Here is a 55,961-nt window from a genome sequence, read left to right on the forward strand (position 1 = left end):
TCGTGCCCGGGGGGGGGGCGCCGGCCTCCCGGCCGCCGCGGGCCCCGGCCGCGGGCGCCGGTTGCGGGGGCTGCCGCCCGGGCCCACTGGGGGCCGCCGCGGCAGGCAACCCCTGGGTCCGTGACCGCATCCTCAACCACGAGTCCACTCGGGGGGTTTCGAGCAGGTGAAGGATCACGTGGGTACAGCGCACGAGGACATCGTCAGGCCCATCCCGGTGCTGCTGCGCGAGCACGCCCGGAGCACGGGGGAGAAGGTCGCCTTCGAGGACCACCGCACCCGGCTGACCTACCGTGATCTGGAACGCAGGACCGGGCGCCTGGCCGGACATCTGGTCGGGCTCGGCCTGGCGCGCGGAGAGCGGGCGGCGATCCTGCTCGGCAACCGGGTCGAGGCGGTCGAGAGCCTGCTGGCCGTCACCCGGGTCGGCGCGGTCGGCGTGCCGCTGGACCCCACCGGCTCCGCCCCGGAGCTGGGCCACCTCCTGGACGACAGCGGCGCCCGCGTGATCATCACCGAGCGCGCCCGGCTGCCCCTGCTGCGTCCGCTGCTGGCGGCGCGCCCCGGCCTGACCGTGCTGGTCGCCGATCCACCGGACGACGGGGCCGCCGCCGCGGAGCACGGCCACCCGGACCGCGCCGAGCTGCGCTACGAAGACCTGGTGGGCACCGATCCGGCGACCCCGGCGCCGGACGACCTCGCACTGGACGAGGTGGCCTGGCTGCTCTACACCTCCGGCTCCTCCGGGGCCCCCAAGGGCGTCCTGCTCACCCAGCGCAACCGGCTCGCCCCGGTGGCCGCCGGACTCGCCGGAGTCCTGGGCATGTCCCCGCACGACCGGCTGCTGTGGCCGCTGCCGCTGCACCACGCCATGAGCCACGTGGTCTGCGTGGTCGGAGTGACCGCGATCGGGGCGAGCGCCACGATCCAGCCCCGGTTCGCGGTCGGGGAGGTACTCGCCGAACTGCGCCGTACGGACGCCCCGTACACCCTCCTCGGAGGGGTGCCGACCACGTACGCCGCCCTGCTCGACGAGGTGCGCGACGGCGCAGCCCCGGGCGGGGGCGTCCTGGGTACGAGCTCCCTGCGCGGGTGCATCAGCGCCGGGGCCTCGGCGGGGGCGGCGTTCCGCCGCTCGTTCGAGGAGCGCTGCGGAGTCCCCTACCTGGAGCACTACGGCAGTACCGAGGCGGGCCCGGTCACCATGACGGCGCCGGGCGATCCGGTGTCGGCCGAGTCGTGCGGCCGGATCCTGCCCGGAACCCGGGTGCGGGTCGGCGGTGGCGCGGACGGACGGCAGGTGGGCGAGGGCGAGTTGTGGGTGTCCGGGCCCGGGGTGATGACCGGCTACCACGGCAGTCCGGACGCCACCGCCGAGGTGCTGCGCGACGGGTGGTTCCGTACCGGTGACCTCGCCCGGGTCGACGCCCACGGGGAACTCGTGATCACCGGCCGGGCCGGTGACCTGATCATCCGGGGCGGGGTGAACGTCCACCCCTCGCAGGTGGAGGCGGTCTTGCGGCGACTGCCCGGGATCGCGGACGCCGCCGTGGCCGGTCGCCCGCACCCCGTCTTCGGCGAGGTACCGGTCGGCTACCTCGTCCGCGAGCGGGCCCGGCGGTCCGGCGACGGCTTCGCTCGCGCCGAGATCCTGGCCGCGTGCCGCCGGGAGCTGTCCGCCGTCAAGGTCCCCGCCGAGCTGTACGAGGTGGCGGAGATCCCCCGTACCGCCTCCGGGAAGGTGCGCAGGAACGCGCTCGCCGACCTGTCCGCGAGCCCGCTCGACGAGGCGCCGATCGAACGCCCCGCCGTGGACGCGGAGCCGATCACGACGGACGCGCCGGACCTGCTGGCCCTGGTGGTGCGCGCGGCGGCCGACGTCCTGGGCTGCGCGCCCGGGGCGGTGGAGCCCGCGACGGCGCTGCGGGACCTGGGCATGGACTCCTTGACGGCGACGGCGCTGCGGGAGCGGCTGTCCGCGGCCACCGGGCTCCGGCTCTCGGCGGCCGTCGCCTTCGACTTCCCGACGGCCGCCGCACTCGCCGCCCATCTCGGATCCCTCGCCACGGTCGAGCGGGGCACCGCCGCGACGGCGCGGCGCCCGCGTCCGCGCCCGGGACGCCCCGGCGACCTCGGCGCCGACCCGGGCGACGATCCGGTCGTCATCGTGGGCATGGCCTGCCGCTATCCCGGTGGGGTGAGCACCCCCGAGGAGCTGTGGCGGTTGGTGGCCGACGGCACGGACGCCATCGGCCCGTTCCCCGCCGACCGGGGCTGGGACACCGACGGGCTCTACGACCCCGACCCCGGCCGCCCCGGCCGCACGTACGTCCGCGAGGGCGGATTCCTCGCGGACGCCGGCCGCTTCGACCCCGCGTTCTTCGGCATCTCGCCCCGCGAGGCGCTGGCGATGGACCCGCAGCACCGGCTGCTGCTGGAAGTGGCCTGGGAGGCCGTCGAACGGGCCGGGGTGGACCCCAGGACCCTGCGCGGATCGGCGACCGGGGTGTACGCCGGGCTGATGTACAGCGACTACGCGAACCGTTTCGCGGTGACGCCCGCGCAGGTGGAGGGCTACCTCGGCATCGGCAACGCCGGCAGCGTCGCCTCCGGCCGCATCGCCTACACCCTCGGCCTGGAAGGGCCCGCCATCAGCGTGGACACCGCCTGCTCCTCCTCCCTCGTCGCCCTGCACCTGGCGGCCCGGGCACTGGGCCGGGGCGAATGCGAACTCGCGCTGGTCGGCGGGGTGACGGTGATGTCCACACCCGCCTCCTTCGTGGAGTTCAGCCGGCAGCGGGCGCTGTCCCCGGACGGCCGCTGCAAGGCCTTCGGGGCGGCCGCCGACGGTACCGGCTGGGGCGAGGGCGCCGGGATGCTGCTGCTCAGCCGCCTGTCCGAGGCGCGCCGCAGGGGGCTCACGGCCTTGGCCGTGGTGCGCGGCTCGGCGGTGAACCAGGACGGTGCGAGCAACGGGCTGACCGCTCCGCACGGCCCGGCCCAGCAACGCGTGATCCGCCAGGCCCTGGCCGACGCCGGGCTGACGCCCGCGGACGTCGACGCGGTCGAGGCGCACGGCACCGGCACCCGGCTCGGGGACGTCATCGAGGCGGAGGCGTTCCTGGCCGTCTACGGACGGGAGCCGCGCCGCAGCCCGCTCCGGCTCGGCTCGGTGAAGTCGAACATCGGCCACACCCAGGCCGCCGCCGGAGTGGCCGGCGTGATCAAGACGGTGCAGGCGATGGCGCACGGCGTGCTGCCGCGCACCCTGCACGCCGACGAGCCCAACCCCGCCGTGGACTGGCCGTCGGGGCGGGTGGCCCTGCTGACGGAGGCCGTGCCGTGGCCCGCGGCGGACCGCCCGCGCCGGGCGGGCGTCTCCTCCTTCGGCATCAGCGGGACCAACGCGCACGTCGTCCTCGAAGAGGCCCCGCCCGAGGACCGTCCGCACCACGAGCCCCCCGCACCGGTACCCGCTCCCGACCCCGGCGCCGCGACCGGAGCGTCGCGCGAGCCCCTGCCGTTCGTACTGTCGGCCAGGAGCGTGCCGGGGCTGCGCGACCAGGCCGGGCGCCTGCTCGACCATCTGGAGGCCGACCCGGACGCGGCGCAGGCCGACGTCGGGTACTCCCTCGCCACCACCCGTTCGGCCTTCGAGCACCGGGCCGTGGTGGTGGCCCGGGACCGGGCCGAGCTGCTCACCTCGCTGCGGACACTGGCCCAGGGAGGGAACCGGCCGGGCGCGCACACCGGCGCCGGCCGCACGCGGGGCGCCCTGGCCGTCCTCTTCACCGGGCAGGGGAGCCAACGCCTCGGAATGGGAAGGGAGCTGTACGGACGCCGGTCGACGCACCCCGCCTTCGCGCGGTCCTTCGACGAGTGCTGTGCCCTGTTCGACCCGCTGCTGCCCACGCCCCTGCGCGACGTGGTGTTCGCCGCCGGCACCCCGTCCGGCGGGAGCGACGGCGACCTCCTGCGGACGACGCGGTTCGCGCAACCGGCGCTCTTCGCCCTGGAGACGGCCCTGTTCCGGCTGCTGGAATCCTGGGGCGTGCGGCCCGACCTGGTGGCCGGGCACTCGATCGGCGAGGTGGCCGCGGCACACGCCGCCGGGGTGCTGTCCCTCGCCGACGCCTGCACCCTGGTGGCGGCCCGGGGCCGGCTGATGGACGCGCTTCCGGGCGGCGCCATGGCCGCGTTGGCGGCCGGTGAGGACGAAGTCGCCGCCCATCTGGCCCAGGTGGCGGGGGTGGTGGAGATCGCCGCGGTGAACGGGCCCGCATCGGTGGTCGTGTCCGGGGACGAGGGCGCCGTGGGCGAGACCGTCGCCCGGTTCCGCGCCCTCGGCCGGTCCGCGACTCCGCTGCGCGTGAGCCACGCCTTCCACTCGGCCCACATGACGCCCATGCTGGCGGAGTTCGCCGAGGTGGTGGGTCGATTGTCCTTCGCGGCTCCCGACATTCCCCTGGTGAGCGCGGTATCGGGCCGCGCGGCAGGGGAAGAGGAGCTGCGCACACCGGAGTTCTGGGTGGACCACGTGCGCCGACCGGTCCGCTTCGCCGATTCCCTGGCACACCTGCGCGAGCGCGGGGCGTCCCGCTTCGTGGAGCTCGGCCCGGACGGCGTACTCACCGCCCTGGCGCGCACCTGCCTCACCGCACCGGAGCCGGCACCGGAGGCGACACCGCCGGCGCCCGAGCCCGCATCGGAGTCGGAGTCCGATCCGCAGGCGTCCCCGCGAACGCCCCGCACCCCGGCCCCGCTCGTCCTCCCCACCCTGCGCGGCAACCGACCGGAAGCGGGAGCACTGCTCGACACCGTGGCCGCGCTCCACGCGGACGGCGTTCCGGTCGACTGGCGGGCCGTCTTCACGGGGCGCGGCGCACGACGCACCACCCTGCCCACCTACGCGTTCCAGCGCCGCCGCTTCTGGTTGGACGCCGATCCGCCCCACCGCCCGGCCCTCGAGGAGGGCGGCCCGGTCAGGTCGTTCCTCCGCTCCCTGACCGCCACGGCGGACGACGAAGGCCTGCTGCTGACGGGGAGCCTCTCCCTCCGCGACCATCCCTGGCTGGCCGACCACGTCGTGGCCGACGCCGTCCTGCTGCCCGGGGCCGCCTTCGTGGAGATGGCCCTGTACGCGGGCGCCCGGGCCGACGCGCCGGTCCTCGACGAACTCACCCTGACCGCGCCCCTGCCACTGCCCACGGACGGCAGCGTCGAACTCCAGGTGAAGGTGGCGGGCGCGGACGCCACCGGCCGACGTTCCGTCACCGTTCACGCCCGCCCCCGCGGCGCCGCGCCGGACCCGGGCCCCTGGCTCCGGCACGCCACGGGGACGCTCGTACCGCAAGGGGACCCGGCCCCGGCTCCGGAACGGTCCACCGCGCCGCCGGGAGACCGTCCCTGGCCCCCGCCGGGCGCGGTCCCGATCGACCTCGACGGCCCCTCGGGGGCGCGGTCGGCCGCAGGGGTGTACGCGCGACTGTCCCGCGCCGGACTCCACTACGGGCCCGCCTTCCAGGGGCTGCGCGCCGCCTGGCGGATCGGCGCGCAGGTGTACGCGGAGGTGGCCCTGCCCGAGACCGCCGACGTCCCCGCGTCGGGCGCGGGCGCGACGGAATTCGCCCTGCATCCCGCACTGCTCGACGCCGCGCTGCACACGGTCGCGCTCGCCGCCCTCCTCCCGGCGCGGGAAGGGGCGCCGGGGGAGGACGAGGAGCCTCCCCGACCCGAAGCGCGCGCGGAAGCGGTCGCCCTGCCGTTCTCCTTCACCGGGGTGCGCCTGCACGCCACGGGCGCCCGGCGGCTGCGGGTGCGCCTGGCGCCGCTCGCGGCACCGGAGCAGGACCGCCCCGAAGGGCAGGCGTCGGCCGGTCGGATCGGGCTGGAGCTGTCCGACGCGACGGGCGCGCCCGTCGCGACGATCGACCGACTCGACCTGCGGCCCTTTTCCCCCGCGTCTGCGTCGCCCACCGATCCCGCCCTGGCCGAACCGCCTGCCGCGGGGCTCTTCAGGACGAGCTGGGCCCCCGGGCCACCGCAGCCCGCGGACGTTCCGGTGCCCACCTGGGGCCTGCTGACCGATGCCGGAGCGCGGCGCGCCCCGGTCCTCGCGGGCTCCGGCGTCCCCGTGTACCCCGACCTCGCGGCGGCGGTCGCCGACGCACCGGCGGTCGTCGTCGCCCCCTGCCCCGCGCCCGGCGCCACCACCGGCGGTGACGGCGACCCCGGCCCGGCCGGGCAGGTGCGCCGAACGGCCCGGTGGGCCCTGGAGCTGGTGCGGGCCTGGCTGCTGGAACCCCGCCTGGCCGACTCCCGCCTGGTCCTCGTCACCACCGGCGCCGTCGACACGGGCACCACGGAGCCGGATCCGGACACCGACACCGGCACCGACGCGGGCGCACGAGGCCTCGCCCAGGCCGCGGTGTGGGGACTGGTCCGCTCGGCGCAGCGCGAGAACCCGGGCCGCTTCACCCTGATCGATCTGGACGACGACCCCCGCTCCGCCGCCGCGCTGCCCGCGCTCCTGTCGGGAGCGGAGCCCGAGACCGCCGTGCGCCGAGGGGTGCCCCACCTTCCGCGACTCGTCCGCACGCCCGCGCCGACGGCCGCGGCGGTCCCCGGACGGCACCTCGACCCGCGGGGCACCGTCCTGGTCACCGGCGCGAGCGGCTCGCTCGGGATGTTGACGGCGCGCCACCTGGTCGCCGCGCACGGCGTCCGCCACCTGCTGCTCGCCGCCCGGCGCGGCTCCGCGGCACCCGGGATGGCGGAGCTGTGCGAAGAACTGGCCGCACGGGGCGCCCGGGTGACGGTGCGGGCGTGTGACGTCGCCGACCGGCGGGCACTGGCCGCGCTGCTCGACGACGTACCGGCGGCGCACCCGCTGACCGGGGTGGTGCACACGGCGGGCGTCCTGGACGACGGCATCGTCGTGGCGTTCGACGGCGACCGGCTCGACCGCGTGCTGCGGCCCAAAGCGGACGCCGCCCTCGCGCTGCACGAGTTGACCGCGGGCCGCGACCTCGCGCTGTTCGTCCTCTTCTCCTCCGTGGCCGGTGCCATCGGTTCCGCCGGGCAGGCCGGTTACGCGGCGGCCAACTGCGTCCTGGACGCCCTGGCCCGGCACCGGAGCGGGCTCGCCCTGGCGGGCACCTCGATCGCCTGGGGCCCCTGGCGGCAGAGCGGCGGCATGATGGCGCACCTGACGGAACGGGACCTGTCCCGGATGGCCCGTGGCGGATTCGCCCCGCTCGCGCCGCAGGAGGGCCTCGCCCTCTTCGACGAGGCCGTGCGCGGCGCCGACCCGGCCCCGGTGGCGGCCCGCCTCGATCCGGGACGCGTGGCCGCCGCCCGCCCGGGCACGCCCGACGCCCCGCGCACCCCCCGTACGCCGCCCACCGGCACGGCGGTCCGGCCCACCACGCCACCCTCCGCCCTGATCCGGCGCCTCGCCGCCGCGCCGCCGCGCCGGCGCGTCGACCTGCTGCTCGACGAGGTCCGGGCCCAGGCGGCCGAGGTGCTCGGGCACACGGGGGACGACGGGGCGATCGACCCGGACGACCTGCTGGCGGACCTGGGGCTCGATTCCCTGGCCGCCGTCGAGCTGCGCAACCGCCTCGCGACCGCGACCGGTACCGCGCTCCCGGCCACCCTGCTCTTCGACTTCCCGAGCCCCCGGGCGGTCGCCACCCATCTGGCGCAGCGGTACGCCCCACCGCCCCCCGAGCGCACCCGGACCACGGATGCGCACGCCGCCGCTGCCCCTGCGGGCGACGGGCCGGTGTCCGAGGAGGAGCTGCCGGACTCCCTGGGCGGGCTGGTCCGCGCGGCCTGCGCGCGGGGACGGACCGTGGACGCGATGGGGTTGCTGACGATCACCGCACGTCTGCGCCCCTCCTTCGACCGCGCCGAGGCGCTGACGGCGGCTCCGCCGGCCATCGAGCTGGCCCACGGCGGAACGGGACTGCCGGTGCTCTGCTTCCCGGCGCTGAGCGCGCTCTCCGGGCCGCAGGAGTACGCCCGGCTGGCCCGGGGGCTACACGGACTGCGACCGGTCACGGCCCTGCCGCACCCCGGATTCCAGCGGCCGGAGCGTCTGCCGGCCACCCTGGACGCCTTGGTCACGGCCCACGCAGCCGCCGTCCGGGCCGCCGCGAACGGCGCGCCGTTCGTGCTCCTCGGGCGTTCCGCGGGCGGCTGGGCGGCCCAGGCCGTGGCGGAACGGTTGGCGACGGAGGGGGAGGCCCCGGCCGCCGTCGTCCTGCTGGACACCTATCCCGCCGCCCGCGCCGAAGCCGACGAGGCCCTCTCCGCGATGACGTCCGACATGCTGCGCCGGGCCGCCGAGTTCGCCTCCACCGACCCCGACCGGCTCACGGCCATGGCCGCGTACTTCGCCCTGTTCTCCGGCTGGCGCCCCGCGCGGCCGGCCGCCCCGACCCTCTTCGTCCGGGCCGGGGCACCGCTGCCCGGCACGGATCCGGCCCCCGCATGGCCGCTGCCCCACACCGAAACCACGGTCCCCGGGGACCACTTCACCCTCCTGGAGGGCCACGCCCGCTCCACCGCCCACACCGTCCACCAATGGCTGGCCGCCCTGCCCCACCCGTGACCACGGCCCACCGCCGCTTCCGGGGCCGCGCGGCCCCTCCCGCAGCCATCACCCGGTTGCCCGCTCGCCCGTGACGCCGGTCGCGCACAGGGGCAGGGATCCCATGGAATTCGCAGTCGATCCGAATCCGTCCCCTGCCCCTGAGGATCCCCATGTCGAACGCTCCGCCCGAACTCAGGACCGAACCGCCACCCCCCGCGCGCGGCGCCGCGTGGACGGGAATGGTCCTGGTGATCGCCTGTTCGGCCCAGTTCATGGTCGTGCTGGACGTCGCGATCGTGAACATGGCACTCCCCGACATGAAGGCGTCCCTCGGCCTGAGCGCGGCCGGGCAGCAGTGGATCGTCAACGCCTACACCCTGGCCTTCGCCGGGCTGCTGCTCCTGGGCGGCCGGGCCGCCGACCTGGTCGGCGCCCGCCGCACCTTCCTGGCGGGCCTCTCCACCTTCACCGTCGCGTCGCTCGCCTGCGGGCTGGCCGACAACGGTGCGACGCTGATCGCGGCCCGAGCGGTCCAGGGCATCGGGGGCGCGGTCCTCGCCCCCGCCACCCTGACGCTGATCATGACCACCTTCACCGAACCCCGCGCCCGCGCCCGCGCGATGGGCGCCTGGAGCTCGGTCAACGGCGTCGGCGGCGCGGCCGGTTCGGTGATCGGCGGGCTGCTGACCGAGTACAGCAGCTGGCGCTGGGTCTTCTACGTCAACATTCCCATCGGGATCGCGATCCTGACCGCGGCGCTCCTCCACGCGCCCGCCGCATCCGCCGGACCGGCCGGACCCGCCGCGCCCGCCGGGCACGGAGGTCGCGGCGGGCTGGGCCGCTTGGACCTGCCCGGCGCGCTCACGGTCACGGTCGGCCTGACCGCCCTGGTCTACGGCATCATCTCCACGGCGAGTTCGTCCTGGACCTCCCCCCACGTCTGGGCCGCCCTCGCGGTCGGCCTCGTGCTCCTGGCCGCCTTCGTGGTCATCGAGTCGAAGGTCGCCGCCCCGCTGGTTCCCCTCGGCGTGCTGCGCCGCCGCACCCTGGCCATCGCCAACCTGGTCATGATCGGCCTGGGCTCCGCGATGTTCGCGATGTGGTTCCTGCTCTCCCTCTACATGCAGCAGGTGCTCGGCTGCAGCGCCCTGCGGACGGGCCTGTACTTCCTGCCCAGCTGCCTCGCGGTCGTCATCGGGGCCCGCATCTCCACCCACCTCGTCCGGCGCACCGGCCCGCGGCCCCTGCTGGTCACCGGCATGGGCCTGAGCACCTTCGGCTTCCTGTGGCTGTCGGGCATCACCGTCGGCGGCTCCTTCGTCACCGGCGTGGCCGCGCCCTTCGCGCTCTGCGCCCTCGGTCTGGGACTGGCGATGCTGCCGGTCACCGCCGCCGCCACCGCCGGAGTGGAACGCCGCGAGGCCGGACTGGCCTCGGGGCTGGTCAACACGTCCCGCCAGGTCGGCGGCGCGCTCGGCCTCGCGATCCTCGCCACCATCGCCTCGCACACCGCGGGGGGCGGCTCCAGCCCGGGGGCGCGGGCCCTCACCGCGGGCTACGGGCACGCCTTCCTCGTGGCGGCGCTCTTCACCGCCTGCGCGGCCCTGGGCTCCCTCCTCCTGCCCGGCCGCCCCGATCCGGCGGGCCCCGGCCCGGGCGGCCCCGGGCCCGCTCCGGGCGGGCCGCGGTGACCGGTCCGTACCCGTAGCCCGTACGAGCCGAGCCCCGCGCCCGTCGGAGGCGCGGGGCTCGGTCCGGTACCCGCCGGTCGGCAGGCCGACCGGCGGGCGGTCAGACCGTGGCCAACTGCGGCATCAGGCGCAGGGCGTTCTCGCGGTAGATCCCGCCCAGTTGCTCGGGAGTGAAGGCCGGGTCCGCCTCCAGCGCGGGGAGCGCCAGGTCCATGACCGTGTCCGGCGGCGCGGCCGGCCAGTCGGTGCCGAAGAGGACGTGGTCGGCGGGCACATGGGCGAGGAGGGTCGCGGCCGGGGCCATGGGCCCGGCCGTGTCGTAGTAGAAGCGGCGCAGGTGATGGCGGACGGACGCCGGGTCGACCGGGGGGTCGCAGAACCGTCCGAGCGCCTCCAGCCGAGGGGCGATGTACGGGAGGAACCCGCCGGCGTGCGGCAGGATCACGGAGAGGTCGGGGAAACGGTCCAGGGTCTTCTTGCTGATCATGTTGACGGCGGCGCGCGTGGTGTCCAGCAGGAAGTCGCACAGGAAGTCGGGGATGCCCGGCACGGCCATCGTGCCGGGCCGACCGCCCGGAAGATGGTGCGGATGGGTGTCCACCACCGCCGAGAACTCGTTCAGCTCGGCGAAGATCGGGTCGTACGCGGGATCGCCGAGGTACACGCCCCCGTAGTTGGCCGTCACGTTCACGCCGACGGCGCCGAGTTGGCCGAGCCCGCGGCGCACGGCCCACGAGGAGGCTTCGAGGTCGTCCAGGAACAGCGGGACGTAGAAGGCGAACCGCGTCGGGTGCGCCCGCACCACCTCCATCACCGAACGCAAGGTGATGGTGATGGCCTCGCGCAACTGCGCCGACGAACGGTAGCGCGCCGGCAGCATCGGCTTGAGGACGGCCGTCCCGATCCCCGCGCGGTCCATGAAGCCGATCGCGTCCTCGGCGCCGAGGTACGCCCACCGGGGCAGCTGCCCCGGTGCGATCAGCTCGTGCTGCACGGCCCACTCCCGCCATTCCGGTGCGCAGAAGTGGTGGTGCACGTCGATCTTCGGCTGGAGCCCGTGACCCCGTACCGGGGCGGGGTGCGCCGCGTCCCCCGCCGCCGGGTGTTCCTCCACGTGCGGCCCCGATGGGTTCCCGCTCTTGTGCATGGCAGTCCAACGCCCTTCGGGTTCGGCTACTTGACGGAGACCGTGGGCGCCATCGCGAGGTCCTCGGCATGCCGCTCGGGCTCCAGGACCACCAGGAGCCGTTCGAGCCCGCGGAACGCCGCGACGGGGCCCTTGAGCCACGCGCCCCCGCTCTCCTCGCCCTCCGCCAGCTCCATCTCCGGGAACTCCCGGAGCAGGCAGCCGAGCGCGATGTCGAGTTCGAGCCGCGCCAGCGGGGCTCCCAGGCAGTAGTGCGTTCCGTGCCCGAAGCCGAGCTGCGTCCCCCGGATCCCCCCGCGCGTCACGTCCAGGACGTCGGCCGCCTCGAACCTCTCGTGGTCGCGGTTGGCCGAGTTCAGGGCGATCTGGACGAGGGCGCCCCGGGGGATCACGGTGCCCGCGATGTCCGCGTCCTCGGTGGCGTACCGGAACGTCGACGTCTCCACCGAGCCGTCGAACCGCACGAGCTCCTCGACGGCGTCGGGGATCAGCGACGGATCCCGACGCAGCAGGTCCAGCTGATCCGGGTGGGCCAGCAGCCCGAGGATGGCGTTGCCGATCTGGAACGCCGTGGTCTTGTGACCCGCGAAGAACAGGACCCACATCGACGCGACCAGCTCCCCGTCGTCGAGCCCGTCCTCCGCGGTGATGAGGTCGCTGAGGAAGCAGTCCGACGGATGCAGCCGCGCGTGGGACACCAGCTCTCCCAAGCGCCGTTGCAGCCACTCCTCGGCCGCCTTCAGCTCGGCCTTCAACGCGGGGTTGAACCGGGACCGCGTCACCACGCCGAACTGCTCCAGGATGTCCGGACGGTCGGCTTCCCGGATGCCCATCAGCTCGCACAGCACCGCGACCGGAAGGGGGAACGCCAGGGCGGACATGAGGTCCACCCGGTTGCGCCTGCGGCACTCCCGCAGGAGTTCCTCGGTGATCTCCGTGATCCTCGGCCGCATGGCCTCCACCCGCCCGGGGGTGAAGGCCCGCCGCAGGACGCGGCGCAGCCGCGTGTGCCGCGGCGGGTCCGCGAAGAGGACGTTGTCGTCCAGCGCGTCGAAGAAGCTGCCGAACACCGCGTGGTAGATGTCCATGGCCCCCCGCATGTCCTTGCTGAAGCGGGGGTCCGACAGGGCGTCACGGGCATCGTCGTAACGGGTGATGAGATAGGTCTCCACCCCGTGCGCGGGCGTCAGCCGGCACACCGGGTCCTGCGCGCGCAGGGCGGCGTAGACCGGGTACGGGCACTCGCGGAACTCCGGAGCCCCCTTGGACACGGCTGACACGAGGTCCTGCAACGCTCGCTCACCGTTCGGTACGACATTCCCCTGCGTCATCTTCCGCGTCCTCCGTGGCAGCGCATAGGTGTCCTGTGGACTGGGGCGTCCTGTGGACTGGGTACACCGGTTCCCCGTGCGCACCGTTCGCGAAACGGTCCTTGGTTCGTTCGTGGCACCCCCTGGCCCCGCGGCCCGATGCGGCCGCCCGTCGTCACGCCGAGCGCAGCGCGTCGGTGGGGGAGGCGTCCGCGGCCCGCAGCGCGGGGTAGATCCCCGCGAGCGCGGCCACGACCACCGACACCGCGGGCCCGGCGAGCAGCGTGTAGAGCGGGATGGCCACCGGCCAGCCCTGGACCAGGGCGTAGGCGTACACGGTCAGACCGCCGAGGAGCAGCCCGCCCGTTCCGCCGATGAAGCCCATCAGCACGGCCTCCAGCAGGAACTGCGCCGCGATCTGGCCGCCCCGGGCCCCCAGGGCGCGGCGCAGTCCGATCTCGCCGCGGCGTTCCATCACGCCGACGACCATGGTGTTGGCGATGCCGACGCCGCCCACCAGCAGCGCCACACCGGCCAGCGCGAGGACGAGCCCGGTGAGGGTGCTCTTCGCCTCGGCGCGGGCGGCGAGGAGGTCGGAGGGCCGGCTGACCGCGACCACGGTCGGGTTGCCGGGGTTCGCGCTGGCCGCCGCCACGTCCTGCACCTGCGGGACGCGTTCGGCGTACGAGCGCAGGTAGACGGTGGCGGCGGTGCCGTCGGCTCCGAGGTGGCCGACCGCCTGCGGCCAGCCGACCAGGGCCGCGGTGCCCAGTTCGGGGGCGAGTTCGTTCGGGGCGAGGATCCCGGCGACCCGGTACCACTGCCCGCCCAGCCACACCCGTTCGCCCGGTCCGGTGACGCCGAGGCGCTGCGCGCTCCGGTCGCCCAGGACGGTCACCGGCAGCCTCTCGCTCGCCGCGTCGAGCCACTGCCCGCTGCGCAGGGTGGCGCGCAGCACGTCGAGCAGGTTGAGCCGTGCGGCCAGCACGGTGATGCTGCCGGTCTGTTCCCTGGGCACCAGGTCGTTGCGGTACACGTTGGCCGTGGTGGCCCCGGTCGCGGTGGTCTGCCGCACGGGCCCGATGGCGGAGAGCATCTTCTCCGCGGTGACCGGGAGCGGCACCGGCTGCTGGTCCGGCCCCTTGCCCGGGGCGACGGTGATCAGGTTGGAACCGAGTTCGTCCAGTCGTGCCAGCAGGTGTTCCTGGTTGGAGTGGGAGATACCGGTGACCGCGACGGCGGCGGCGATGCCCAGCGCGATGCCGAGCGCGGACAGCGCGGTCCGCGTCTTGCGGGTGCGCGGCCCGATCATGCCCAGGCGCAGCAGGTCCATGGGGCGCAGCCGGGTGCGGCGCGGGCGCCCGCGCCGTCCGCTCCTCACCGGATCGGCCCCGTCCGCGCCGGTGTCGAGGTCGGTCCGCGTCGATGGGGTCCTCATCGGCCCGCCCCGGCGTGCCGCGGAAGGCGTTCGTCGAACGCGATGCGACCGTCCTGGATGCCGATCCGGCGGGGGAACGAGGCGGCCAGTTCCCGATCGTGGGTGATGACCACGACCGTGGTGCCGTCGGAGTGGAGGGTGCGCAGCAGGTCGACGACGGCCGTGCCCGAGACGCTGTCCAGGGCGCCCGTGGGCTCGTCGGCGAGCAGCAGCGCCGGGCGGCCGATCAGCGCGCGGGCGATCGCGACGCGCTGCTTCTCGCCGCCCGAGAGCTGGTCGGGGTGGTGGCCCAGCCGGTGCCCGAGCCCCACGGAGCGCAGGGCTTCGGTCGCCCTCGTACGCCGCTCGGAGATCGACGCTCCGCCGTACAGCAGCCCGGTCGCGACGTTCTCGATCGTGGTGAGTCCGGGGAGCAGGAAGAACTGCTGGAACACGAAACCGATGCGGCGGGCCCGCAGCGCGGCGAGGTCGGGGTCGGACAGGCCGGCCAGGTCGCGGCCCTCGAAGCGCAGCCGGCCCGAGGTGGGCCGGTCGAGCGAGCCGAGCAGCGCGAGGAGGGTGGACTTGCCGGAGCCGGACGGGCCGACGACGGCGAGGAGCTCGCCCGCTTCGACGGTGAGGTCGATGCCGTGCAGGATGCGCGGGGGAGGCGTGCCCGGGTACTCCTTGACGACGCCGGACAGCTCCAGGACGGGGGCGGTGGGCGCCGAGGGGAGAGAGGTCACTTGGGGATCACCACCTGGGCGCCGGGCTTCACGTCGCCGGTTATCTGCGCCCTGGCGTCGGCGATCAGACCGAGCCGGACCTTGACCAGCCGGGGCGTGGGGCCGTCGGCGACCCGTACCCCGTAGCCGCCGCCGTCCAGCGCGAGCAACGCGGTGACCGGGACGATGAGCGCGTCGTCGGCGGTGTCGCCCACCACGTTGACGGTCACCGGGGACGGCCCCGCCCGCTGCGCCTGCTCCTGGCCGTCCAGCACGACCGTGACCGTGGTCCGGGGACTCGCACCGTCCCCCGCGCCGCCCGGCTTGTCGTCCCCGCCGTTGCCGGAGCCGCGGATCAGCGAACGGATCCTCCCCTCGACGGTGGTTCCGTCGGCCAGCTTGACCCGGGCCCGCCCGTCCGGCTTGAACCGGGAGATCTGGTTGTCGGCGGGCTGCACCGTGACCACGAGAGCGGTGCGGGTCACGGTCATGACCGAGGCGCCGCTCGCGGCCGCGCCGAGCTGCGCGGTGACCTGCTGCACGCGTACGGACTCCTGCGCCAGCATGGTGACGCTGCCCAGCGTCACCATGCCGGTCTCCGCCGCCCCCAGCGACTTCTGCCAGCGCTTCACGGCGATGGCGGTGACCGGCGTGAACTTCTGATCGGCGCTCAGGCCGAGCCCCTTGGCGTGGCCGAGCTTGATCAGGTTCCGCTCGAGCTGCTCGATGTCGGGGCCGTCGGGAACGCCCGGTCCCAGGTCGCGCCACATCGGGCGCTCGCCGGTCAGCAGCACCACCGGCTGTCCGTCGGCCTCGTAGAGCTTCTGGCCGGCCCTGACGACGGCGCCGACGGCGGGCAGCCAGGTGAGGGTGCCCTTGCCGGACGGGACGACCGGGGTCGGGGCGTCGTACACGAGCGAGCCGGCGAGCTGGATGCTGCTGGACAGCGAACCCCGTTCCACCGCCACCAGGTCGTACGGGACGGCCGACTTCTCGGCGGCGCCGCCGTCGGATTCCCACGGGCGCGCGACGGCGGCCGCCCCGGCTCCGGCCACCACGGCGACCACCAGCAGGGGGACGACGATCCGGCCGCGCCTTCTCCCGCGCACGCGCGCCGGATCACGCACGTCCTCGAAGGCCGTGGCGGGCTCCGCGGGTTCCGAGGGCTCCGTGGCGCGGGTCACGCTCACTCTCCGATCCGGTAGCCGGGCAGCGGGAACCGCGCTTCGCAGGCCCGCACGGCGGCATCCCACTTGGCCCCGTCGAACACGGCGCGCGGGACGAGGAGGGTCCCCTCCTTGGGATCCGGGTCGGGCATGTCGGAGTAGCCGTTCTTCCGCGCGCACGCGACCCACTTGCGGGCCATCTCGACGAACTTCTCCTTGTTGGCCTGCTGGGCCTGGTGGATGCCCGGCACCTTCTCGTCGCACAACCGGCCGGCCGTCTCGAAACCGGCCGCGCCCGTGTCGGCACTTCCGGCAGCCGCGGCCGGGAAGGTGATGTTGCCGTCCTTGTCCTGCTCGACGCCCGTCTGACCCTGCTTGCGCATGCAGTCCACCCAGGCCTTGCGGACCGCGTTGTCGTCCTGCGGCTTGCCCTCGCCGCGGCCCGCCCCGGCGGCCCCGGCGACCTCGGGCACCTCCTCGGACGAACAGCCGGCGAGGGCCAGCACCGCCACGGCGGCGCCCACGGCCACCACCCCTCGTACGGCTCGTACGGCTCGTACGGCTCGTACGGCTCGTACGGACCGGCCGCGTGTCACGGAAGGGCTTCGCATGTCCCACACTCCTCTGTGCGTTCCTGATGACCTCCCAAGTTCTACGGCGGGCGCCGTTAGCCACCGGTGATCGCGCGCCTAACCGCTGGCTAACGCACCAGTGGGCAGGCTGGTCTCCGGCGCCGACGCGGGTATCGACGCGACGGCACGGGCGAGTGGAGCAGGACACGATGAGGGTGCTGATCGTCGAGGACGAGCGGGAGCTGGCCGAGATGCTCGCCGAGGGGCTGCGCGGCGAGGGCATGCTCTGTGACGTCGCCCACGACGGACTGGAGGCACTGCGGCGGACCGCCGACGCCGACTACGACGTCGTGATCCTCGACCGGGACCTGCCCGGGCTGGACGGCGACGCCGTGTGCCGGGCGCTGACCACCATGGGCCATCCGGCCGGGATCCTGATGCTCACCGCCGCGGACACGCTGTCCGACCTCGTGGAAGGCCTCGGCCAGGGGGCCGACGACTACATGGCCAAGCCGTTCTCCTACCTCGAACTCGTCGCCCGGCTGCGCGCGCTCGGCCGCCGCTCCAGCGGGAACCGCACCCCCGTCGTGCGCAGTCGGCGCGGCATCAGCCTGGACACCGTGCGCCGGGTCGCCGAACGCGACGGCCGCCCGCTGAAACTGACCCCGAGGGAACTGGGAGTCCTGGAACTGCTCCTGGCCGCGGACGGCGCCCCGGTCACCACCGAAGAACTGCGGGACCGCTTGTGGGACCCGGCACTCGACCCGGCCACCACCGCGGTCCGGGTCACCCTGCACTCGCTGCGCCGCAAGATCGGCGATCCGCCGCTGATCGTCCACGACGCCGGTTACGGCTACCGCCTGTGAGCCGCTTCCGTCGCCCGCCCCCTCGGCCGCGCCGCTTCCTGTCCCGGCTCACCTCCGACCACCTGCCGCTGCGCGGCCGGCTGACGCTGGTGACGACCGCCCTCTTCGCGGTCCTCGGCTGCGGGGTGCTGGCACTGAACTGGCTCAGCTCGCGCCAGGTCATCGAGGCCAACCGCGACCTCATCACGCGGGCGATCGACACCGTGGGCCCCCCGGTCCCGGTCCTGGTCCCGGAACCGCTGGCGCCCACCGGAACACCACCGGCCGTCACCGAGGCCCTCCCGACGACCCCGTCCGTGGCCTTCGACCACTTCCAGGACGCCATGCTGGACGACCTGCTGACCCGCTCCCTGCTGCTGCTCACCGTCTTCACCGGGCTGGCCGCCCTGTTGGCGTGGTGGGCGAGCCGTCGCTCACTGGCCCGCCTCCACCAAGTGACCGCGGCCGCCCGACGGATCAGCGCCGACAGCAGCCTCGGCGAGCGGCTCGCGCTGGACGGCCCGCACGACGAGATCCGCGAACTCGGCGACACCTTCGACGCCATGCTCGACCGACTCGACCGGAGCTTCACCGCCCAACGCCGCTTCACCGCCCACGCGTCACACGAACTGCGCACCCCCTTGACCGTGCAACGCATCGCGTTGGAGATCCCCTTGGCCCAGGGGCGGGTCCCGGACGACCTGCGCCCCGCCGTCCAGCGCGCGCTGGACGCGGGCGCGCGCACCGAGCGCCTGATCGCGGCCCTGCTGACCCTGGCGCGCGGCGAGAGCGCCACGTCGACACCGCGTCCGGTCGACCTGGCGGACGCCGCCCGGGCCGCGCTCCACGACCTGGCCGACGAGGCCCGCACCGCAGGCATCCACGTCACGCTCGATGCGGCGCCCGCACCGGTCGAGGGCGACCCCGCACTGCTGCGACAGGTCGCGCTCAACCTCCTGGCCAACGCGGTGCGCCACAACCACCGGGGCGGCACGGCCGCGATCACGACCGGCGTCGCGGGCGACACGGCGTTCCTGCGGGTCGCCAACACCGGCCCCGTCCTGACACCGGAGGAGGTTCCCGCCCTGTTCACGCCGTTCCACCAGGGGCGGGAGCGCGGCAGCGGCTTCGGACTCGGGCTGGCGGTGGTCCGGGCGATCACCGACACGCATCACGGCGAGGTCGTGGCCACCGCGCACGCGGACGGGGGCCTCACCGTGCGGGTCCTCCTGCCGGCCCGCACCTAGGTGGTCCTTTTCGGATCCTGCCGGGTCGACGAGATCCGAAAGAGACGACCTAAGCTTGCGCGTGAACGTGTGGCCGGACCCCCACGCCACTTCCCGCTCCCCGCTCCCCACACCGCCCCCGAGGCGGAAGCGGAGACCGTCCCGTACGAGATCGAGACCCGAGTGCACATGAGCCACCGCAGCCACCGGATACCGCGTGTCCGCTGACGCCGGCCCCCTCGCCCCCGACCGCGCCGCCACCCCCGGTACCACCCGGACCTGGTGGGCCGCCCTGCGCCGCACCCCGCTCGTCATGTGGCGCGACGACATCAGCGACTACGCGGCGGCCCTCACCTACTACGCCATCCTGGCGATCCTGCCGACCCTGCTCGTGACCGTCCTCGCCTTCGGCCTCATCGATCCCGGGACCGCGGAACAACTCATCGCGCGCGTCACCCACTACGCTCCCGGGCAGTCCGGGACCGAACTGCACGACCTTCTCACCCGCACGCTCGACGGGCGGTCGGCCGCGTGGACCCTGCTCGTCGGCGGCGCCGTCAGCGCGCTCTGGTCCTCCTGCAGCTACCTGGCCGTCTTCCGCCGGGCGCTGCACCGCATGCACCGTGTTCCGGACCGCCGTTCACCCTGGCGCAAGGCCCACCGCATCGTCGCCACCGCGCTGTCCCTGCTCCTGCTGCTCGGCGTGTGCGCCCTCATCCTGATCGTGAGCGGTCCCGTCGCCAAGGCCCTGGGGCACCTGCTCCACCTCGACGGCGGCGTTCCATTCGTCTGGAGCCTCGCCCGCTGGCCCCTGCTGCTGACCCTGGTCACCCTCCTGGTGGTCGTCGTCTTCCACACGGGACCGCCGTCGTCCCGGACCCGCCACCACAGCCTGCCCGGAGGGGCGTTGGCCGCGACCCTGTGGCTGATCGTCTCTGCCGGATTCGCCCTCTACACCTCCCTGGTGTCCACCTACAACCACCTGTACGGATCCCTGGCCGGGATCGTCGTCTTCCTGATCTGGCTCTGGCTGTCCAACCTCGCCCTGCTGGCAGGCGCCCAGTTCACCGCCCAACTCCACAAGGACTCCGGCGAGCACGTCTGAAGTACAGTCCGGGTCGGTGCTTCCGCGGTTTCGGGCGGGTCGGGTCCGGGCGGTCGCTACGGTGGAGGGCATGACGATTTCGGCCCGTCGGCCGCCGGCCCGTCCTGCGTCGTCGCCTCCGCCGGGGCGTCCGCCGAGCAGCCCCGCACCGGACAAGAACCCTCCGTTCCCGCCGAATCCGCCGGGGCGGTGTCGTGCCGGGCGGCGGGCGTAGGGCGGCGAGCGCCGGGGTCCGCTCGGAGCGCCCGCAGGCCCGGCGGCCCGCAGGCCCGGAAGGGGCTACCGGTCGGCGAGCCGCATGACGCAGGTGACCTCGGCGCCGGTGTCGCCTCCGGCGATCTCCATGCCGTCGGTGAACTCGCGCACCAGCCAGAGACCGCGTCCGCCCTCGGCGCTGCCCGGGTCGGGCAGCGCGTGGGGGACGCTGCCCGGGGCGAAACCCGGACCTTCGTCGGTGACCTGGCAGCGCAGGGCGTCCGGGCCCCGGTAGAGCCTGAGCGTGCCGGACCCACCGCCGTGCCGCACCGCGTTGCACGTCACCTCGTGCACGGCCAGGACGAACGCGTCCCGGCGCGGCCGGGGGAGCCCGGCGTCCAGGGCGAGCCCGTCGATCCGCAGGCGTAGTTTTCCCAGGTCGGCGGCGTGGAAGCGGGTCTCCCACACCAGTTCCTCGCCCGCCGAGGCCGAAGCCGACGCCGAAGCCGGCAACCGGGTCATCCCAGAGCTCCTTCGTTCCCGACCAGGTGGAGGCCGTCCACCGCGAGCGCGCCGAGCCGGCGGAGCAGACCCGCGTGGAAGGCCGAGCAGCGGACCTCCACCCGCGACCCGTGCTCGGCGCGGCGTAACCGGCGCAGGAGGTCCGCGGCGCACGTCACCGAGAGGAAGGAGACCGGGGTGAGGTCCAGGAGCAGCGGACGGCCCGCTCCGGCCCCCTCCAGCGCGGTGCCCAGGGCCGCGCTCCACGGCGCGCGCGTCGACCAGTCCGCTTCGCCCACCATCCGCACCCCGTGGTCGAAGTGGAAGGCGCCCAGATCCCCGGGACGCTCCAGCAGCGCCACCGGATGGCCCACGCGCATGGCCTCCACGGTGTCGGCGGAGAAGCGGCGGCGGTCGTAGGTGCAGATCTCCGCGTACGAGCGGTCGGCGAACAGGGCTTGCGCGTGCGTCTCCCGGTGCATGACGCCCTCGACGTCCATGTCGAGGTCCGCCACCCACGCCATGTCGATGACCGAGCGCAGGCCCGCGTAGCCCTCGTCCCGGGCCCTTGAGGTCTCTTCGCGCAACCGGCCCAGCTGCCGCTCGGCGGTGAACCTGCGGTGCGGACCGATCAGTTCCCGCATGCTCGTGAGCCGCAGCTGGCCGCGCTCCAGCGCCCGCACGGGCCGCTCGTCCGGGAACATCCGCCGGACCACCTCGTCGTGCGGCACGTCCGGGTCGGCCATGACGACGACCTTCTCGTTGCGGGCCAGCCCGAGCACCGCGAAGACCCCCAGCACCCCCCAGCGCACCTCGTCGTCCGCGTAGTGCGCGAAAGCGTGATCCCCCAGGCCCATCTGCTCCACCGACAAGGTGTGAGCGCCCACAGGAACGGCCATGGTCCCCCCTCCCTCCGTGCGATCCGCCCCGCCGTCCCGTGCCGGAACGACGTGGGCGCGATGAAGGAAGCGACGGTACGGCTCGTGGGGGAGACAGGGGCCATCAGTCCAGTTTTGGATGAAGGTTGAACCTCTGTGGCGCTTCCTGTTCGCACGTGCTTTCCGCTCCGCAGTGCGTACGTTCGCCGCCAAGGGCGCTGCTCCGGGACGATCAGCGGCAGCCGTACTGGGCGAGGATCGCCCGGGTGCGGGCGTCGTCGGGGGTGGGGGCATCGGACTTGGTGGGCGCGCTCAGGACGAGCTGCAGGTCGCGCGGTTCGCCGTCCGGGCGGACGGCGAACCGGCCTCGGCTCTCGGCCTGCGCCGGCTGCGTGGCGGTGGCCTTCTTGGCCTCGATGTCGGGCAGGGACGCGATGGTGACGTGCGAACCGGCGTACGGGGTACCCGCGAGGCAGCGGCCCGCGCCGCCGAGGGAACGGTTGTAGCGGCCCCGGACGTCGCTGCTCGCCCAGGTGAAGAGCGATGCCGCGGTCAGGGCGCAGGCCAGGACCCAGACGAGGCCGCCGCCCAGGAACCGGAGCGTTCGACGCGGGGTGCGGCGCCGGATCCACAGCAGGGCCGCCACGGCGCCGCCCGCGAAGACGGCCGTGCACACGAGGCCGAGGGCGGCGTAGTCCGTGAAGGCCGAGAAGCCCGCGATCAGGGACCACCGGGCCACCGCGACGGCCAGGCCCGCGACCGTGAGCAGCAGCGCGAGCAGGTAGGCGCCCATCAACCGTACCGACATGACCGTGCACCTTTTCCTGAAGAGTTCATGGGTCCCTTCTGGAATAGCCCCGTCCGAGGCCGATGCGCAACGGCCGTTCGGCCCGACCCGGCCGCCGAACGGCCGACGCGTCCCGCCGGTTCGTTCCCCGCCCGCGTGCCGTTCGACCTCGGCGAGCGAGGGACCCGCCGGTCTATGAGTCGGGGCAGTCAGCCGCGGTCCAGGTCGCGACGAGATCACGGCAGAGCCGGAGACACTTGTGTAGCGGATGACCAGGTCTTCGTCGTGCTTCCAGCAGTTGTGCCGGAACTGGATCTCCATCTGCTGCTCATCGGCTTCGACGCTGCGGCAACCCTGCCCACAGGATCAGGCCCTGGCCCCTGGCACGGCCGGTGAATTGGGAGGACGCCGGGCAACGGCGAGCCTAGGGTGTGGTGCATGAGCCAGACTTCCGTCGACCCCGTCGACCCCGTCGACCCCGTCGCGCACAACCGCCTTGCCTGGGACCGCGAGGCGGAGGCGGGCAACGAGTGGTCCCGCCCGGTCGGTCCCGAGGTGATCGCGAAGGCACGGGCCGGACAGTGGTCCGTCGTCCTCATCGGGCACGAGCCGGTCGACCCGACCTGGTTCCCGTCGGACCTCGCCGGTAGCGACGTGCTCTGCCTCGCCTCCGGCGGCGGGCAGCAGGGTCCGGTGTTGGCCGCGGCGGGCGCGCGGGTGACCGTCTTCGACAACTCGCCCCGCCAGCTGGCGCAGGACGAGATGGTCGCGGCGCGCGAAGGGCTCGACCTGCGCACCGTGCTCGGCGACGCGCGCGACCTGAGCGCCTTCCCGGATGCCTCGTTCGACCTGGTCTTCCACCCGGTATCCAACCTGTTCATCCCGGAAACGGCGCCGGTCTGGCGCGAGTGCCACCGTGTGCTGCGCCCGGGCGGAACGCTGTTGTCCGGCTTCCTCAACCCGGACGTCTACCTCTTCGACGCCGAGCCCCTGGAGGCGCGCGGCGAGCTGGTGGTGCGCCACCGCCTGCCCTACAGCGACCTCACCCACCTGGAGCCCGCCGAGCGGGAACGGCTCTGGGGCCTCGACGCACCGCTGGAGTACGGCCACACGCTCACCGAGCAGCTTGGCGGCCAGATGGCGGCGGGCTTCGCCCTCACCGGTTTCGCCGAGGCACCGCACCACTCGGACGCCACCGCCGGCTGGCTCTCCGGCTACTTCGCCACGAGAGCGGTCAAGGCCGCCACCGGCCGCTGACCCGCCACCCGGCCGGGCCGGGTGGGCGACCCGTTCGAGCCGGGCACGCGCTGTCAGTGGTGGCTGGAAAGCTGGCCGTATGAACGCCGATGACGAGCAGCTGATGCGGGGCCGGGTGTACGGCCGCGACCACGACGACCCCGACCCCGGCCCGCTGCCGCACCGGAGGTACGCGGTCCTCGTCGGCGGGCCCCTGGACGGACTGTTGCTCGACATCACGGGGCGGCGGCCGGAGGAGATCGACGAGGGCGTCGCTCTGCCCACGGAGCTGTCGCGGTGGCCCGGCGGCCGGGCGTTCTACGACCCGCGCCCCGGCGAGCCGCGTCCAGCGGTCGGCCCGGGGGTGGTGTGCCGCTTGCACTACTCCGGCGACGCGCCCTGACCCCCGCGCCGGACGATGCGGGCCCGCGGGGGAGTGGGCTCCCGGGCCATTTGCGCTTTGGCAACGCTGTTGCCAAAGTAGGCGCATGACTGCCCAGGAGACCCCCGCGTCCGCATCCGCACCCGCGTCCACCCCGGCCGTGCCGGTCACCCTGCCCGCCGGCGCCGCAGACGTGGCAGCGCTGGAGGCGCAGGAGGCCCGCCTCGTCCTGCCCCGCTTCACCCATGACGACGCCTGGGCGCTCGGCAACCTCCTCGTATCACTGGCCCGTGACAGGTCCGCGCCCGTGGTGATCGACATCCGGCGCGGGGCCCAGCAGATGTTCCACTGCGCACTGCCCGGGGCCAGCGCCGACAACGACGCCTGGGCCGATCGCAAGCGCCGTACCGTGGAGCGGTTCGGCGTCTCCTCGCTGCTGACCGGTACCCGGTTCCGCTCGCGCGGCCGGAACTTCGACACCGACGCACGGCTCGACCCCGCCGAATACGCCGCGCACGGCGGCTCGTTCCCGATCGCTGTCGAGGGCGCGGGCGTCATCGGTTCCGTGACGGTGTCGGGGCTCCCGCAGCTCGAGGACCACGCGCTGATCGTGGAGGCCCTGGAACGCTTCCGGGGCTGACGCCCGACGCGACCCGCGCCGGGCCCTGGTCGAGACCACCACGATGCCCCGCCGGGGAGGGGCGGCCCCGCGGCGCCGGTACGCGCGGCGCCGGTGTCGTCCCGGCCGGTGGTCGGGGCCTGTCCGTCACCGGTCGCGGGGGGCGCCGCCGTCCCGGGCGCTCTCGTCGGCGGTGGCGAGGTCGAGGGCTTCGGTGAGGCGGCTCAGCCGCGTCTGGAGGTCGCGGATCTCCTCCAGCTCGAATCCCGTCGCCCGCGCGATCCGGCGGGGCACCTCCACCGCGCGGGCCCGCAGCGCGGCGCCCTGCGCGGTGAGGACCGCGTGCACCGAGCGCTCGTCCTCGGTGCTGCGCTCGCGGTGGATCAGACCGGCCGCCTCCAGGCGCTTGAGCAGCGGTGACAGCGTGCCCGAGTCGAGGCGCAGGTGCTGTCCGAGCTGCTTCACCGGCATCTCGCCGTGCTCCCAGAGCACCAGCATCACCAGGTACTGCGGGTAGGTCAGGCCCAGGTCCTTGAGGACGACGCGGTACAGCCCGCCGAAGGCGCGGTTCGCCGCGCCCAGCGCGAAGCAGATCTGTCCGTCCAGCCGGAGGAAGTCCTGGTCGGGGAGGGGGGCGCGCTGCTGCTCGGTCATGGGAACCAGTGTACTCGAGACACTTGTCAGCAATTGAGTTGTGCACAGCTTAGTTGTGTTCGTTTCAATTGTGTGCTTCATTGGTGGAGCGAGCCGGACCCCGGCCGCACAGGTTCACCCCTCCGAGAGGAACCCCGATGGACGCGCTGTACACCGCTGTCGCCACCGCCAACGGCCGTGAGGGCCGCGCCGTCAGCTCCGACGGTCAGATCGACCTGGCGCTCGCCATGCCTCCGGCGCTGGGCGGCAACGGCCAGGGCACCAACCCCGAGCAGCTCTTCGCCGCCGGTTACGCCGCCTGCTTCGCCAGCGCGCTCGGCCTGGTCGGCCGCCAGGCCAAGGTCGACACCGGCGACGTGTCGGTCACCGCGGAGGCCTCCATCGGCCAGGACGCCACGGGCTTCGGCCTCGCCGTGACCCTGCGCATCGAGCTGCCGGAAGCCCTCGCCGGCGAGACGGGCGCCCTGCTCGTCAAGCAGGCCCACGAGGTCTGCCCCTACTCGAAGGCCACCCGCGGCAACATCCCCGTGGAACTCGTGATCGAGTAGCCCGCGGTACCCCCCTGAATGGGCGGGTACCGGGCGTCCGGCCGGTCTCGTTAGCTTCGTCGGGTCAAGGACGTACTCGGAACAGGAGAGAACGCGTGACCCGACAGTCGACCCGCTTCGGCCGGCACGCCGTCGCGGCCGCCCTGATGGCGCTGCTGGCCCTGCTACTGCCGACGTCTCCCGCGCAGGCGGCGGAGAACCCCGGAATCACCTACACGACGAACTTCCACAACGCGGCGATCTACGAGCTACGGGCCGCCGTCAGCTGGAAGTGCCTGGACATCCGCGGCGGCGGGGCGCCGCAGGCGGGCGCGGTCATCCAGACCTTCGACTGCAAGAACGCGCTCCACCAGCGCTTCACCTTCCAGCGCACGGGCGGCGGGACCTTCACCGTCGGGGCCTTCGGGACCTACTGCCTGGGCACCCAGGGCGGCACCGCACCCGGCACCCCGCTGGTCCTGACCAACGGCTGGGGCTGCGCGACGTTCACCTGGAACTACCGCGGTACGGAGGCCTATCCGAACCGCTGGGAGCTCGTCGAGGCGAGCACCGGCCAGTGCATTCGCGACACGGGTCGGCGCTCGCCCGTGGTCCTGGGCGCGTGCGGGAGCACCACCACTCCCTGGCCCGAGGTCTGGGCGCCGCTGTACGACCGCCAGTTCGACTACGACCAGCTGGGCTGAGGTCCGTCGCCCACCACGGCCCGTCCACCCGACGGGCCGTGGTGGGCTGTCGGCGTCCATCGTGCGGGCCGGGATCGACCCATCCGAGGCAACCACGGCGTGGTCCGCCCGAACCCGGCCGGGCGGGGCCCACGGCGCACCTAGGTTCGGCGCACCTGATGTTCCGTTCCTGCGAGGACCGAGGCCCCATGAGCGCAGAACCAGCCCCAACCCCTGCCACCGACATCGGCGCGGGCGAGACGCCCGAGGCCGTCACCGCCCCGCGCGGTGACGTCGGCTGGGAGAGCGCGATGGGGATCTTGATGGCGTTGGTGCCGTGCACCGCCGAACACGCCGAGCACATCCTGGCCCGGGCGGCCCGCACCGCGGGTGCCACACCGGCCGAGGCCGCCGCGGCGGTGGCGACCCTGCGCACCGGGGGCGCCGCGCCGTCCCCGGTACTGGAACGTGCCCTGCGCGCCGGGGTGGACGCGGCCCGTCTGCTGCCGTCCTACCCCGCGGGTGTCGTCCTCCCGCCCCCGGTCGTCCTGCGTCAGCAGTTGACCCACCTACGGGCCGCCCGTCGGCGCACCTTGGCCGCCCCGACCGACGCCACCCTGCGGACCATACTGGCGAACGCCGCGTACACGCTGTGCGTCCTCATGGGTGAGCGCACCGTCCACGCCGCGCTCACCGCTGCCGAAGAACGAGTGGCCCTGCACCGCCTCGGCCCGGCCACGAACCCCACGCCCACCGCCTAGCACCGGGGCGGCACGAGCCCGGCTCGCGGCCGGGGAACAATACGCCCAGGTTGACCGTTCATGTATCTGTAGGGGCTGGTGGGGCAGATGTTCTCGCCCCCACCCATGAACGCCCGCGGCCGGCCACCCCCCCCGGCTGGCGGCGGGCCCCGCCCCGATCGGCCACCCCCCCCGGCCGGTCGGGGCCCCCTTGCCCCCCTTGCCGCGTCAGGTGCGGAACGCTTCGGCGGGCTGCTGTTCCACGAGCTTGGCCAGGCGGGCCAGCATGCCCCGGTGCCGTAGCTGGAGGGCCGCTTCGCTCACGGGGTTGTGCAGCACTCCTCCCAGGCCGCGCAGAGGGTGTTCGTCGCACACGACGAGGGTTTCCTCGCCCCAGGGCCTGAGCTGGAGGAAGATCCGCGCGGTGCCGAGCGACCTGAAGGAGGCCTCCAGCTCCAGCTCCCGGAGGGCCTCCTGGTGGCGCACGGTCGTGGTCCCCTCGGTGGACCACGGACCGAGCCGGATCGTGTAGCGCAGCCGGGATCCGGGGGCCGGCCAGTCGTGATCGAGGGGTCTGGACGCGGACGGTCCCACGACCCACTCGCCGTAGAGCTCGGGGTCGGCGAGCACGGCCCACGTGGTGCGGGGCGAGCGATGGATGAGCTGATGACGGACGGCCATGAAGACTCCTCCTGCTGTCGTCTGCCGAGTCCGCGGCACCGGGGCGTGACGCGCCGGGGGCCTCGCCGGGACAACGGAACCGACCGGGCGGATCGACCTCCGTAGCGCGTACCCCGATTCGAGCGGACCGCACGCGATCCGCCGGTCCGGAACGGGGCGGGACCCCCGGGCGGGTGCCCGCGCCGATGCGGGGTAGGCGGGGAGTGCGCCCGGGGCGTGCACCGACGCCCCGCGCCGCTGAGCTGGAAGGGAAGACGATGACCGCGAAGGAACACCGCAAGCCCACCCCGCCCTCCGAAGCACCGGGGGAGAGCGGCGACCGCGCAGCCCGACAGGCGGCGGAGGACGCCATCGTGCCCGGCACGAAGGACGGCGAGTCGGGCGATGCTCCGAGCGCCGGCACCGAGGCCCGGCGCCGCACCGCCGAGCGGAACGAGAAGCCGACCTCGTAGCCGACTCGGGCGCAGCCCGGGGCCGACGCGGCCTCGACCAGGCGGATGCCGCCCGGCGGGTCAGGTGCCGGAGCGGGCGGCGAGGTGGGCGGCCCACGCGTCGGCGGCCCGGGCGATCGCGTCGGCCGTGGCCCGCTGTTCGGCGGCGAGGTCGTGCCAGCGCCGCGCCTCGGCCCGCGCGAGGACCGCTACGGCCCTCGGCTCGGCGTCGGTCCAGCCCGGCACCCGGGCCGCCCACCGCCACGCCTGCTCGGGGGAGTGCCCGCCGGTGGACACCAGCCGCATTCCCCACAGCGCCGTGTCGATCCAGGCCGGACCGACCGACGCCCACGACCAGTCGACCAGGCGGGCCCGGCCGCCGTCCTCCACCAGCACGTTGGTCGAGGCGGGGTCGGTGTGCAGCAGGCGCGAACCGGCGAGGAGTTCCGCGTCGCCGTCGGCGCAGTAGTACCCCCAACGGTCCCAGGCGGTCGGCAGCCGTACCGCGCGCGGCGCGGGCAGCGGCGCCAGTTCGGCCAGCGCCGCGACGACCGGCGCGAGGTCCGGCGAGCCGGGCGCGAACTCCGCGTCCCGGCCGCGTACTCCTTCGAAAGCCAGAAGGTGCCACCCGTGCCCGGCCAGCCGCCACAGGACCCGTGGCGCGCTCGCGGGCAGGTAGGGGTTCACCGCCTCTTCCAGGTCCAGCTCGTCCACGGGCGACCAGTCGGGCCCCCACCACGAGTCGTCCTCCCCGAGAACCGCACCGGTGGCGGGGGCGCGCTCGCGCTGCCCCTTGACGAAGACGCACGCCCCGGACTCCAGGTCCAGCACGGAGGCGATGCCCGCGGCGGCAGAGTGCTCGGCGTCGCGGGCGGTGAAGACGCTACCGATGCGCTCACCGACGGCGGCCACCAGCGCCTCGGGGAGCTGCGCCCAGGTGACGCGCCCGGGCGTCACCTCAGGCCCCGGGCGGCGGGCGGTGGTCCGGTGGCGAGGGGGGATTCTTGTCCGGCGTGACGGGCCCCGGCGGGCGCCCGCTCGGCTTCGGCGTCACGGGCCCCTTGGGCGGCTTCTTCGCTTCCACGACCGTCATGCCCAGCAGGGTAGACACCGCCCCCCGGTGGCACGGGGGAGCGTGCCGACGTGGCCGATTGGCGTCAGGTGGTGGCGGATTTTCGTGGTCCGGAGTCGAGGGGCGGGCGAGGGCGGCGTCGCTTCCTGTTTGAGGACCGGATTCCCGGCTACACGCGGGACGTCCGCGGTCCCGAACCCGTCTGGGGTTCGGGGCCGCGGTCTGCGCGAACGAGTGAGGGGAGACTCCGGTATGAGGTCGTCGAGGCAGGGCGGGGGGACGACCGGGTGCGGCTCGGCGTCCCTGGTGCGCGACGTGGTGTTGGCGGTCGGGCTGGTGGCGATCTGCCTGGGGGGCCTGGCCGTCTTCCTGCGGAGCACCGGAGCGGACGGGGCCGGGGCGTTCGTACTCCCGCTCGGCACCGCGGTGCTGCTGGCGACGGGCGTGGCCCTGGCCAAGCGGGGCATGGCACCCGACCGTCGTCGCGCCGCCCGGACGGACCGCGCGGACCCGCCCGGCACCGCAGACGCGTACGTGGAGACCGACGCGTCCGCGGGATCGGCGCCGGAGGAGGTGCCCGACATCGGGTCCGGGGCGCTGGACCACGCCGCGGTCGATGCCGACGGCTTCGAGCACGCGGTGGCCGCGCTGTGCGCCCGCGACGGCTGCACCGCCGTGGAGGTGGTCGGCGGTGCGGGCGACCTCGGCGCCGATGTCCTCGCGACGACCGCGCAGGGGCTGCGCGTCGTCGTCCAGTGCAAGCACTACGGCGACGGCAACCGGGTCGGGTCGCAGGACCTCCAGCGGTTCGGCGGGACCTGCTTCGCCGTCCACGAGGCGGACGTCGCGATCCTCGTGACCACCAGCTCCTTCACCGCCCCGGCCCTGGAGTACGCCGCCCTGTGCGGCATCGTCTGCGTGGACGGGGAGGCCCTGGCGGCGTGGACCGGGTCGGGGGCGGCGCCGCCGTGGGACGCCGTCGGCGACGACACGACGGCTCCGGTCCCGGTGGCCTGACCCCCGCAGCGGCCCGTACGCGGCCCGGTCCCCGGTCGTCATCCGGCCAGGGGCCGACCCTCGTGCGGGTCCGGTCCGCCCGGCGGCCGGAAGCAGGCGGTGATGGCCTTGCCGCCGTGACGGGCGTGCGCGTCCCACGTGTCGGAGAGCGCGTCGATGATCGCGAGCCCCCGGCCGGAGGTCGCCGTGCTGCTCGGGTCCCGGGGGGAGGGGAGGTGCGCGTCCTCGTCGCTGACGCTCACGTGCAGACAGCGGCTGTCCCAGGTGAGGACGAGCCGGGCCGGACTCCTGGCGTGTACGTGGGCGTTGGTCACCAGTTCGGAGACGGTCACGAGGATCGCGTCGACCGTATCGGGCGCGTCGGCCGTCCAGCGCAGCGACTCCAGGTGCTCCCGCGTCCAGGTGCGCGCGGCGCGCGCCCCGTACGACACCGGAAACGATCGGGCCCAGCCCACGGCTCGCAGCATCATGTCCTCCTCACCAGGGGACGGCGGGAGGGACCTCCGCCCGCCTCGGACGCGTCTGCCCGCCATCGCGCGCCGCACCCCCGTAGCGCGGAAGCGACCGGCCCGGGGGCGTCATCGGCCAGGTCCGGGGCAGGACCGCACCATGCCCGAAATGATCACTGAACTCCTCACCCGTGTCGCGCGGCGCCGCCGCGACCCCGTCGCCGTACAGGCACTGCGGTCCACCGCGGCGGCCGTCGTCAGCTACTGCGTCGCCCTGCGCCTGAGCGACGAGCCGAGCCCGCTGACCGCCCCGCTGACGGCGTTGCTCGTCGTCCAGGTCACCCTGTACTCGACGCTGACCACCAGCGTCCGCAGGGTCAACGCCGTGGTCGTCGGCGTCCTGATCGCGATCGGCTTCAGCGCGCTCGTGGGGCTCACCTGGTGGAGCCTCGGCCTGCTCATCCTGGCCTCCCTGGTGGTGGGTCACCTCGTCCGGGTCGACGAGTTCATACCCGAGGTCGCGATCAGCGCCATGCTCGTCCTGGGCGTCGGCCAGGTGACGGACACGGCCTGGGACCGGGTCCTGGAGACCGTCATCGGCGCGGTGATCGGACTGCTCGTCAACCTGCTGCTGGCGCCGCCGCTCTGGGTGGGCCCGGCGGGCGTCGCGATCACCGACCTCGCCTCGCGCATGAGCCGGTTGCTCGACCACCTCGGGGCGGAACCCCTCGGACCGGGCCGGGTGGCGCGGGCGGCGGCCCGGCTGCACGAGGCGCGCCGCCTCGACAACGACATCGCCCAGGTCGACGCCGCCCTGCGCCGGGCCGAGGACAGCCTCCGGTTCAACCCGCGGGTCAAGGAGGGCCTGCTCTTCCGGCTGGTGCTGCGCACCGGTCTCGACACCCTGGAGATCTGCGCGGTGGTGCTCCGCGTGGCCTGCCGCACCCTGACCGACCTGGCCAGGGCGCGCCCCGACGGACCGCTCTTCGACGCCGCGACCACGGCCGCCCTCCAACAGGTGCTGCGGCACACCGCGATCGCCGTGGAGAGCTTCGCCCAGTTGATCACCGCCCAGGTCAGTGCCAACGCCGAGCAGGCCGAAGCCCGTCTGACCGGAGAGCTGGCGGTGGCCCGGGAGCACCGCGACCGGCTCGCGGAACTGCTGCCGGTCTCCACCCGCGCACATCCGGAGCACTGGCAGCTGTACGGCGCCCTGCTCACCGAGATCGACCGGGTCCTGGACGAGCTGGACGTGGAGACGCGCTCCCAACGCCTCATGGAAGGACTCGACCAGCACGCCCGCAACCGCCCCACGGGCTCCGTACGGGCCCGCTTGTCCAGCCGCCTGCGCGCCCCGCGCACCCGGACGTTCAGCCGAGGACCGCGGTCACCTCACGGCGGGTCGCCTCGGACAGGAGCGGAGCCCAACGGGTGAAGAGCTCCAGCAGGCCCGCCCCGTTGCGCTCGCGGAAGGACGCGTTCACCTTGGCCAGGTCCAGTTCGTTGGCCACCGTCAGCTCGGCGAAGTCACGGCGCTGCTGCGGGGTCGGGGTGAACTCCTCGCCGGTGAAGCGGTCGCGGAAGGTCACCGGCGCCCCGTCCGGGGCGGCCAGGCCGGGATAGGAGGCCGCGCGGTCGCAGCTGGCGTAGAAGTACACGAGTGCTTCGGCCTCCGCGCCGATCGCCTCGGTGAGGCGGTCGCGCTCGGAGAGCTCCAGCAGGCTCAGGGGCAGCCCGTCCGTGCCGTAGAAGGCGTGGCACAGGGCCGCGGTCCGCAGGGCCGGCCGCGCACCCCACTCGGCGAGCAGCGCCTCCACGCGCAGCAGATGGGTCAGCAGGGTGCCGCCGGAATGCTTGGTCGTCGCGGCTCCCAGCTCCTTGAGCAGGGCGATCGCCGGGGAGTCGGTGTGCTTGTCGTCGCTGTCCGTCATGCGCACATCATGACGCGGCCCCCGCGTCCGCGTCCGGCGGGACCGGAATGCGGACAACCGGCACCTCCCACCGCCGGGCCACGGCCATCGCGCCGCGTCACGGCCGACCGGCCGCCGACCGCGCCCCCTCCCGGCGCAGCCGTCGCAGGACGACGCCCACCACGAGCAGCAACAGGCAGGTGCCCGCCGCCGCGTGCACGAGCAGCGTGTCCAGGCGGTCCGCGGCCAGGTAGCCGCCGACGGCCAGGGCCACCAGCGCGCACACACCGCGGTCGATGATGGACTCCACCGACAGCAGGGTCGCCCGGTACGGCGTCGCCGGGATGGCCGCGTTGATCAGGTTGCGCTGCACGGGATAGGCCAGGCCCGCCGCCGCGGCGAACACGCACAGCCACAGGATCGTGCCCGGCGCTCCGGACAGCGTGGTCGCCGCGAGCGTGAGGGCCATGACCACGCTGAGGACGGTGACCGCGGTGGTGTCGGACACCCTGCCGCGCATCCAGCCCGTTCTGGCCGACCCCACCGCCTCGGCGACCGTCATCGCCGACAGCACGGCGCCGTGGTCGGCGACGGGCAGGTGCTTCTCCAGGAGCAGCGGCTGGAAGAGGTTGACCTGGCAGATGCGGGCGAGCGTGAACACGGCCACGCCCTGCACCATCAGCGGCCCCAGGGACCGTGACGCGCCGAGCACCCCGACGGCCCGACGGGCCGAGTCGAGGAGCCCGGCGCGCGCCACGGGCGGGTGGTCGGCCCCGCGCGCAGCCGCGATCGCGGGGAGGGCGGCGGCGCAGGCCAGCGAACCGAGCGCGGAGAGCGCCGTCAGGACGTACGGCGCGTCGTGGCGGACGTGCATCAGTACGCCGACGAGGGGCCAGCAGGCGATCTTCGCCCACAGGCCGAGCGCCCGGGCGGTGCCCTCGGCCTGTACGTAGTGCGCCTGCGCGCCGTGCTCGCGCAGGTACTCGTACAGGTAGGCGCTGGAAGCCCCGGACACCAGCGACCGGGCCGCGGCGATCGCCAGGAAGTGCGCCATGAACCCGGCGAACGAGGGCGAGGCGACCGGGAGGAGGTTCGCCGCGACCATCACGACCGCCCCGAGCTGCATGCAGCGCCGCTGCCCGATGCGGTCGGCGATGACGCCCGTGGGTATCTCCAACAGGCAGAACGCCACGTAGTAGACGCTCTGGATGCCGAAGATCTGGCTGTCCGACAGGCCTGCCCGCCTCTGGTACTCGTAGAAGACGGGCATCCACCACAGCAGGTTGAACAGCAGTTGGAAGCCGTTGTTCAGGCGGATCGCGCGGAGCGCCGCGGCGGGCGGCCGGACGCGGCGCGTCCGGTGCGCGCGCAGGAGCGGGAGGGGCATGGGTCGACCTTCGGTGGGGCGGTGTGCGGGAAGGGGCGGACGGGTCAGGCGCTGTACGGCCGGAGCTGGAGGACGTGGAGCGCGCCGTCCGGCCCGAGCAGCCACTCGACGTCGAGCGGCCCGGCGAAGGTGTAGTCCGTGGCGAAGTGCGACTGGAGCAAGCGGCCCGCCAGGGCCAACCGGGCCAGGTGGTCGCGCGTCTCCTGCGGCAGGTCCTCGACGGCCGCGCCCAGCGAGGTGGTGCGGCCGCCGCCCTCGACCGTGTTGTACAGGTACTGCAGGGGCAGGGTCCGGCCGTCGACGACATCGGCCGTGGACCCGTGCGCGCAGTTGAGGTACACGTTGCGGAAGTCGGCCCGGTTGGTCGGATTGCAGGTGACCATGACGCCGCCGAGCGGGGACGGCTCGTAGCGCTGGACGATCACCCCCATGTAGGTGTCGTCCAGGGAGATGCCCGCCTGGTGGCGCAGCCGCACGCTGCGCGGGGAGAGCAACGAGGCCCACACCTGGCGGATGGCGTCCAGCAGCCCCGGCAGGTCGGCGACCTTGGTGTGGGACTCGTAGATCCCGGCCGCGGAGAAGCCCGGCAGGTCCTCGGCGTTCGAGGAGGACCGCACGGCGAAGCGGCTGGTGCCCGCCAGGTGTGCGACGACCTGGGAGTCCAGGGCCCGTACCAGGTCCTCGGGCACGGGAAGGGTGCGCACCAGGTGCTGCAAGGGGACGCAGATCGTGTCCACGGCGTCCATCGCGTTCAGTTCCAGGGCCATCTTCAGCTTGCCGATGCTCTGTTGCACCGCCGGAGAGGAGTTCAGGAAGCGCTGCTGGACGGAGAAGGGGACGGCGACGCCCGCCGGTGCCCGGACGTGCCGGGTCAGGAACTCCCCGGCGTGCTGGGCGAGGTCGCCGTCCTCGGGCAGCCGCAGCCGGGCGGCCAAGTGCCCGAGCAGATCGGCCCGGGGCGGCCGGGGCACGGAGTAGTAGCCGGTCAGCCGGGAGGATCCGTGGCGCAGGACGTGGTGGAGCTCTCCGAGGTTGGCCGCCTTGGTGCCGTAGCGGTTGCGGTCGACGGCGCGCAACGAGGACAGCGGCACCAGCGGTACGTCCGTCACGTGCGGGGCGTCCAGACGCACCCGCTGGGTGTGCCAGGTCGGTTCGGCGAGGTCGGCGGGCTCCTCGGCGGGCTCGATGGCGAACCCGTCGGCGGTGACCTCGTAACGGACCCAGGCGCCGTCCCACTTCTCGTCGGCGATCGTGTCGAGGACGCCGCGGACGATGGCGTTGGGGACGCCCCAGCCCGCGGCCAGCATGTTGGTGTGCGACAGCGGGGTGGTGGGCAGGGCGTTGACCAGACCGGCGAGCCGCGGGATGTCGTCGGGGACCACCGGCATGGCGACGATGTCGTACCAGGCCAGGTCCGCGCGGGCGGCCAGGTACTCCTCGCGCGAGGCGAACGCGCGGAGCCGGCCGGTGGCGCGGGCGAGGGTCAACGGGACGAAGGGCGCCGTCGCCAGCAGCGCGTGCCCCCGGGCGCGGGGCACCACGGTCTCCGGCACCGCCGCCAGGGCGTTCTCCTGGCCGTGGTTGGCCGGTTTCACCAGCAGTTCGAGCGCGGGATCGAGGTGGGCCCGGACGAAGGCGTGGAACTCGATCAGCAGCTCCGCGCCCATCGTGTCGGCCTCGGTGGTCTCCAGCACCATGAAGGGCTCGTCGTGGTCCGCACCGCCCAGGGAGCGCAGCGACAGGACGCCGAGCAGGAACCGGCGCGCGGGGTCGTGGTAGACCTCATGGTTGAAGCGGTCGAGTGCGGCGTCGAGCTGCTCCAGGGTCGACCCCTGGATCTCGATGGCTATGTAGTTGACGTGGAAGGAGTGCACGGCGCTGTCGAGCACGTGCCACAGACCCCGTTCCCGGTCCACGACCACCTTCACGTACGGGTGCCCGCCCAGCACCCCGGCCAGTTGCTCGAAGAGCGGGAGGGTGAGCAGGGTGTCCACGGCGGCGCCCCGGTGGGACGGCGCGGGTGCGGCGGTGTCGTCGTCGGTGTGCGTCATGCGGGGCTCCCGGGCGTCGAGCGGTCGGCGGCCGTGGGGGAGGGGGTGGTGGCGGTGGCGGGTCCGCCGGGGGACGGCGCGGGGTCGGACGCCTGGGTGAGGGCGTTCGGGAGGGCCGCGAGGATGCGGCCGCAGTCGGCCAGCAGCTCCGGCCCGGACGCGGCGCGCAGGAAGCAGAGCGCGGCCATGGAATTGGCCCCGCCCGCCTCCTCGTACGGCGGGACCGCACTGCCCGGCGGGAGGCTGTGCTCGCGCACCAGCTCCACCCGGGATCCCGGCGCGACCAGGGCGGACCAGTCGACCGCGGCGAAGTCCCAGGCCGGGAGCCGGTCCCAGGGCCGGCCGTCGGGGCCGACGGCGAGGACGACCAGGGAGCCGGCGGCGCCCTCGCCCTCGGTCAGCATCCGTTCCGGGTAGTCGACGTCCCCGCCGAGCAACTGGCGCACCAACATGCCGATCATGTCCACGCCGAAGACCGTCTCCGCCTGTCGGGTGGTCATCACCCCGCCGAAGCGGGCCGCGGTCTCGATCAGCCAGACCGCCCCGCCCGCGCCGAGCTTGATCTCGGTGTGGGTGGCGCAGGTGTCCAGCCCGAGCGCGTCGACGGCGGCGCGCGACACCTCCTCGATCCGGCGCTGCGCCGCGACCGGGAGGGCGGCCGGGGCCAGGCTCGCCCGCTCGGTGAAGGGCGCGACGGTCGGCAGGCGCCCGGTGAGGCACAACGGGTGGTAGCGGCCGTCGGCGACGATCCCCTCCACGCTGACGTAGTCGCCCCAACCGGGCCCGTCGAACCAGTCGGCGGCCTCCCCGGTCACGATCTCCTCCAGCAGGAAGTCGCTGACGCCCGCGTCGGCGGCGTGCAGCTCCGCGTAACCCCGCGCGGACGAGGCCTCCATGACGGAGCGTCCGGTCTTCCAGGCCTCCTCGGCCTGCTGCTCGTTCCACACGGTGAGGTGCGCCGTGGACCCCGCGCTCCAGGCGGCCTTGAGCAGCAGCGGCGGCCTGAGGTCGTCGAAGGCCGTCGTGATGTCCTGCGGTCCGTCGATCTCCGCGAAACCCGGTACGGGGACCCCGGCGTCACGCCAGATCCGGCGCATCAGCCGTTTGTCGCGCGCCCCGGTGACCCGCTCCCCGGCGCCGGGCAGGCCGAGCCGCAGGCTCGCGTGGGCGACGGCGACCACCGCGTACTCCGAGAGGGTCAGCACCGCCGCGGCGCCGACGCGGCGGGCGTGGGCGCAGATCAGATCGACCAGTTCCACCCCTTCGCCGGGCGGGGCGGTGGTGACCGACGCGCACCCGGGCCGCCACACCGACTCGGTGACGCGGGGCAGCGGCGCGAGCGCCAGGACGTGCACCTCGGCGTGGGCGGCGATCCTCGGGACCGCGTATTCGAGGGGAGGGCCGCCCTTGGCGTAGACGAAGAGGATCGGGGTCATGGGGCTCCTGGGGTCGAAGGGGACGCCCCTCGGTGCGACGGCGTCGTCTGCGGACGATCCCCACGCGGTGTCACCGCGCGAGGACCGGGGGCGGCGCGAGCGTTACGGAAGAGGGGCGGACGGACGGGTGTACGCCTACTCGATTAGGCGTTCGGCAAACACCAGCGCATATCAAGTGGCCCCGCTACGGGGGCATTTCGGCCACCCCCGCGCAGGCCCGACGGACGGGCGTCGGCGGGGCGCATCCGGGCGGCGTTCGCGGGCAGGCGGGGGCCATGGCCAGGCAAGCGAAGGGAACCCCCGTGTCGACGTCTCCCCCCGCCCGAGCGCGGGCACTTCGCCCGCGCTCCGCAGCCGTCCGTGCGCCGGGCGAGCGCGTGAGCGACGCCGTTCCCGAGCGCGGGCGCGTGCGCACGGGGGGCGTCGCGTGAGCGGGAGCCGGGGCCGGGAGGCCCTGAGACGTGCCCGGTTCCTGCTGGTGCTGCCGGTGCACCTGGTGCTGCTGATGGTCGTCGGCCGGGCACTGACCGGCCCGCTCGCCGGCCACTGGCCGCTGTCGGCGGAGGACGGGGTCAACCGGGCCCTGGCCGCCCACCGCGAGCCGCTCCTGAACGGTTTCACCCAGTGGTTGTCCCTGCTGGCGAACACCCAGGTGATCACCGGCCTCACGCTGGTCTGCGTGCTGGCCCTGCTGCTGACGCCCCCGGCGCCGCGCTGGGCCGAGGCGGGGTTCCTCGCCGCGGCCGTCGCCGTCCAGTCGGCGATGTTCCTCCTCGTGACCCTGGTCGTGGAACGGCCGCGCCCCGACGTCCCCCACCTGGACCTGGCACCGCCCACCTCCAGCTTCCCCTCCGGGCACGTGGGCGCGGCCGTGGCCCTGTACGGGGGCCTCGCGGTGCTCACCCGGGTGGGCGCGCGCGGCGCCTGGCGTCGGCCCGTGGCCGCGCTCCTGCTGCTGGTGCCGCTCGCGGTGGCCGCCTCGCGGCTGTACCGGGGGATGCACCACCCCTCTGACGTACTGGGCGGCCTGTTCAACGGCGCGGTGACGCTGGCCGTGATCGGGACCGTCCTGCTCGGCGGCCGCCGCCGGACCCCGGGGTCCGCGGGGAGCGCCCGCGACGCCGCACCGACCACGAACCCGCCCCCGGCCCCAGGGGGCGGACGCACGCTCGTCGTACGGAATCCACAGGGCTGCGACGACGAACTGGCCGACCGCCTCGGGGCCGTGCTCACCCGGCACGGTCACGCCGCGCAGCAGTGGATCCCGACCGGTGCGGAACTCCCGTGCGGCGACCTCGCCGCGGAACTCGACGCCGCCGCGGTCGGGCTCGTCGTGGTCTGCGGCGGCGACGGCACGGTCCGCGCCTGCGCCGAACTGCTGGCGGGCACCGGTATCGAGCTGGTGGTCGTGCCGTGCGGAACGGGCAACCTGCTCGCCCGGAACCTGGGGCTCGCGCCGGATCCGGTGACCGCCCTGGAGGAGGCCCTGTCGGGCGGGTGCCACGGCATCGACGTGGGCCGGATACGGGGCGACGGCATCGAACCGGCCCGCTTCGTCGTGATGGCGGGCGTCGGCTTCGACGCGGCCATGGTCCAGGACGCGTCGCCGCGCCTGAAGTCCCGGCTGGGCTGGGCCGCCTACGTCATATCCGCCCTGCGCCACCTCGGCGACCCCGGCATCCGCTTGACGATCCGGCTCGACGACGGGCGCCCCCTGCGGCGCCGGGCCCGGATGGTCGTGATCGGCAACGTCGGCATGCTCCAGGGAGGCCTGCCGCTGCTGCCGCGGGCCCGGGCGGACGACGGCCGCCTCGACGTGGTGCTGTTCGCCCCCCGAGGGCCCGCGGGCTGGCTGGCCGCCGCCGCACACCTCACCCGGCGGACCCCGCGCACACCCGCCCCGCCCGGGCCCGGAGCGGGTGCGGAGCACGTCGCCGGGGGAGCGCTGGAGTACTTCAGCGCCACCCGGGTCGAGATCCGTTGCACCGCCCCGCAACCCCGGGAGATGGACGGGGACGCCGTCGCCCCGGGAGAGCGCCTGACCGTGGAGGTCGACCCCGGCGCCCTGCGCGTACGGCTGCCGCGGGCACTGTCCGGCACCGGGGCCGAGGCACCCCCGGCCGCGGTGCCGACCCCGCGGCACTGAATTCCCGTACCGGGAGAGCGCGTTCCGGGCGGCGCAGACAGCACACAGCAGACGGCAGACGGCAGACGGGCAGGGAGACGATGGGCACCGCGACACGGGTTCCGCAGAGACGCGACGTGGAGGGCGACGAGCTGTCCGCCGACGAGGCCTGGGCCGCCCTGCGCCGCTACGGCGGCTGGAGCCTCGCGCGCGACTCCTTCCTGCGCTTCCGCTACGCCGACGGCTTCAGCCACTCCCGCGCGCTCGCACTGCAGACCGTCCTCACCCTCGTCCCGCTGGCCATCGCGGCCGTCGGCCTGTCCGGCGTCCTGCACACCGAGGAGGTCGGCCGCGTCCTCGAGCTGACGATCGGCCGCACCACGAGCGGGCCCAGCCGGGACCTCGTCGAGGACGCGCTGGGCCGGAGCCATGCGGGCGGCCGGGCGGCGCTCTGGCTCGGCCTGCTCTTCGCCCTGGTCAACGTCACCACCGGGCTCTGCCAGGTCGAGCGCGGGGCGAACCGCATCTACGGCAACGAGCGGGACCGGCCGTTCCTGGGCAAGTACACGCGCGGCCTGCTCATGGCCGCCCTGGCCGGTTTCCCGCTCGGGCTCAGCTTCATCCTCACCGTCCTCGGCCACGACCTCACGCGGGCGGTGGCCGAGGTCTACCGGCTCGGGCCGGACACCACCCGCGCCTGGGAGATACTGCGCTGGCCCGTCGGCATCCTGCTGGCGGTCCTGGCGACGAGCGCGATCTTCCGCCTCTCGCCGCGCCGCGCCCAACCCGGCTACACCTGGTTGGCCTTCGGCGCCGTGGTCTACCTGGTGCTCTGGCTCACCGCCACGTGGGGGCTGAGCCTGTACGTCGGCGCGAGCGGCTCCTTCAACAGCGTGTACGGGCCGCTCAGCGCGGTCATGTCGCTGCTCCTGTGGTCCTACCTCACCTCGTTGGCCCTCTTCCTCGGCCTGTCGTTCGCGGCCCAACTGGAAGCCGTGCGCGCCGGGGTCAAGGATCCGATCGCGCCGGACCCGGGCGTCTGACCGGCCCGGCCCCGCTCCCGCCCGACGGGCGCGCACCGCCCCCGTCCCCTGCGACCCGAACGGAAGGCGCCGCCACCATGGCACAGCGCACCACCCGGCGGCCCGGGCGGCTCGCCCGGCTCGTCCCGTCCCTGCGAGCCTTCCTCGCCCGGCACGGCGGGCCCGACGCCACCTACGGGACGCGGCTGCTCCTGGCCGCGGCCGCCGCCGCGGTGACGGCCGTTCCCTTCGCGCTGGCGCTCGTCCTCGTGGAGTCCGGATGGCCCCCGCTCCACCGGCTCGACCGGGGGACGGCGCAGCGGCTGCACGAGAGCGCCCTCGCCCACCCGGCGTGGGTGCGGGTGCTGGAGTTCCTCACGGGTGTCCTGTGGGACCCGGTGACGATGCGGCTGCTGGTGGCCGCGTTGGTGGTGTGGCTGCTGGTCCGGCGCGCCTGGCGGCTGGCCGCGTGGGCGGCCGTCACCGCCCTGTCCGGGAGCCAGATCGGCCTGCTGGTCAAGAACGCGGTGGAGCGGGCCCGGCCGCAGCTGCCCGATCCCGTCTCGCACGCGCCCGGCTACTCCTTCCCCTCCGGCCACGCCATGACGGCGACCACCTCCTGCGCCGTCCTGCTGCTGGTCCTGCTGCCGATGGTGCCCCGGGGCAGGCGCCCCGTGGCGTGGGTCCTGGCGGTGACCTCCGTGGTCGGCGTGGGATACACCCGGGTCGCGCTGGGCGTGCACTGGGTGAGCGACGTGGTCGGGGGCTGGCTGCTGGGACTGGTCGTCGTCACCGCCACCACGCTCGCCTTCCAGGCCTGGCGGGCCGAGAGTGGTCTGCCCCGCGCCGCCGTGGCCGACGGCCTGGAGCCGGAGCTGCCCTCCGCCGACCCCGAACCACCCGTGGACGTGACCGCCCGCGACCGCTGACCGCTATGCCGTGCGGCGTCGGAGCAGGGAGAAGGCGGCGAAGCCCGCCAGGGCGGTGAGGGCGAGGAGGGAGCCGGTCTCGACGGCCTGGAGGGGCCAGAAGTGGGAGACCGGGTGGTACTCCTGGACGAAGTACGAGCTGTGGAGATCGGCGGGGCTCAGGCGTATGGCCTCCGGTCCCGACAGGCGGGTTCCGTCGTGGGAGAACAGCTCGGTGGAGAGGATCATGCCGCTGGGGGAGGGGGCGTCCGCGGGGGTGGTGAGGGTGACGGACGGCCAGAAGTGGAAGCGGGCCGCGGAGTAGACGTAGGCGAGCACGGCGGTCGCGGCCGTCGCCGTGGCGAGCGCGGCCATCGCGCGGCCCAGGAGGATGCCGGCGAGCGCGCCGAGCACCAGGCCGAGCAGCGGGTAGGCGAGGGCGAGCGGCGTGGCGTCGTGGTAGACGAAGGGGTCGTAGACCGACCAGTTGCCGATGCCGAAGCGGTCGTCGCGGACCGTGCGGAAGAGCAGGACGAGGACCGTCATGCCGAGGGTGACCGCGGCGGCGGCGACGCCGAGCTTGGTGGCCAGCCAGCGGGTCGGGGACACGTTCTGGGTCCAGGCGAGCTGGGCGGTGCCCGTTTCGAGTTCGCGGCCGACCAGCGCGGCGGCGGCGTAGGCCGGGAGCAGGTAGGACGGGGCCAGGATCAGCCACTGCACGGCGAGCAGCGCCATTTTGTAGAGCCCTACGGCGGGATGGCTGTCACAGGCCTTGGTGCGCGCGCACTCCGCCATCTCGTCGACGGCGCCGGTGCCGCCCGGGCCGAGCATCCACAGCAGGATGGCGGCGGTGATGACGACGTACGCGGTCCATATCAGGAGGGACGCGCGGTGCAGGCGCAGAACGGCGCGGACGGCCCCGGTGCGGGCCGTGGACGTCGTGCGGTGCGGGGTGAGCGTCGAGGCGGTCATGCGGTGATCTCCTGGCGTGCGGACGGTGCGGGGTGGGCGTCGTCGGTGATGAGCGCGGGCGCCCCGGGGTTGCGGAGATGGGCGAGGAGCACCTCCTGCAGGGAGGGGCGTTCCACGGCCCGGTCGGCGTCGGTGTCGAGGGGGCCGCGCGGGCGGACCAGGGCGGTACGGCCGCGGCCGGTGGGGCGTTCCTCGATGACGTCGGCGCCGGTGAGGTCGCCCGTGCCGGTGACGAGGGCGTGGGCGTCGACGATGTCCTCGATGCCACCGCAGAGCAGCACCCGGCCGCCCGCGGTCAGCAGGAGGTGGTCGCACGAGTCCTCCAGCTCGGCGACGACGTGCGAGGACATCACGATGGTGGTGCCGTGTTCGAGGGCTTCGGACATCAGGACGCCGGTGAGCTGCTGGCGGGCGAGCGGGTCGAGGTCGGCCATGGGCTCGTCGAGCAGCATCAGCTCGGGTCGTTTCCCGAAGGCGAGGGCGAGGGCGACGCGGCTGCGCTGACCGCCGGAGAGGGAGCGGATCCGCGCCTTCGGGTCGAGGCCGCCTCCCGCGTCGCCCGCGTAGACGATGCGTTCGGCGGCGGCCGTGTCCCAGTGTCCGCCCTGGTTGAGGTCGCGGCCGAGGCGGAGGGTGGCCTCGACGGTCAGGTGCGGGTGCAGCGGCTTGCCCTGGGCGACGTACGCGACGCGGGAACGGGTGGCGGCCGGGGTCTCGCCGAGCACGCGCAGGGTGCCGCTCGTGGGGCGGAGCAGGCCCGCGGCGAGCGAGAGCAGCGTGGACTTGCCCGCGCCGTTCGGGCCGACCAGGGCGCAGACGACGCCCTGCGGCAGGCGGAACGACAGCCCGTCCAGGACGGACTTGGCCCGGCGGCCGTGACCGTACGACATGGCCAGGTCGCTCGCTTCGAGAGCGGCCGGCGGGGCGGTGTGGGCGCGGGTCATCGGGTGTCTCCCTGCGGAATGGTCTCGTTCAGCGCGTCCTCGAAGAGCGCGGTGATGTCGTCGCGCTCCAGGCCCGCTCGGTGGGCTTCGGCGATCCAGGCGACGAGGGCCGGGCGGTGCGGCGAACCGGCACCGGCGCTGGCGCCCAGGCCCTTCGTGACGAAGGTGCCGAGGCCGCGGCGGCCCTCGACGAGGCCTTCGCGCTCCAGCTCGCGGTACGCCTTGAGCACGGTGTTCGGGTTGATCGCCGTCGCCTCGACGACCTCCCGGGCCGTGGGCAGCTTGTCGCCCGGCGCGAGCAGGCCGAGACGGAGGGCCTGTTTGGCCTGATGGACGATCTGTTGGTACGTGGCGACGCCGGAGCGGCGGTCGATGCGGAACTCGATGGCACCGGACGCGCCAGCACCACCGGTTCTGTCGACGAGGGCCACACGCCTCACCTCCCTTTCACTAATTAAGTAGTGAAAGGGTGTTCCGTGGCGGGGGTGGATGTCAAATTCCGCGTCCGGAGCGGGAGGGCGCGGCCGCGCCGCAGGTGCGGACCCGCTGGGCGAGGAAGAGGGCCGCGCGGTCCAGCGCCCGGTCGGCCTCGTCGAGAACGCCGGCGAAGGACTGGAACACGTGGGGCACGCCGGCGGTGATGTCGAGGATCACGTCCACTCCGGCCGCGCGGGCGCGGGCCGCCATGCGGGTGGAGTCGTCCAGGAGCACTTCGTTGGTGCCCGCCTGGAGGAGCATCGGGGGGAAGCCGGTCAGGTCGGCGAGGACGGCCGGGCTGAGCAGGGGCTGGCGCGGGTCGGCTCCGGCGAGGTACATGGCCGCGGTGTGTGCCAGGCGCTCGCGGGTGAAGATCGGGTCGACGCCCGCTTTGGTGTCCAGGCTCTCACCGGACTGGGTGGCGTCCAGGCCGGGGGAGAACGCCACGATCGCGGCGGGCAGCGGGAGCCCGGCGTCACGGGCGGCGAGGCAGGTGGTGACGGTGAGGCCGCCACCGGCGGAGTCCCCGGCGAACGCGATGGCCGAAGGGTCCTCACCGCTGTCGAGCAGGGCGCGATAGGCGCTCAGGGCGTCGTCGATCGCGGCGGGGAACGGGTGCTCGGGGGCGAGCCGGTAGTCCGGCGAGTACGACGTGAAACCGGTCCTGGCCACGAGGTGTCCGGTCAGCGAGAGCGCGGTCTCGGGAGATCCGACCACCCAGCCGCCCCCGTGGAAGTACAGGATCGTTCCGCGGCGCGCGGTCCCGTCCGGCACGACGCGCAGCGCGGGTCGGTCGCCCAGCGTCGTCCGCGTGGTGCGGATGGCGTCGGGGACGATCATCCGGGACATCAGCGCCTCGAATCCGGCGCGCATCTCCTCGACCGACCGGGGCCCCTCGGCTCGGGGTTGCCGCAGTAACGCGTCGATCCTGGCCCGCTGTTCCTTGCTCACGTGGGTGCTCCCGTCCAAAGTGTATTCCACTACACTATATGCCATGGCATATACATTGAGTGGTGGCCCCGTCGACCTCGCGGGCTTCTTCGCCGACCTCGTCCGCTGCGAGACGCGTCTGTACAACGCCCTCAACGACCGTCTTCGCGAACGGCACGGGATCGTCACCTCGCAGTTCGAGTTCCTGCGCCACCTCCGCGACCACCCCGGGGCCCGGGTGGCGGACCTGGCGGCGGAGTTCGCCGTCGGCATCGGAGCCACCAGCAAGGGCGTCGACCGCCTGGAACGGCAGGGCTGGGTCGCCCGTCGGCCGAACCCGTCGGACCGCCGGTCCTCGCTGCTCGCCCTGACCGACGACGGCCTGCGCCTGGCCGACGCCGCGGAAGCCACCTTCACCGAGCGGCTGACCGAACTGATCGCGGGCGGGATCGAGGCGTCCCCCGTCACGGCCGCCGCCCGCGCCCTCGCGGAACTGCGCACCTCCCTGGAGCGCGACCAGATCGGCACGCCCACCGGGTGACGCATGGTCAATATCCGCTATGCGGGGCGTTGTTGGAGCCGAAGACCGTGACGGGTTACCGGTCTTCCTCCCCGGGACCGGTCGCCTCCGGTGCGGCCCAGAACGGCGCGAGGGTGTCCAGTACGAGCCGGCAGACCGTGTCCGGGTCCGCTCCGGCCAGCGGCTCGCGCGCGGCGACCGTCCGCATGAGGCCGATCCCCAACAGCCAGGCCATCGCCAGATCGGCGCGCAGGGCGCCGTCTTCGGACGGGGCCAGACCGGCCAGCACCTTCTGGTACTCCGCGCCCAGCTCCCGCAGGGTCCCGCTGGCCTCGTCCCCCCGGCCGACGGACCTCAGGTACACCTCCAGGGAGCGGTCGGCCCCCGGGGCGCTGCGGGTCAACATCGAGCGCAGGGCCGTCTCGAACAGCTCCTCCGCGGGGGTGGCGCGCAGCTGTTCCAGGCCGCCCCGGGCGACGACCTCGGTGAGCAGCCCCTCCTTGGAGCCGAAGTAGCGGAAGAGCAGGGCCTGGTTGGCCCGCGCGCGCTCGGCGATCGCCCGGACCGTGGTGCGCTCGTAGCCACGCTCGGCGAAGAGGTCGGCGGCCGCTTCGAGCAGCCGGAGGCGAGTGGCCGCGGCGTTGCGCGGTCGCTCCTGTCGTTCCGTCGGTCGCGGCCGGGGGGATTCGTTCACTCACCTGGTCCTCTCGGAAGGCCCGTCAGGATAACGGCCGTAAAGCGTCGTTGACCGGTCGGGTGGCCGGTCCTAGCGTGTAAGCAGCTGCTTACATCAAGGAGGCCGACGTGACGCGTGTCGAGACCACCCCCTTCGCCTACCCCTTCAACACCGCCGAGGGACTCGGGCTGGCCGAGGAGTACGAGCGGGTGCGCGAGCGGCCCGGACTGTTACGGGTACGGATGCCGTACGGGGAACCCGCCTGGCTGGTCACCCGCTACGCCGACGCCCGGCTCGTGCTGGGCGACGTACGGTTCAGTCGCGCGCTGGCGAGCCGACACGACGAGCCCCGCCAGTCCGAGGGCCGCGCCGACGCCGGGATCCTGGGCATGGACCCGCCCGACCACACCCGGCTGCGGTCTCTGGTCGCCAAGGCGTTCACCGTCCGGCAGGTCGAGAAGCTCCGGCCACGGGTACGCGCGCTCACCGCCGGGCTGCTCGACGAGCTGGAGGCGGCCGGGCCGCCCGCCGACCTCGTCGACCGGTACGCGCTTCCGATCCCGGTCGCCGTCATCTGCCAGCTGCTCGGCGTCCCGGTCGAGGACCGGCCGCGGTTCAGGGTGTGGAGCGACGCCGCCCTGTCGACGAGCTCGCTGACCGCGAAGGAGTTCCACGCCAACCGCGAGGAACTGCGCGCCTACATGGCGGATCTCATCGACGCGCACCGCGGCAGCCCCCAGGACGATCTGATGACGGCCCTCATCGACGCCCGGGAGGCCGACGACGACCGCCTCTCCGAACTGGAACTCATCGACCTGTGCGTGTCCGTCCTGGTGGCCGGCCACGAGACGACGGCCTCGCAGATCCCCAACTTCGTCCTCACCCTCCTCGACCACCCGGACCAGCTCGCGCTGCTGCGGGGGAACCCGGACCTCATCGCGAACGCCGTGGAGGAACTCCTGCGCTTCGTCCCGCTGGGCAGCGGAGCGAGCCAGGCCCGGTACGCCACCGAGGACGTCGAGGTCGGCGGCACCCTGGTCGCCGCCGGGGACCCGGTCGTGGTCGCGACGGGCGCCGCCAACCGCGACGCGCTGCGCTTCACGGCGCCCGGGGTCCTCGACATCGCGCGTCCCGCGGGCCAGCACCTGGGTTTCGGTCACGGCGTCCACCACTGCCTGGGTGCCCCGCTGGCCCGGATGGAACTCCAGGAAGCCCTGACGGCGCTGCTCCAGCGCTTCCCCGGACTCCGCCTCGCGGGCGACATCACCTGGAAGACCGAGATGCTGGTGCGCGGTCCGCGCGTCATGCCGGTGGCCTGGTGAGCGCCGACGCGGCGTGGACGGTTCGGGTCGACCGGCGGCTGTGCCAGGGCTCGGGCATCTGCGCCGGCACGGCCCCCGAGGTGTTCGTGCTGGACGAGGACCGGGCGCGCCCCCGCGCGGACGGGATCGCGCCCCGGGAAGGCGTCCTGGACGCGGCCGACATGTGCCCCGCCCAGGCCATCACCGTCGAGGACGGCACCCGGGTCATCGGCCCGCGGCCGGACTGACGGGCGCGTGTGCCCCGCCATCCCGGTCGGCGGGGGCGGGCATCCGGGACCCCCTCGGGGGCGTGCGACCTGAGAGGTACGCGGATCCCGCCCGTCGGGCGGATGGATCCGAGCGCTCCGACCCGAAGGATGGAAGCACGCAATCAGCCAGTAACAGGAGCAAAACCCCCATGAGTCGCAAGAACATCGTCCTGGCCGCTTCCGGAGCCGTCGTCGCCCTCGGCGTGGCAGCGGCGGTCGCCGTGCCCGCCGCGAGCGACTGGATGGCGAACCGGCACCAGGAGACGAGCTCCTACGCGACGGGCGCCGAGGCGAAGGCCGCGCGCGCCTCCGTCCCGCGCTGGCTGGCGGACGAGGCGAAGTCGGTCGACTACGCGATGAGGACGACGGGCGGCGAGCGGCTCCTGAAGGCGGTGCTCCCGGCCGGCGAGCTCCCGGCCCGGTGCACGGCCGAGCCCGCGGCGAACGCCAAGGACGTCCAGATGCGGGCGGACTGGTTCCCGGGCGACGCCCGGGGCAGGGCCACCCTGCGGTGCGGCACGTACTACGGGTACAAGGAAGGAGACACCCTCTACGCCTGGCAGCACGGCGACGACCTGGCGGAAGGCGAACGCGTCAACGCGGCCGGCTGAAGGGCGAGCGGACGCTCGAGACATGCGTCAGTACGCGCGCGGCCCGTCCTCGGTGGCGCGCATCGCCTGCGGGTAGTACACCCGGCCGTCCTTCATGACCTGTTGGCACGCGTACTGGGGGGTGGGGCCCATGGGTACCGCGACGGCCCCCGGTATGTCGGTGCACCGGATGTGGTCCAGGGTCCCGTCGGAGTTGCCGAAGATGATCCGCTGGGCGCCCTCCTTCGACATGATGCCCTTGCGCGGGCGAGCGGTGAAGGTGACGTAGTTCTGCGACCAGCCGGGCTTGTCACCCACGGCGACGTCCCACTCCACCTCGGCACCCTTGAACCGGGACGTGCACACGACCGTGGTGCCCTTTCGGGAGGCCACGTCCTGGGGGCACTTGGCGGTGACCTTGCCCGTGGCGTTGGCCAACGCGAGCGTCTTCTTGCGGAGTTCGTACTCCAGGTTCGCCGCGAAGGGTGCGTCGGCGGCGGGGGACGGCTGCAGGTCGCCCTCGGGCCGGGGCGCGGGTCGGTCGAGCCGGAACGGCAGTTGGCTGACGGACGGCGCGGGCGCGGCCGACCGGGAGCCGGCGCCCCCGCACCCCGTGGCCAGGAGGCCCGCGCTCACGACGCCCACGAGGCCGATGGTGTTCATACGCATGATCGAAAGAATAGTGCGGATCCGGAACACCGCTGGTCAGGGGCCAGCGGGTCCGTGCCAGGAGGAGGGCGGGGACGATCCGGAGCCGCTCGGGCCCTATCCCGCCTGCTTGACGCAGGTCAGGTCCTTCGTCGGCAACGTGCCGGTGGCCAGGTACCGGTTGACGTGGTCGTCCACGCACGCGTTGCCGTAGCGGCCGTAGAGGGCGTGCCGGTTGGCGCCCTCCAGGGTGAGCAGCCGGGAGCTCGGCAGCTGTTCGTGCAGCGCGACGCTTCCCTTGTACGTCGTACGCGGGTCACCGGTGGCGGCGACGATCAACGCGGGGGCGTCGCGCCGCACCCGGGTGGGCTCCTCGCGCGGCGCGTCCCAGAAGGCGCACGGGTTGATGTTGTTGGTCAGCGCGCCGAACAGCGGGTGCGCGGTGCGGTTGCGCTCGATGTCCCGCCAGTAGAGCTCGGGATCGCGTGCGGCGCCCACGTCCCCGCAGATGACGGCGGACTGCGCGCCGGTGGGCTCGCCCTCACCGCGCAGCACGTACCGCAGCTCCGGAACGAGCGTCGGCGGCACCGTCGTCGGTCGGCCCTGCGCGGCTGCGGCCAGTACGGAGACCAGCTCGCCGAACGACGCCCGCGCCGGGGCGGTGTCGTCCGCGATGCCCGAGAAGAGGAGCAGCGGCACCTGGCTGTCGTCGACCCGGAAGGCATCGGCGCCGGCGCCGATGGTCAGCGGACCGCGCGAGGCCGCCGCGACGACGCGGTCGACGGTGGCGAGGACCTCGGCGCGGCTGCGACCGAGGCCGTAGGCGTCGTGGTGCCCCGCGGCCCAGGCGGCCCAGTCGGACAGGGCCTTCTCGTTCTCGCGCTCGGTGCCCTTCAGCAGCCGGGGGCGGTAGTCGCTCGGGTCGATCGCCCCGTCCAGCACCATCCGGTCGTGGCGGCCGGGGAACATCTGCGTGTAGACCGTGCCCAGGTAGGTGCCGTACGAGTACCCCAGGAAGGAGATCTTCCGCTCCCCGAGCGCGCCGCGGATGACGTCCATGTCGCGGGCCGTGTTGCGGGTGGTGATGTGCGGGAGCACCGCGGCGTCGGTGGCCCGGCACTTGTCGGCCAGGCCCTTCTGCAGGGCGACCTGGCGGTCGAAGCCCGCCCGGGTGGTGCCGGCGGACAGCCAGGTCATGCCGACGGGCAGGCCGCAGTCCAGCGCGGTGCTGCGCCCGATGAAGCGCGGGTCGAAGCCGATGATGTCGTAGCGCGCGCCGACCTCCTTCATCGACGCGCGCGCCTGCGGCGGGGACTGGAGCGCGGGACCGCCCGGACCGCCGTTGTTGAGGAGGATCGCGCCGATGCGGTGGCGGGTGTCGGTGGCCCCCAGCCGGGAGACCGCCACGGTGATCGTGCGTCCCCGGGGGGCGGCGTAGTCCAGGGGCACGGTCACGTCCGCGCACTGCACGCCCGCCCGGTCCAGATCGCGGCCCGTGGTGTCGTCGGGGCCCTTGACGCAGCTGCCCCAGCCGAGGTGCTGGCGGTAGTACCGGTCCAGTCCGGCCCCGGAACCGTTCTGGGCGGGTGCCTCGGCGGCCGTGGCCAGGGCGGGGGAGGCCGTGAGGCAGGCGGCGAGGGCGAGGCCCACGGCCAGGGCGCGGCGTGCGGCGGGGCCGACGGGGGTCACGGGGTTTCGTCGGGCATCGTCCGCTTCGTGTGATCGCATGCCCCGAGGCTAGGAACCCGCCCTGGTACGGCACATCGCCCGAGGGCACGAGGACCCCGGTCCTGCCCGTCCCCGGTCCGGGACCTGGCTCCCGCTCCGGTCTCCTCCTCGGGGAGGAGACCGGAGCGGGACCCACCGGCCGTCCTCGACCGGGACGTCCCGCTCCACCGGGCGGTGCGCGCCGCGCCCGACGAGCCGGACCGGATCAGTCCGCGAGTCGGGCGAGGGCCAACTCGTGCGCGCGGTCGAGGGCTTCGGCAGCGGTGCAGGGAACGTCCGGCCGCACACCGGTGCCTTCCCAGTTCGTGCCGGAGACCGGGTTGACGGCGCGGCCGAAGGGGATGGTGGCCTCCAGGTGCGGGTGCACGGTCCAGCCCCTGCACGGATGTGCGCCGCCGCGGGTGCGCTCGCCGACGATCACGGCGCGGCCGAGCTGCTGAAGGTCGTACGCCAGCTCTTCGGCGGCGGAGAAGCTGCTCTCGCTGGTCAGCACGTACAGCGGCTTGCTGCCGCCGAAGCGCGGGCCGGGGACGTGCGGCTGGCTCCAGGACTGCTCCCTGCGCTCGCCGCCGCGCCAGTGCATGGTGTTGAGGTGGGTGCGCTCGTCGAGCAGGTGGCTGCAGACGAAGGCGACCGTGTCCGGGTCGCCGCCCCGGTTGGTGCGCAGGTCGATGATCAGCGCCCGGGCCCGGGAGGCCAGGGTGAGCGCGGCGCCCAGTGGCTCGGCGGCCCAGTCCAGCGGGAACAGCATCGGTGCCAGCTCCACCACCACGACCCCTCCGTCGAGCAACTGCACGCGGGGCGCGCCGCCCAGGGAGGTGTCGAAGTCCCCGCGGATGGCCGCCAGGGTGGCCTCGCCCTCCTTCGGGGAGACCGGCTCGGCGTGGTGCTTGAGTCTCAGGTGCCGGTCGCCGTTGAGGGACTGCAGGTCCTCGGTGACCAGCCGGGCGAGTTCCTCGGCGTCGTCGACGTCGTAGGCGCCGTCGGTGAGGCGCGCTCGCAGCAGGCCCGTGAGCTGCTCGGCTATCTCGGGGAAGACGTAGTGCTCGGTCAGGAGGCGGACCGTCTCGTCAATGACAGGGGTGGGAAGGATCTTCGTCGCAGTCGTCATGGCAGGGAGTAGAGCACTGCCCTGCGAAAAGCGTCAAAGAGCGGCCTCCGCCCCGGGCCTGCGGCCCGCCCCCCGTCCCGCCCGATCCGTCCCGGCCGGTACGGAGGCCCGGCGCGCACGTGCCGCACGACGCTAGAAGATGCCGGCGCGCACGTGCCGCGTGAAGTCCTCGGAGATCTCGCGCAGCCACGGGCTGCGGACGGCCGACAGCCGGACCAGGGCGTGCTGGAACGCGCCCGGATCGGGCCGGAACACGTACCGGGGGCGCGGTGCGGGCGGGTCGTCGCGCAGGACGCCGTCGGGCATCCCGCCCGACGCGGGAACCGGCAGGTGCGGCTCGGGGAAGGCCAGCCGCAGCCACACCCCGAACGGCAGGGGCACCGGGTAGGCCGTCGGGGCCGGGCCCGGCGGGGTCCAGGTCTCACCGGTCTGCGGATGGGTCGGCACGAGCACGATGTCGGCGTCCGCGTCGTCGGCGGGCCGTCCCGGCCCGGCCAGTACGGCGCGCCGCGGCGGCGGACCCGCGGGCAGCAGTGCGTCGAGGGCGCGTTGGAACACCTCGTTGCTCAGACCGTCCGGGACGGTCACCGGTTGCCCCTGCGAGGCAGCCAGGAGGTGAGCCAGTGCCCGACCGACCGCGGCCTCCCACTGGGGGTTCCACGACCAGAACTGGTTCGGCCGCGGTCGCGACCTCCACGTGGTGATCGGCGCGAACGGAGGCGTGTCCTTCCCTTCCTCCAACAGCTCTGCCCAGGAGCGCGGTTCGGAGTCGGCGCCGTCGACGAGACGGCGGCGCACGGCGTCGGGCGCGAGCCATACCGCCTGCCAGAGCGAGCAGTCGTCGATCCGGCTCGCCACGGGCAGGCCGCACGCCTCGCAGGCCATGTTGGGGCCGTCCGTGCCGTCGAGGCCGCAGCAGTAGCCGCCGGCCCTCTCCGGTACCAGCCGGGTGCCGCGGGCGTCACCGGGCGCGATGACGATGGATTCGGGGGCGCCGTCGGAGAGGGCGAAGACCGGCGCGTGGACGCCGCGGGCCACCGCCTCGTCCGGATGGATCTCTTCCCATCTGCGCCACGGCGGCCCCCAGGGTTCCGGGTCCACGGCGAAGGTGCCCGCCTCCATGAGCACCGGGAGCTGGAGCCCGTTCCCGTACTTCTGATGAGCGTGGGCCGGCAGGGCGACCCGGGACAGCGGGGTGGTCAGCTCGGCGCCGCATCCCGCGCACACGAAAACGAACACATGCCCTCCGTCGGCGAATCAGAGGCATCGTCGCAGCTCCGCCGCGGACCGGGCAACGTGTTTCGAGGCCACGGCCGGGCCGTGGCACCGGCCGTACCGAAGAGGAACGCGACCTTGACGCCGTCACCGCCGGACGTTCGGCCGCGGGCTTCGAACTCCTCACGCCAGCGCATCCCGGCCCACGCGTGACACCCGCGCACCACGCCGGCCCGTCAGCGCAATAGCCTCGACTCGTGACCGACAGCAGCAGACAGAACGAGCAGCCCCACCCCGCCGCCCTCCCACCGCTCCAGACCCTGCTGGACCGTACGAACTGGGGGTCGCTCGCCACGGCCTGCGGAACCGGCGAAGCGCTGCCGGCGGCGCTGCTGCTCCTCACCGACCCCGACCCCGTCGTCAGGAAGTCCGTCCTCCAGGACGCCCTGGAGCCCGTGACCCACCAGAACACCCTCTACGAGGCCACCGTGCCCGTCGCGCTCTGCATCGCGGCGCTGCTCGGCCATCCGGTTCTCGCGGAACGTGACGACCACCCCGACGTCGGGGCACAGCGGCATCCGACGCTCGTGGAGTTGCTCGACTGGCTCGCAGACACCGCCTACGACGCCTCCAACGCCGACGACGAGTACGAGGCGATGCGGGCGTTCCAGGACGCACGCCCGGCGCTCTTCTCCGCTGTCCACCCCCTCCTCGGTCACGACGACGCCGACGTCCGCCACACCGCCCTGGTCACCGCCATCCCCCTCAGCGAGCATCCCGCGCTCACCCGACACCAGGCTGATCTGGCCGACCGCGCCCGGCGCCTACTGGCCACCAGCACGGACCGGCACCACCGGGACCGCGCCCTGGGCGCGCTCACGGCATGGGGCCACGAGACGAGCGGGCTGGAGAACGCGTCCGACATCGCCGCCCACGAGCACTACGCCCGCCTCAGAGCCGCCCGCGCTTCCTGGAACGGCGACTGGGCGGGCGCCTACCGCGACGAACCGCCGTTCTGAACACCTGGGGTGGCCGACGAAGTGCCCGGTACCCCTTGTGCCGCCCCCACACCCGCTGGGCCGCCTCCGGCACCCACAGGTCCCCCTAGGACTCGTGCTGGCGCCGCAGTACGTCGGCGAGGGTGAGGAAGACGAGCAGGTTGGGGAAGCCCGGGGCCGCGAGCGTCATCCACGCCTTGCGTTCCCCGCGTCGGCGGATGTGCACGCGGCCCTGTTTCACCTCGACCCGTTCGACCTCGCGCCAGCCGATGCGGTCGCCGCCCCGCCCGACGCCGGCGAGGTTGATGTCGACCAGGCCGAAGTCGATCCGTTCGCCCGCATCCAGCCGCGCGGCGTCCCGCGGTACCCGTGCACGGCTGAACGCCTCGCTGAGGCCCTCGGCGAAGGAGACCACTCCGCTGAACTCCTCCCCGACCACGATGTCCCCCTCCCCTTCGGGCGTGATGGTCAGCCGGTGCGTGGTGGCGCTGGTGACCCCGTTGGTCACCTTGACGTCATGCCGGGCGACGGAGGCGATCTCGTCCCAGGCGTACGCCTGCGTGCCCCTGCCGTCGACGTGCCGCAGGACGCCGTGCTCGTACCAGGCCACCCAGACCTGAGGCGGCCGGGGAAGGAACAGCCAAGCGAAGAGGAAGAACAGGAGGAACCCCAGCGGGATCGCCGCGAGGACCATCAGCGGAAGCGAGTGGTACCAGGCGCCCGACTCCCGCTGGTCCTCGATCGCGTACGACCCGGCGATCCACCCCAGAAACGCGCTGAACACGGCCAGCGGCAGCACGGCGCCCCACGGGAAGCGCTTCGGCTCGTTCTGTACCAACCCCTTGCGCGCCCCCAGCCCGTACTCCTGAGCTACCTCGCGCAACACGTGCGGGACCGGTACGGCACCACGCTCCGACGACATCCAAGCCTCCCCCACCCGGAAACCAGGGGCTCATTATGAAGCTCCGGCCTCCGCGCGCGGTAGAGCGGCTGCCACCAACTTCGCCGCACTGCACAGGAGTTGCTCGAACCGGTGCCCCGTGGCCCGTGGCCCGTGGGGTGGTGCGGACCGGCGCCCGCGCCCCCGGCGCACCCGTACGGATCCGCTCGTACGGTCGCAGCCGCCCGCGCACGCCCTCCGAGCGGCAGCGGTCCGGGAAGGCCCGCCCTTTTCTTTATCAGGAACCAGGCAGGGTGGTTCCCGCCTCGGCCTCATCATTCGCCACTCGGGTCCGTTTATGCACGGCTGGAACGCCAGTTGTTCCCGTTCGCTGTTTCCGGCCGATGTCGCGACGTCGGGCAATAGGTGCGGTGCCGGCGCCATGCTTCCCCCGGCGCAGCTCAACCGGCTGATCGCGAATTGTGGCCGTGCCGCCCATCGTGCTCCGCAGCTGGTGGAACGGTCTGGCGAAATCTCAGTCTTTACGGGGGACCGGTCGCCCGCAAAAATTTAGCCCGGGATCGCGGCGCCGTACGTGCCCATGGCGACGCGCTACCAACCTTGTGACCTGGGCTCATCCCGGAAGAGTGGAGCGATCGCACGCACAGGACCCCCATTGTCCCGAATGGCGATCGACACTCCTCGTCGGGCGCTGGGCGGGGGCGCTCGCCCGGGCATTGGATTCATCACCACAAAGCCCGAGCGATAGGCGCGGGGGAGCGCAATGGCTTTGTCGTCCGGCCGCTCCCGGGAGTCGAATTGGCGTTGCCATTTCGGAATGGGCCCCTTTCCGTGCCCCTGCCCACCAGTGCCCTCTTCGAAAGGCGTGTCACGAGTTCCGTCGAACCGGCGCACGGTCGAGGACCCATTGCGCCGAGCCTCTTGGCGCTCCTTCTTCGCGCCGGTGGGCATCCCCGGGTGGCGCAGTGATGCCAATGCGCTCACCGGACCCCCTGCTGTCTGGCACGTACGGCTTATACGTTTCAAAGGCATATTCCAGCCAGCGCTCCTTGCGGTGGAGAGGGACAGGAATGACGAGTGATGCGACCGAAGTAGACCTCCAGGACCTGTTGAGCCGGGCCCTGGACACAACGGGGCAGGGCGCACGGTGGACGGCCGACGCGGATGCGATGTGGTGCCGCCTCACG

50 protein-coding genes (1 of these 50 only partly in view) are annotated in these 55,961 nt (G+C 73.9%); 23 read left to right on the forward strand and 27 right to left on the reverse strand.

Translation table 11 applies throughout. The features are described from left to right. Positions 1-178: 178 nt before the first annotated feature. A complete protein-coding gene (locus tag ACFWAR_RS25960) occupies positions 179-8,617 on the forward strand; it encodes a type I polyketide synthase (protein ID WP_385781619.1) in 8,439 nt (2,812 codons plus the stop codon). 152 nt (positions 8,618-8,769) lie between these two features. Continuing rightward, complete coding sequence (locus tag ACFWAR_RS25965; protein ID WP_385781622.1) at positions 8,770-10,290, forward strand: DHA2 family efflux MFS transporter permease subunit; 1,521 nt, start codon at positions 8,770-8,772, stop codon at positions 10,288-10,290. Positions 10,291-10,390: 100 nt separating this feature from the next. Here ACFWAR_RS25965 and ACFWAR_RS25970 read toward each other — a convergent pair whose 3' ends face one another. The 6 genes from ACFWAR_RS25970 to ACFWAR_RS25995 form a co-directional block, all read right to left on the reverse strand. Further along, complete coding sequence (locus ACFWAR_RS25970) at positions 10,391-11,437, reverse strand: amidohydrolase family protein (protein ID WP_385781625.1); 1,047 nt, start codon at positions 11,435-11,437, stop codon at positions 10,391-10,393. A gap of 26 nt (positions 11,438-11,463) precedes the next feature. Then, on the reverse strand, positions 11,464-12,717 hold the full coding sequence (locus tag ACFWAR_RS25975) for a cytochrome P450 (RefSeq protein ID WP_385781628.1): 1,254 nt from the start codon (positions 12,715-12,717) through the stop codon (positions 11,464-11,466). Between the two features lie 205 nt (positions 12,718-12,922). Next, positions 12,923-14,185, reverse strand: a complete 1,263-nt coding sequence (locus tag ACFWAR_RS25980; RefSeq protein ID WP_385781631.1) for an ABC transporter permease — start codon at positions 14,183-14,185, stop codon at positions 12,923-12,925. Beyond that, positions 14,182-14,910: an ABC transporter ATP-binding protein gene (locus tag ACFWAR_RS25985; protein ID WP_385781633.1), complete on the reverse strand. Its 729-nt coding sequence runs from the start codon at positions 14,908-14,910 to the stop codon at positions 14,182-14,184. The genes ACFWAR_RS25980 and ACFWAR_RS25985 overlap by 4 nt, the downstream gene beginning before the upstream one ends. After that, a complete protein-coding gene (locus tag ACFWAR_RS25990) occupies positions 14,907-16,073 on the reverse strand; it encodes a peptidoglycan-binding protein (protein WP_385781636.1) in 1,167 nt (388 codons plus the stop codon). The genes ACFWAR_RS25985 and ACFWAR_RS25990 overlap by 4 nt, the downstream gene beginning before the upstream one ends. A gap of 2 nt (positions 16,074-16,075) precedes the next feature. Further along, the gene (locus ACFWAR_RS25995; protein WP_385781639.1) at positions 16,076-16,666 is read right to left on the reverse strand and encodes a hypothetical protein; all 591 of its coding nucleotides are present in this window, start codon (positions 16,664-16,666) and stop codon (positions 16,076-16,078) included. Between the two features lie 170 nt (positions 16,667-16,836). Between ACFWAR_RS25995 and ACFWAR_RS26000 the strand changes: the two genes are divergently transcribed. The 3 genes from ACFWAR_RS26000 to ACFWAR_RS26010 all read left to right on the forward strand — a co-directional run bounded on the left by ACFWAR_RS26000 (position 16,837) and on the right by ACFWAR_RS26010 (position 19,803). Beyond that, on the forward strand, positions 16,837-17,493 hold the full coding sequence (locus ACFWAR_RS26000; RefSeq protein ID WP_385781642.1) for a response regulator transcription factor: 657 nt from the start codon (positions 16,837-16,839) through the stop codon (positions 17,491-17,493). Next, a complete protein-coding gene (locus tag ACFWAR_RS26005) occupies positions 17,490-18,719 on the forward strand; it encodes a sensor histidine kinase (RefSeq protein WP_385781645.1) in 1,230 nt (409 codons plus the stop codon). The genes ACFWAR_RS26000 and ACFWAR_RS26005 overlap by 4 nt, the downstream gene beginning before the upstream one ends. Before the next feature lie 196 nt (positions 18,720-18,915). Next, positions 18,916-19,803: a YihY/virulence factor BrkB family protein gene (locus ACFWAR_RS26010; protein ID WP_385781647.1), complete on the forward strand. Its 888-nt coding sequence runs from the start codon at positions 18,916-18,918 to the stop codon at positions 19,801-19,803. A gap of 279 nt (positions 19,804-20,082) precedes the next feature. Here the strand turns inward: ACFWAR_RS26010 and ACFWAR_RS26015 are convergent, their stop codons facing one another. From ACFWAR_RS26015 to ACFWAR_RS26025, 3 genes are all read right to left on the reverse strand, one after another. After that, on the reverse strand, positions 20,083-20,520 hold the full coding sequence (locus ACFWAR_RS26015; protein WP_385781650.1) for an ATP-binding protein: 438 nt from the start codon (positions 20,518-20,520) through the stop codon (positions 20,083-20,085). Then, complete coding sequence (locus ACFWAR_RS26020; RefSeq protein ID WP_385781652.1) at positions 20,517-21,398, reverse strand: MEDS domain-containing protein; 882 nt, start codon at positions 21,396-21,398, stop codon at positions 20,517-20,519. Before ACFWAR_RS26020 ends, ACFWAR_RS26015 begins: the two co-directional genes overlap by 4 nt. A 211-nt stretch (positions 21,399-21,609) precedes the next feature. After that, positions 21,610-22,185 carry a hypothetical protein gene (locus tag ACFWAR_RS26025; protein ID WP_385781655.1) on the reverse strand — a complete coding sequence of 192 codons (576 nt, stop codon included), beginning with the start codon at positions 22,183-22,185 and terminating at the stop codon, positions 21,610-21,612. 417 nt (positions 22,186-22,602) lie between these two features. Here ACFWAR_RS26025 and ACFWAR_RS26030 point away from each other — a divergent pair, with 417 nt between their 5' ends. From ACFWAR_RS26030 to ACFWAR_RS26040, 3 genes are all read left to right on the forward strand, one after another. Next, positions 22,603-23,421 carry a class I SAM-dependent methyltransferase gene (locus ACFWAR_RS26030; protein WP_385781658.1) on the forward strand — a complete coding sequence of 273 codons (819 nt, stop codon included), beginning with the start codon at positions 22,603-22,605 and terminating at the stop codon, positions 23,419-23,421. A 79-nt stretch (positions 23,422-23,500) separates the two neighbouring features. Next, positions 23,501-23,803 carry a hypothetical protein gene (locus ACFWAR_RS26035; protein WP_385781661.1) on the forward strand — a complete coding sequence of 101 codons (303 nt, stop codon included), beginning with the start codon at positions 23,501-23,503 and terminating at the stop codon, positions 23,801-23,803. Between the two features lie 85 nt (positions 23,804-23,888). Continuing rightward, a complete protein-coding gene (locus tag ACFWAR_RS26040) occupies positions 23,889-24,422 on the forward strand; it encodes a heme-degrading domain-containing protein (protein WP_385781664.1) in 534 nt (177 codons plus the stop codon). A 126-nt stretch (positions 24,423-24,548) separates the two neighbouring features. Here ACFWAR_RS26040 and ACFWAR_RS26045 read toward each other — a convergent pair whose 3' ends face one another. Then, complete coding sequence (locus ACFWAR_RS26045) at positions 24,549-25,055, reverse strand: MarR family winged helix-turn-helix transcriptional regulator (protein ID WP_385781667.1); 507 nt, start codon at positions 25,053-25,055, stop codon at positions 24,549-24,551. Positions 25,056-25,192: 137 nt separating this feature from the next. Between ACFWAR_RS26045 and ACFWAR_RS26050 the strand changes: the two genes are divergently transcribed. The 3 genes from ACFWAR_RS26050 to ACFWAR_RS26060 all read left to right on the forward strand — a co-directional run bounded on the left by ACFWAR_RS26050 (position 25,193) and on the right by ACFWAR_RS26060 (position 27,026). Next, positions 25,193-25,603, forward strand: coding sequence for an organic hydroperoxide resistance protein (locus tag ACFWAR_RS26050; RefSeq protein ID WP_385781669.1), 411 nt, complete (start codon positions 25,193-25,195; stop codon positions 25,601-25,603). A gap of 95 nt (positions 25,604-25,698) precedes the next feature. Next, positions 25,699-26,286, forward strand: coding sequence for an RICIN domain-containing protein (locus ACFWAR_RS26055; RefSeq protein ID WP_385781672.1), 588 nt, complete (start codon positions 25,699-25,701; stop codon positions 26,284-26,286). 188 nt (positions 26,287-26,474) lie between these two features. Continuing rightward, a complete protein-coding gene (locus tag ACFWAR_RS26060) occupies positions 26,475-27,026 on the forward strand; it encodes a DUF5133 domain-containing protein (RefSeq protein WP_385781675.1) in 552 nt (183 codons plus the stop codon). A 207-nt stretch (positions 27,027-27,233) separates the two neighbouring features. Here ACFWAR_RS26060 and ACFWAR_RS26065 read toward each other — a convergent pair whose 3' ends face one another. Further along, positions 27,234-27,686, reverse strand: coding sequence for an SRPBCC family protein (locus ACFWAR_RS26065; protein ID WP_385781677.1), 453 nt, complete (start codon positions 27,684-27,686; stop codon positions 27,234-27,236). A gap of 257 nt (positions 27,687-27,943) precedes the next feature. Here ACFWAR_RS26065 and ACFWAR_RS26070 point away from each other — a divergent pair, with 257 nt between their 5' ends. Then, on the forward strand, positions 27,944-28,138 hold the full coding sequence (locus tag ACFWAR_RS26070; RefSeq protein WP_385781680.1) for a hypothetical protein: 195 nt from the start codon (positions 27,944-27,946) through the stop codon (positions 28,136-28,138). Positions 28,139-28,198: 60 nt separating this feature from the next. Here the strand turns inward: ACFWAR_RS26070 and ACFWAR_RS26075 are convergent, their stop codons facing one another. After that, entirely contained in the window at positions 28,199-29,029 is an 831-nt protein-coding gene (locus ACFWAR_RS26075) for an aminoglycoside phosphotransferase (protein ID WP_385781756.1), read from the reverse strand. 412 nt (positions 29,030-29,441) lie between these two features. Between ACFWAR_RS26075 and ACFWAR_RS26080 the strand changes: the two genes are divergently transcribed. Then, entirely contained in the window at positions 29,442-30,206 is a 765-nt protein-coding gene (locus ACFWAR_RS26080; RefSeq protein ID WP_385781683.1) for a restriction endonuclease, read from the forward strand. Between the two features lie 38 nt (positions 30,207-30,244). Here ACFWAR_RS26080 and ACFWAR_RS26085 read toward each other — a convergent pair whose 3' ends face one another. Next, positions 30,245-30,673 carry an ATP-binding protein gene (locus tag ACFWAR_RS26085; protein ID WP_385781685.1) on the reverse strand — a complete coding sequence of 143 codons (429 nt, stop codon included), beginning with the start codon at positions 30,671-30,673 and terminating at the stop codon, positions 30,245-30,247. 142 nt (positions 30,674-30,815) lie between these two features. Here ACFWAR_RS26085 and ACFWAR_RS26090 point away from each other — a divergent pair, with 142 nt between their 5' ends. Next, positions 30,816-32,090 (forward strand): aromatic acid exporter family protein, encoded by a 1,275-nt coding sequence (locus tag ACFWAR_RS26090; protein ID WP_385781688.1) that lies wholly within the window; start codon positions 30,816-30,818, stop codon positions 32,088-32,090. Here ACFWAR_RS26090 and ACFWAR_RS26095 read toward each other — a convergent pair. From ACFWAR_RS26095 to ACFWAR_RS26110, 4 genes are all read right to left on the reverse strand, one after another. Continuing rightward, positions 32,026-32,586, reverse strand: coding sequence for a DUF6817 domain-containing protein (locus ACFWAR_RS26095; RefSeq protein ID WP_385781689.1), 561 nt, complete (start codon positions 32,584-32,586; stop codon positions 32,026-32,028). The two genes, ACFWAR_RS26090 and ACFWAR_RS26095, sit on opposite strands and share 65 nt — an antisense overlap. Before the next feature lie 97 nt (positions 32,587-32,683). Then, entirely contained in the window at positions 32,684-33,952 is a 1,269-nt protein-coding gene (locus tag ACFWAR_RS26100; RefSeq protein ID WP_385781692.1) for an MFS transporter, read from the reverse strand. Positions 33,953-33,996: 44 nt separating this feature from the next. Then, a complete protein-coding gene (locus tag ACFWAR_RS26105; protein WP_385781695.1) occupies positions 33,997-36,003 on the reverse strand; it encodes a PEP/pyruvate-binding domain-containing protein in 2,007 nt (668 codons plus the stop codon). Beyond that, positions 36,000-37,439, reverse strand: coding sequence for an acetyl-CoA carboxylase biotin carboxylase subunit family protein (locus ACFWAR_RS26110; protein ID WP_385781697.1), 1,440 nt, complete (start codon positions 37,437-37,439; stop codon positions 36,000-36,002). Before ACFWAR_RS26110 ends, ACFWAR_RS26105 begins: the two co-directional genes overlap by 4 nt. A 427-nt stretch (positions 37,440-37,866) precedes the next feature. Between ACFWAR_RS26110 and ACFWAR_RS26115 the strand changes: the two genes are divergently transcribed. The 3 genes from ACFWAR_RS26115 (at position 37,867) to ACFWAR_RS26125 (ending at position 41,515) form a co-directional block, all read left to right on the forward strand. Beyond that, on the forward strand, positions 37,867-39,585 hold the full coding sequence (locus ACFWAR_RS26115) for a diacylglycerol kinase family protein (RefSeq protein WP_385781700.1): 1,719 nt from the start codon (positions 37,867-37,869) through the stop codon (positions 39,583-39,585). Positions 39,586-39,665: 80 nt separating this feature from the next. Continuing rightward, on the forward strand, positions 39,666-40,607 hold the full coding sequence (locus ACFWAR_RS26120; RefSeq protein ID WP_385781703.1) for a YihY/virulence factor BrkB family protein: 942 nt from the start codon (positions 39,666-39,668) through the stop codon (positions 40,605-40,607). A gap of 77 nt (positions 40,608-40,684) precedes the next feature. After that, positions 40,685-41,515, forward strand: coding sequence for a phosphatase PAP2 family protein (locus ACFWAR_RS26125; protein ID WP_385781706.1), 831 nt, complete (start codon positions 40,685-40,687; stop codon positions 41,513-41,515). A gap of 3 nt (positions 41,516-41,518) precedes the next feature. Here the strand turns inward: ACFWAR_RS26125 and ACFWAR_RS26130 are convergent, their stop codons facing one another. From ACFWAR_RS26130 to ACFWAR_RS26145, 4 genes are all read right to left on the reverse strand, one after another. After that, entirely contained in the window at positions 41,519-42,466 is a 948-nt protein-coding gene (locus ACFWAR_RS26130; protein ID WP_385781708.1) for a hypothetical protein, read from the reverse strand. Beyond that, entirely contained in the window at positions 42,463-43,410 is a 948-nt protein-coding gene (locus ACFWAR_RS26135) for an ABC transporter ATP-binding protein (protein WP_385781710.1), read from the reverse strand. The genes ACFWAR_RS26130 and ACFWAR_RS26135 overlap by 4 nt, the downstream gene beginning before the upstream one ends. After that, the gene (locus ACFWAR_RS26140; RefSeq protein ID WP_385781713.1) at positions 43,407-43,841 is read right to left on the reverse strand and encodes a GntR family transcriptional regulator; all 435 of its coding nucleotides are present in this window, start codon (positions 43,839-43,841) and stop codon (positions 43,407-43,409) included. The genes ACFWAR_RS26135 and ACFWAR_RS26140 overlap by 4 nt, the downstream gene beginning before the upstream one ends. 61 nt (positions 43,842-43,902) lie before the next feature. Beyond that, positions 43,903-44,838, reverse strand: coding sequence for an alpha/beta hydrolase (locus ACFWAR_RS26145; protein WP_385781716.1), 936 nt, complete (start codon positions 44,836-44,838; stop codon positions 43,903-43,905). Between the two features lie 43 nt (positions 44,839-44,881). On the opposite strand from ACFWAR_RS26145, the gene ACFWAR_RS26150 reads away from it, so the two are divergent. Next, positions 44,882-45,358, forward strand: a complete 477-nt coding sequence (locus ACFWAR_RS26150; RefSeq protein WP_385781718.1) for a MarR family winged helix-turn-helix transcriptional regulator — start codon at positions 44,882-44,884, stop codon at positions 45,356-45,358. A 55-nt stretch (positions 45,359-45,413) separates the two neighbouring features. Here the strand turns inward: ACFWAR_RS26150 and ACFWAR_RS26155 are convergent, their stop codons facing one another. Further along, positions 45,414-46,031 (reverse strand): TetR family transcriptional regulator, encoded by a 618-nt coding sequence (locus ACFWAR_RS26155; RefSeq protein WP_385781722.1) that lies wholly within the window; start codon positions 46,029-46,031, stop codon positions 45,414-45,416. 110 nt (positions 46,032-46,141) lie between these two features. Here ACFWAR_RS26155 and ACFWAR_RS26160 point away from each other — a divergent pair, with 110 nt between their 5' ends. The 3 genes from ACFWAR_RS26160 (at position 46,142) to ACFWAR_RS26170 (ending at position 48,194) form a co-directional block, all read left to right on the forward strand. Continuing rightward, entirely contained in the window at positions 46,142-47,335 is a 1,194-nt protein-coding gene (locus ACFWAR_RS26160) for a cytochrome P450 (RefSeq protein WP_385781726.1), read from the forward strand. Then, on the forward strand, positions 47,332-47,562 hold the full coding sequence (locus ACFWAR_RS26165; RefSeq protein ID WP_385781729.1) for a ferredoxin: 231 nt from the start codon (positions 47,332-47,334) through the stop codon (positions 47,560-47,562). The genes ACFWAR_RS26160 and ACFWAR_RS26165 overlap by 4 nt, the downstream gene beginning before the upstream one ends. 170 nt (positions 47,563-47,732) lie before the next feature. Further along, positions 47,733-48,194, forward strand: coding sequence for a hypothetical protein (locus ACFWAR_RS26170; protein ID WP_385781732.1), 462 nt, complete (start codon positions 47,733-47,735; stop codon positions 48,192-48,194). Between the two features lie 27 nt (positions 48,195-48,221). On the opposite strand, the gene ACFWAR_RS26175 is transcribed toward ACFWAR_RS26170, so the two are convergent. From ACFWAR_RS26175 to ACFWAR_RS26190, 4 genes are all read right to left on the reverse strand, one after another. After that, the gene (locus tag ACFWAR_RS26175; RefSeq protein WP_385781735.1) at positions 48,222-48,842 is read right to left on the reverse strand and encodes a hypothetical protein; all 621 of its coding nucleotides are present in this window, start codon (positions 48,840-48,842) and stop codon (positions 48,222-48,224) included. 96 nt (positions 48,843-48,938) lie between these two features. Beyond that, a complete protein-coding gene (locus tag ACFWAR_RS26180) occupies positions 48,939-50,549 on the reverse strand; it encodes an alpha/beta hydrolase (protein ID WP_385781737.1) in 1,611 nt (536 codons plus the stop codon). Between the two features lie 205 nt (positions 50,550-50,754). Further along, positions 50,755-51,660, reverse strand: coding sequence for a S41 family peptidase (locus tag ACFWAR_RS26185; RefSeq protein WP_385781739.1), 906 nt, complete (start codon positions 51,658-51,660; stop codon positions 50,755-50,757). A 132-nt stretch (positions 51,661-51,792) separates the two neighbouring features. After that, a complete protein-coding gene (locus tag ACFWAR_RS26190; protein ID WP_385781742.1) occupies positions 51,793-52,899 on the reverse strand; it encodes a hypothetical protein in 1,107 nt (368 codons plus the stop codon). 233 nt (positions 52,900-53,132) lie between these two features. On the opposite strand from ACFWAR_RS26190, the gene ACFWAR_RS26195 reads away from it, so the two are divergent. Next, positions 53,133-53,894 (forward strand): hypothetical protein, encoded by a 762-nt coding sequence (locus ACFWAR_RS26195; RefSeq protein WP_385781745.1) that lies wholly within the window; start codon positions 53,133-53,135, stop codon positions 53,892-53,894. An 85-nt stretch (positions 53,895-53,979) separates the two neighbouring features. Here the strand turns inward: ACFWAR_RS26195 and ACFWAR_RS26200 are convergent, their stop codons facing one another. Next, positions 53,980-54,795 (reverse strand): DUF6585 family protein, encoded by an 816-nt coding sequence (locus ACFWAR_RS26200; protein ID WP_385781747.1) that lies wholly within the window; start codon positions 54,793-54,795, stop codon positions 53,980-53,982. Positions 54,796-55,844: 1,049 nt separating this feature from the next. On the opposite strand from ACFWAR_RS26200, the gene lanL reads away from it, so the two are divergent. Continuing rightward, positions 55,845-55,961, forward strand: the 5' end (the start) of a protein-coding gene (lanL, locus tag ACFWAR_RS26205; protein WP_385781750.1) for a class IV lanthionine synthetase LanL. It continues 2,691 nt past the right edge of the window; only the first 117 of its 2,808 coding nucleotides appear in the window; the start codon lies at positions 55,845-55,847; the stop codon falls past the right edge of the window.

Source organism: Streptomyces sp. NPDC059917, from assembly GCF_042730635.1.
Classification (GTDB): domain Bacteria; phylum Actinomycetota; class Actinomycetes; order Streptomycetales; family Streptomycetaceae; genus Streptomyces.

Excerpts from the sequence above, each read along its gene's own strand:
- ACFWAR_RS25965 (WP_385781622.1), top strand. The coding sequence starts at position 8,770 with ATGTCGAACGCTCCGCCCGAACTCAGGACCGAACCGCCACCCCCCGCG.
- ACFWAR_RS25970 (WP_385781625.1), bottom strand. The coding sequence starts at position 11,437 with ATGCACAAGAGCGGGAACCCATCGGGGCCGCACGTGGAGGAACACCCG.
- ACFWAR_RS25980 (WP_385781631.1), bottom strand. The coding sequence starts at position 14,185 with ATGAGGACCCCATCGACGCGGACCGACCTCGACACCGGCGCGGACGGG.
- ACFWAR_RS25995 (WP_385781639.1), bottom strand. The coding sequence starts at position 16,666 with ATGCGAAGCCCTTCCGTGACACGCGGCCGGTCCGTACGAGCCGTACGA.
- ACFWAR_RS26000 (WP_385781642.1), top strand. The coding sequence starts at position 16,837 with ATGAGGGTGCTGATCGTCGAGGACGAGCGGGAGCTGGCCGAGATGCTC.
- ACFWAR_RS26015 (WP_385781650.1), bottom strand. The coding sequence starts at position 20,520 with ATGACCCGGTTGCCGGCTTCGGCGTCGGCTTCGGCCTCGGCGGGCGAG.
- ACFWAR_RS26020 (WP_385781652.1), bottom strand. The coding sequence starts at position 21,398 with ATGGCCGTTCCTGTGGGCGCTCACACCTTGTCGGTGGAGCAGATGGGC.
- ACFWAR_RS26025 (WP_385781655.1), bottom strand. The coding sequence starts at position 22,185 with ATGTCGGTACGGTTGATGGGCGCCTACCTGCTCGCGCTGCTGCTCACG.
- ACFWAR_RS26030 (WP_385781658.1), top strand. The coding sequence starts at position 22,603 with ATGAGCCAGACTTCCGTCGACCCCGTCGACCCCGTCGACCCCGTCGCG.
- ACFWAR_RS26035 (WP_385781661.1), top strand. The coding sequence starts at position 23,501 with ATGAACGCCGATGACGAGCAGCTGATGCGGGGCCGGGTGTACGGCCGC.
- ACFWAR_RS26040 (WP_385781664.1), top strand. The coding sequence starts at position 23,889 with ATGACTGCCCAGGAGACCCCCGCGTCCGCATCCGCACCCGCGTCCACC.
- ACFWAR_RS26045 (WP_385781667.1), bottom strand. The coding sequence starts at position 25,055 with ATGACCGAGCAGCAGCGCGCCCCCCTCCCCGACCAGGACTTCCTCCGG.
- ACFWAR_RS26050 (WP_385781669.1), top strand. The coding sequence starts at position 25,193 with ATGGACGCGCTGTACACCGCTGTCGCCACCGCCAACGGCCGTGAGGGC.
- ACFWAR_RS26060 (WP_385781675.1), top strand. The coding sequence starts at position 26,475 with ATGAGCGCAGAACCAGCCCCAACCCCTGCCACCGACATCGGCGCGGGC.
- ACFWAR_RS26065 (WP_385781677.1), bottom strand. The coding sequence starts at position 27,686 with ATGGCCGTCCGTCATCAGCTCATCCATCGCTCGCCCCGCACCACGTGG.
- ACFWAR_RS26070 (WP_385781680.1), top strand. The coding sequence starts at position 27,944 with ATGACCGCGAAGGAACACCGCAAGCCCACCCCGCCCTCCGAAGCACCG.
- ACFWAR_RS26080 (WP_385781683.1), top strand. The coding sequence starts at position 29,442 with ATGAGGTCGTCGAGGCAGGGCGGGGGGACGACCGGGTGCGGCTCGGCG.
- ACFWAR_RS26085 (WP_385781685.1), bottom strand. The coding sequence starts at position 30,673 with ATGCTGCGAGCCGTGGGCTGGGCCCGATCGTTTCCGGTGTCGTACGGG.
- ACFWAR_RS26090 (WP_385781688.1), top strand. The coding sequence starts at position 30,816 with ATGCCCGAAATGATCACTGAACTCCTCACCCGTGTCGCGCGGCGCCGC.
- ACFWAR_RS26095 (WP_385781689.1), bottom strand. The coding sequence starts at position 32,586 with ATGACGGACAGCGACGACAAGCACACCGACTCCCCGGCGATCGCCCTG.
- ACFWAR_RS26100 (WP_385781692.1), bottom strand. The coding sequence starts at position 33,952 with ATGCCCCTCCCGCTCCTGCGCGCGCACCGGACGCGCCGCGTCCGGCCG.
- ACFWAR_RS26105 (WP_385781695.1), bottom strand. The coding sequence starts at position 36,003 with ATGACGCACACCGACGACGACACCGCCGCACCCGCGCCGTCCCACCGG.
- ACFWAR_RS26110 (WP_385781697.1), bottom strand. The coding sequence starts at position 37,439 with ATGACCCCGATCCTCTTCGTCTACGCCAAGGGCGGCCCTCCCCTCGAA.
- ACFWAR_RS26120 (WP_385781703.1), top strand. The coding sequence starts at position 39,666 with ATGGGCACCGCGACACGGGTTCCGCAGAGACGCGACGTGGAGGGCGAC.
- ACFWAR_RS26125 (WP_385781706.1), top strand. The coding sequence starts at position 40,685 with ATGGCACAGCGCACCACCCGGCGGCCCGGGCGGCTCGCCCGGCTCGTC.
- ACFWAR_RS26130 (WP_385781708.1), bottom strand. The coding sequence starts at position 42,466 with ATGACCGCCTCGACGCTCACCCCGCACCGCACGACGTCCACGGCCCGC.
- ACFWAR_RS26135 (WP_385781710.1), bottom strand. The coding sequence starts at position 43,410 with ATGACCCGCGCCCACACCGCCCCGCCGGCCGCTCTCGAAGCGAGCGAC.
- ACFWAR_RS26150 (WP_385781718.1), top strand. The coding sequence starts at position 44,882 with ATGGCATATACATTGAGTGGTGGCCCCGTCGACCTCGCGGGCTTCTTC.
- ACFWAR_RS26170 (WP_385781732.1), top strand. The coding sequence starts at position 47,733 with ATGAGTCGCAAGAACATCGTCCTGGCCGCTTCCGGAGCCGTCGTCGCC.
- ACFWAR_RS26175 (WP_385781735.1), bottom strand. The coding sequence starts at position 48,842 with ATGCGTATGAACACCATCGGCCTCGTGGGCGTCGTGAGCGCGGGCCTC.
- ACFWAR_RS26180 (WP_385781737.1), bottom strand. The coding sequence starts at position 50,549 with ATGCGATCACACGAAGCGGACGATGCCCGACGAAACCCCGTGACCCCC.
- ACFWAR_RS26185 (WP_385781739.1), bottom strand. The coding sequence starts at position 51,660 with ATGACGACTGCGACGAAGATCCTTCCCACCCCTGTCATTGACGAGACG.
- ACFWAR_RS26200 (WP_385781747.1), bottom strand. The coding sequence starts at position 54,795 with ATGTCGTCGGAGCGTGGTGCCGTACCGGTCCCGCACGTGTTGCGCGAG.